This is a genomic window from Streptomyces tubbatahanensis (genome assembly GCF_022699385.1).
Classification (GTDB): Bacteria; Actinomycetota; Actinomycetes; order Streptomycetales; family Streptomycetaceae; genus Streptomyces; species Streptomyces diacarni.
Map to the genome: position 1 here is coordinate 6,054,849 of NZ_CP093846.1, position 57,671 is coordinate 6,112,519.

Here is a 57,671-nt window from a genome sequence, read left to right on the forward strand (position 1 = left end):
CTGCCGGCTCGATCGAAGGACTTGACGGGGAGGACCGCCGGGGCTCTTCTTAGGGTTCAGATGTTGGAGACAAGCGGGGAGTGAACAGTGGTGGAGACTCCGGGGTCGCAGTCCTCGCTGCACCGGGCGAATCTGGAGCGCGTCGTGCGGGCCGTACGGATGGCGGGCTCGCTCACCCAGGCGGAGATCGCCCGCAGCACGGGGCTGTCCGCCGCGACCGTCTCCAACATCGTCCGTGAGCTCAAGGACGCCGGAACCGTCGAGGTCACCCCCACCTCCTCCGGCGGCAGGCGGGCGCGCGCCGTCTCCCTCAGCGCCGACGCGGGCATCGTCGTCGGTGTCGACTTCGGCCACTCGCACCTGCGCGTCGCCGTCGGCAACCTGGCGCACACCGTACTGGCCGAGGACGCCGAGCCCATCGACGTCGACGCCTCGGCGGGACAGGGCTTCGACCGCGCCGAGCGGCTGGTGCGGCGGCTGGTCGCCGAGAGCGGGATCAGCCCCGGCAAGGTCATCGGCATCGGCCTGGGCGTTCCGGGGCCGATCGACATCGAGACGGGCGTGCTGGGCTCCACCGCGATCCTGCCGGGCTGGGTCGGCACCAACCCGCGCGACGAGCTCGCCGCGCGCCTCGGCGTCCCCGTCTACGTCGACAACGACGCCAACCTCGGCGCCCTCGGCGAGCAGGTGTGGGGCGCGGGGCACGGCGCCGGCGACCTGGCCTACATCAAGGTCGCCAGCGGCGTCGGCGCCGGACTGGTCATCAACGGCCAGATCTACCGCGGCCCGGGCGGCACGGCGGGCGAGATCGGCCACATCACGCTGGACGAGTCGGGCCCGGTCTGCCGCTGCGGCAACCGCGGCTGCCTGGAGACCTTCACCGCGGCCAGGTACGTGCTGCCGCTGCTGCACTCCAGCCACGGCACCGACCTGACCATGGCGCGGGTGGTGCGGCTGGCCGGCGAGGGCGACCCCGGCTGCCGGCGCGTCGTCGCCGACATCGGCCGCCACATCGGCAGCGGGGTGGCCAGCCTCTGCAACCTTCTCAACCCCTCACGGGTCGTGCTCGGCGGAGACCTGGCCGAGGCCGGGGACCTGGTGCTGGACCCGGTGCGGGACTCGGTGGCGCGCTACGCCATCCCCAGCGCGGCACGGCAGCTGAAGGTGGCGCCCGGCGAACTCGACAGCCGCGCGGAGGTGTTGGGCGCGCTCGCCCTGGTGCTCAACGAGATGGGTGACACCACACTGGTGGACGCGGCCGCCTCGGCGGCGGCCTGAGCCCTGCGGGCCCTGCGCAACTCCCGGCGCGGGTGTGAGGGCTGCCGCAGCGTAGGCCTGCGGGGCCTGGAGGGGCATCGCCGCCGCGGTCCTGGGGCGTTGCCCGGTGCGGGCTCGTTGTGGCCGGCCGCGCCGTTCCCCGCGGCCCTTCGGGGCGTCCGACGGGGCGCCCCCTCCGCCGTTCTATGGCTTTCTGTTTTCAATGGATGGCATCGTTGTCATCTCGTTAAGGATTTTCTTATTGACCGGTGCGACGGCGGCGAGTTGACTTCCGGCTACCCCGGCCGCGACGCCGCGGCCCCGTCAGGGAGGTCACCATGCACGCAGCGCTGCGCGGCATCGTCTTCGGTACCGTCACACTCTCGCTCGCCCTCACCACAGCCGCCTGCGGCAGTGCTGACCAGGCGGACGGCAACGACAGCGGCAAGGAGAAGAAGGGCCCGCTGACGATCGGGCTGCTGCTCCCCGAGAACCAGACAGCACGTTACGAGCGGTTCGACAAGCCGCTGCTGGAGAAGAAGATCAAGGAACTGGCGGGCAAGGACACCAGAATCCTGTACTCCAACGCCAAACAGGACGCCAACCTCCAGCAGCAGCAGGCCGAGACGATGGTCACCAAGAAGGTCGACGCGCTCATCGTGGACGCGGTGGACGCCAAGTCCATCGCCAGCTCCGTCAAGAAGGCCGACGACGCCGACATCCCCGTCGTCGCCTACGACCGTCTCGCCGAAGGCCCCATCAAGGCCTACACCTCCGTCGACAACCCGCGGGTCGGCAAGATCCAGGCCGAGTCCCTGCTCAAGGAGCTCGGCGACAAGGCCGACGACGGCAAGATCGTCATGATGAACGGCTCCGTCACCGACCCCAACGCCAAGATGTACAAGGAGGGCGCCCACTCCGTCCTCGACGGCAAGGTGAAGGTCGGCAAGGAGTACGACACCAAGGAGTGGAAGCCGGAGAACGCCAACGGCAACATGAAGGGCGCCCTCTCCTCCCTCGGCAAGAAGAACATCGTCGGCGTCTACTCGGCCAACGACGGGATGGCGGGCGGCATCATCACCGCGCTCAAGGGCGCCGGTTTCACCAAGGACAACATGCCCCCGGTGACCGGCCAGGACGCCGAACTCAACGCCGTGCAGCGCATCCTGTCCGGCGAGCAGTTCATGAGCGTCTACAAGCCGTACGTGCCCGAGACCTCGGCGGCGGCCGAGTTCGCCGTCGCACTGGCCAAGGGCGAGAAGCTGGACGACATCGCCACCTCCACCTCCGACAGCGCCTCGCAGAAGGACATCCCCACCAAGATCGTCACTCCGCTGCCGCTGACCAAGGACGACATCAAGAAGTACGTCGGCAAGTCCGGGTTCTTCACGGCCAAGGAGATCTGCACCAGCAAGTTCAAGAAGGCCTGTGACGAGGCGGGCATCAAGTAGGTCCCAGCGACATCGATCGGCCCGGTGGCACCGCCGGTACCGCACTCGCCCGCCCGCCTGCGGCAGCCCCAGCGGCCCCGTACGGCGGGCGGGCGGCGGCCGACGGCCCACCGCCGGCGCGCCGGTCACGGTTAAGGAGTGATTCACGTGTCCGCTACGCCCGTGCTGGCGTTGCGCGGAGTCTCCAAGCGGTTCGGCGCCGTGCAGGCGCTCACGGACGTCGAGCTGGAGGTCCACCCCGGCGAGGTCGTCGCGCTCGTCGGGGACAACGGTGCAGGAAAGTCCACCCTGGTCAAAGCCATCGCGGGCGTCAGCCCCGCGGACGAGGGCCGCCTGGAGTGGAACGGCGAGCCCGTCAGCGTCGACAAGCCGCACGACGCCCAGGAACTCGGCATCGCGACCGTCTACCAGGACCTGGCGCTGTGCGACAACCTCGACGTCGTCGGCAACCTCTTCCTGGGCAACGAACTCAAGTCGGGCGGCATCCTCGACGAGGTCGAGATGGAGCGCCGCTCCCGCGAGCTCCTCTCCACCCTCTCGATCCGCATTCCCAGCGTCCGCATCCCCGTCGCCTCCCTCTCCGGCGGCCAGCGGCAGACCGTGGCCATCGCCCGCTCGCTGCTCGGCGAGCCCCGCGTCGTCATCCTCGACGAGCCCACCGCCGCGCTCGGGGTCGAGCAGACCGCGCAGGTTCTCGACCTGGTGGAACGGCTGCGGGAGCGGGAGCTGGGCGTGCTGCTCATCAGCCACAACATGGCCGACGTGCGCGCCGTCAGCGACCGGGTCGCCGTCCTGCGCCTCGGCCGCAACAACGGCACCTTCACGGTGAGCGAGACCTCCCAGGAGGAGATCGTCTCGGCGATCACCGGAGCCACTGACAACGTCGTCACCCGGCGCAATGCCCGAACCGCACAGCAGGCGTCCACCACGGAGGTGCGCAAGTGACCACCGGCACCCCCACCGACGGGGCACCGGCCGACAAGGCCGCCGCCCCCCAGCAGGACGGCGGCGAAACGAACGGCACAGCGGCCGCCGGATCCGCCGCGTCCGTCGACCCGCGCCTCCTCGTGCGCGAGCGCGGCTTCGCCGGCTACCTCGACGACCTGGTGCGCCGCCTGCGCACCGGCGAACTCGGCTCGCTGCCCGTGATCGTCGGGCTCATCGTCATCGGCCTCGTCTTCCAGCTCCAGGACTCCGCGTTCCTGAGCGCGAACAACCTCAGCAACCTGTTCGTGCAGAGCGCCGGAACCGGGCTGATCGCGGTCGGCATCGTCTTCGTCCTGCTGCTCGGCGAGATCGACCTGTCCGTCGGCTCGGTCAGCGGCATGTCCGCAGCCGTGCTGGCCGTGCTCAACATCAACCAGGGCATGAACGAGGTCCTGGCCGTGATTCTGGCCATCCTCGTCGGCATGGCGGCCGGCGCCCTGCACGGCTTCTTCTTCGCCAAGATCGGTGTCCCCGCCTTCGTGGTCACGCTGGCCGGCCTGCTCGGCTGGAACGGCCTGATGCTCCAGATCCTCGGCCCCAGCGGCACCATCAACCTCGACGACGACGGCGTGGTCGCCCAACTGACCAACCACTACTTCGCCGACAAGTTCTGGGCGATGGGGTTGGCCACCGTCTGCGTGCTGGCGTTCCTCGGGTTCTCGCTGCTGGACGCGCGCCGGCGCAAGGCGGCGGACGTGCCCAGCCGCCCGCTCAGCGAGATCGTGCTCCGCACGGTCGTCGTGGCGATACCCGCCTACGCGGCGGCCCTCGTCTTCAACTCCTACAAGGGCCTCCCGCTGGCGGTCGTCATCTTCGTCGGCGTCATCGTCCTCGGCGACTTCGTGCTGCGCCGCACCACCTACGGGCGGCAGGTCTTCGCCGTCGGCGGCAGCAGCGAGGCCGCCGCGCGGGCCGGCATCAGCGTGCCCATGATCCGGATCACCGTGTACGCGATCGCCGGGACCATGGCCGCCGTCGGCGGACTGTTCTTCGCCTCCCAGATCAACGCCGCCAACCAGTCCTCGGGCGCGGGCAGCCTGCTGATGAACTGCATCGCCGCCGCCGTCATCGGCGGCACCAGCCTCTTCGGCGGCCGCGGCAAGACCTGGTCGGCGCTGCTGGGTGCCCTCGTCATCCAGTCCATCAACTCCGGCATGGCCCTGCTGGGCACCGGGTCCGCAGTCCGCGACATGATCACCGGCGCGGTGCTGCTCGCGGCGGTCGTCATCGACTCGATCTCCCGCCGCACCCAGAAGACCGCGGGGCGCGCCTGAGGACCGCGGGGTGGGCGGGCGGTCGCGCCGTCCGGCCACCCCGCTGCCGCCGCCGCGGGCACGGGCGTCCTGCCAGCAGCCGCGAGCGGCGCCGGCTCGCATGCCGTTGCGGACGGCGAAGCGGTGTCACACCCGCCCTCTAAGATCCTGGAATGACTCAGATCGTGTGCGCTGACGAGAGCACGTCCCAGGGCCGGTTCGCGGCGCTCGTGCTCGACATGGAGGAGGAACGGGTCAGTGTGCGGGAGCTGATCAGACGGCGGGTGTTCCAGGAGGTCGCCGAGTACCACGCGGGGGAAGCGGCCGGACCGTTTCGGGGGCTCGTGCGGCCGACGGCGGACGAGGCCGTGCTGAACGGCTCGCGGGGCCCGTCCCGTCCGCCGCACCGGATCGACCCGGAGCGGCAGTTCGACGCCGCGGTGCGGGCGTTCGAGAGGAACGGCTTCCTGCTCCTGACCCCGGAGCGGCAGCTGACGCGTCTCGACGAGGAGATCGACCTCGTGGCGGGGTCGGAGATCACCTTCTTGAAGCTCGTCCCCCTGGTGGGTGGCTGATGAGCGACTTCGACGCGTGCCGGGCCGCGGTGCGGGCCGCCGCCGAACGCGACGACGCCTCGGCGGTCCACGAGGCACTGGCCTCCGCTCCCGAGCTGTCCTGGACGGTGGAGCTGCTGCGGCCCCTTCCCGAATATCTCCGTCTCCGCGCGCGGTTGCGGGCCGGCGAGGCCTACGGGCAGGCCGAGACGGAGCAGCGGCGTGCCGCGGCCCTGTACATGCAGGTATCGGAGGCGCCGGAGCTGGAGGTGATGGGCCCACGCGAGCTGGAGGCCGTCGTACGGACGGCCGTCGCGGACAAGGCTTCGGCGGCGGCCTGCGAACGGGCTCTCGGCGCCAGGCGGCTGCCGTGGGTGCTGCTGGACGTGCTGCCCGACGACGCCCGGCACCGCCTGCTGCGCCACTGCGTCGAGGTCTACCGGAACGCCGGGTCACCTCAGCAGCGGGACAAGGCCGTCGTCCTGCATGCCATGGCGTCCTCGGGCCGTCCTGACGACCTCATGGCGGCGGACCGTCAGCGCTTGCTGGCGGGCTACCGGGAGAACGTCGACTGGGCGCTGGAGAGTTACGACGTGGCCTGGGTGGAACTGGCCTCAGGGCGTCAGATCCCGCCGGCTCTCGGCGCGGAGATGCGGCGTGTGTACTACGACAGCCATCCCGTCAGAACGTCCGCGTCCCGCGAAGTCCTGCGGCTGCTCGCCGAGCGCCACCCGGTACTCAACGCCGGTGAGCGGTGGTCGGACCACGCGCTCGCCGAACTGGCTCAACTGCCAGCGGCCTGGACCGACGTGCTCCGGCACGCCGCGACGCTGACGTCGGTCAGGCCCGGCGCACCCTGGGCACGGACCGCGCGGACCCTGCTCGCCGAGGTCGACGCGGAACGGGTCCCGGAGCGGGTGGCGGACTGGCTCGCCCTGCTGGGCGGCCCGCCCACGCTGCCGCGTGAGCGGGGGTTCGCCTACGACCCGTACAACTACGAGGTGGCGCGCGGCCTGGTGTGGATGCTCTCCTTCCTGCCCGGACACGCGCGGGCCCCCCGGGCGCTGGGCGCGGTGCTGGAGAGAGCGCTGCGCAGAATGCCGGGTGTGGGCCCGGGCATGCCGAAGCTCGCCAACGCGTGTGCCACGGCACTGTGCACGATGGAGGGCGAGGCCGCCCTCGCGGAACTCGCCCGGCTCACCACCCGGGTGACGTACAAGGCGACACTCAAGATGCTCCAGGCCGGGCTGGACGCACGCGCCCGGGACCTGGGACTCGGCCGGGAGGAGATCGAGGAGCTGGCCGTTCCCTCGTACGGGCTGTCGCAGGACGGCCGCCGGGTCGTGCACTTCGGCGACGAGGCGAAGGAAGCGGCCGCCGAGCTGGTGATCGACGGTGGCACCGCCGTGCTGCGCTGGCGGAACGCCGCCGGCAAGCCGGTCACGTCGGCCCCCGCCGCCGTGCGGCGCGACCACGCCCGTCAGCTGAAGGAACTCAGGGCCGAGGTCAAGGAGATCAACGCGACGCTGGGCGCGGTGGCCAAGCGCCTGGAGAGGGTCCTGCTCACCCGGCGCTCATGGCCCGCTCAGGTGTGGCGCGAGCGCTACCTGGAGCATCCGCTGGCCGGCACGGTCGCCCGCCGCCTGCTGTGGACGCTCGACGGCACCGCCTGCCGCTCCACCGACGGCGCACTGCGCGACCTGACGGGCGAGCCGGTGACGGGCCGGGGCACCGTGCGGCTGTGGCATCCGGTGGGCAGGACCGTCGAGGAGGTGATGGCCTGGCGGCAGTGCCTGGAGGACGAGCGGATCACCCAGCCCTTCAAGCAGGCGCACCGCGAGGTCTACCTGCTCACCGACGCGGAACGGCGCACCGCCACCTACTCCAACCGCTTCGCCGGGCACATCCTGGGCCAGCACACGTTCCGTTCACTGGCGGCCCAGCGCGGCTGGCGCGACGCCGAGTTGCGGATATGCCATCACGACACCTCCTACCCGCCCGCCGTGCGCGAACTGCCCGAGTGGGGGCTGCGCGCCGAATACTGGGTGCGCGGCGAGGGCGAGCCCGGCAACGCGCCCACCACCGACTCGGGCGCCTACGCGCTGCTGGCCACGGACCAGGTGAGGTTCTATCCGCTCGACGCGCCGGGCAACACGATCAGCAGCGAGGGGGGACAGGGGTTCCTGATGCCCGGGCCCCGGAAGGTGGACCCCGTACCGCTGGAGGAGATACCGGCCCGGGTGCTCAGCGAGGTGCTCAGAGACGTCGACCTGTTCGTCGGCGTCGCGAGCGTGGCCGGTGACCCCACATGGCAGGACGGCGGACCCGGCGGGCACTACGCCCGGTACTGGACCTCCGTCGGCTTCGGCGAGCTGAGCGAGACCGCGCGGACCCGCCACGACCTGCTGGCGCGGCTGCTGCCCCGGCTGGCCATCGGCGACCGGTGCCATGTCGAGGGCCGCTTCCTGCACGTCAAGGGCGCACTGCACACGTACAGGATCCACCTGGGGTCGGGGAACGTCCTGCTGGACCCGGGGGACCGGTACCTGTGCGTCCTCGCGAAGAGCGGGCCCTCGTCCTCCGCGCCCGTGTATCTGCCGTTCGACGGCGACTGGACGCTGTCGGTGATCCTCAGCAAGGCGCTGATGCTGGCGGACGACACGCAGATCACCGACCCGGTCCTTCTCCAACAGCTGCGAGGGTGACGCAGAACCTCACCCTTCGGCGCGGGCTCTGGCGTGGAGCCGCAACAGGTTGTGCAGCCGGTAGCGCCCGGGCCCGGCGGACTCCAGCAGAGAGCTGTCGACCAGGGCCTCCAGCAGGTCCTCGGCCTCTTCCGCCGAGCGGTCGAGGAGCGCGGCGGCGGCGGCCAGCGGGATGTCGGGGCCCTCGGTGAGCCCGAGCAGGCAAAACGCCCTGGCCTGCTCCGCGTCCAGGTGGGCGTAGCCGAGTTCGAAGGTGGCCCCGACGGCCTGGTCGCCGGCCTGCAACTCGTCCAGTCGGCGCCGCTCGTCGGCCAGCTTGGCGGCGAGCACGGAGACGGTCCAGGTACGGCGGGCCGAAAGCCTGGCGGCCGCGATGCGCAGCGCCAGCGGGAGGAACCCGCACGCCGCCACGACATCCATCGCGGCCTCCCGCTCCGCGCCGACGCGTTCCCTCCCCACGACGCGGGAGAAGAGGGCCATGGCCTCGCCGGGGCCCAGCACGTCCAGATCGACGAGGCGGGCGCCGGCGAGGTCGACCATGCGGACGCGGCTGGTCACCAGCGCCGCGCAGCCCGTGGTGCCCGGGAGGAGGGGGCGGACCTGGGCGGCGTCGCGGGCGTTGTCGAGCAGGACCAGGACGCGGCGGCCCGCCAGCAGCGAACGGAAGAGCGCCGCGCGCTCCTCGACGCCCTCCGGAAGGGAGGCGTCGTCGGCTCCCAGGGCACGGAGGAACCCTCCGAGCACGGCCGCGCCCTCCTCGGGGGAGGCGCCGGTGCCCTGGAGGTCGACGTAGAGCTGCCCGTCGGGGAACCGGTCGGCCACGGCGTGCCCGAGGTGGACGGCCAACGCCGTCTTGCCGACGCCGCCGATACCCGCGAGGGCCATGACGGTGCCGTCGGCCCGCGCGAGCTGGGCGCCGAGCCGCGCGACGAGCGCGTCACGGCCGGTGAAGTCGGGGACAGTGGCGGGAAGTTGCGCGGGGATGGTGGGCGTCCGTGGCTGTGCGGCGCGGCTCTCGTCCGAGCACGCCAGACTCTCGTCGGCCTCCAGGATGCGCTGCTGGAGCTCGGTCAGCTCCGGGCCCGGGCCGACTCCGAGCTCGTCGGCGAGCAGGCGCCGGATGTCGGCGTGCACGGCCAGCGCCTCGGCCTGGCGGCCGCTGCGGTAGAGGGCGAGCATCAGCAGCTCGCGCAGCCGCTCCCGCAGCGGGTGCGAAGCGGCGAGCGCGGTCAGTCCGGCGACGGCCTCCGCGTGCCGGCCGAGCCGCAGATCCAGGTCGTACCGCAGCTCCAACAGGCTCATCCGCCACTCCGTCAGGCGGGCGCGCTGGGCTTCCGCGTACGGACCCGGTATGTGGGCGAGCGGTTCCCCGCTCCACTGGGCGAGCGCTGCGTCGTACAGCTCACGGGCCCTGACCAGGTCGCCGCCCGAGACCGCCTTGTCGGCCTGCGCGGCCAGCTGACGCGCGGTCTCCACGTCGAGCGACGTACCGTCTCCGTCCCCGTCACCCAGCGCGTAGCCGCCGGACTCGCTGACCAGCAGGTCGCCGTCGGGCCCGAGAGCCTTGCGGATGCGCGAGGCGTAAGTGCGCAACGCCGCCCTCGCCATCTCGGGGGGCTCCTCACCCCAGATACCGTCGATCAGCTCCTCGGCCGTCGCGGTGTGCCCGCCGCGCAGCAGGAGCGCCGCGAGCACCGCTTTCTGCTGGGGCGACCCCAGCGCCAGAGGCTGGTCACCGCGCCAGACACGCACGGGGCCGAGGACGGTGAGGCGCAGTGCGCCGGCGCGTGGCGGGACGGGGCCCGTACGGGGCCCGGGCGCGAACCCGGACCGGGGCGCGGGGAGAGGCTGCGCCTCAGCCACGTGTGCACCGGAGAAGAGGCCCTCCACAAGGAAGGAGCCCCCTTCGTGCAGGGGTTCGCGGAAGGACTCCTCGCCAGGCTCGGGGAAGGTGGCCTCCTCGCGAGGCGCGGTCACGCCGGTGCCCGGCGGCGTGCGCGTGCCCACCCGCCGCCACGCCTCCACCCACGGGCGCCGCTCCCTGGCGGGAACCTCGCAGGCGTCCAGGAACGCGACCAGCTGGCGCTCGTCACGCGGCACCGTCTGCCCGCGCAGAATGCGGTGGACCGTGCTGTGCGGCAGCGCGCCGTAACCGCCCGCGCGGCGCTCCATGGTCCGCAACGGGGGCCCGCCCGCCGCGCTGTAGAGACCCCACAGCGCGGCCGACAGGCCCGGCAGATCCGCGACGGTCTCCGGGGCCGGTGTCATACGGTCTCCCGCGGCGCCGTGCAGCTGCTCCTGCCGAGCCCTCCGCCACATGCGCAGGGCCACCTCCACCGACACGCCGCACCCCCGGGCGTACGCCTCGACGACCGGCCCCGTGGGCACCGACGTCGCCGAAGCGGCCCGTTGCAGCGTCGTGGCATGCAGCCCGGTGCGCGCGGCGAGCTGAGCGTAGGTCAGGCCTTCCGCCGCCCGCTGGTGCCGCAGCCACCTGACGAGATCGGCGAGCGCCCGGTTCGGTGTGGTGATCGGCTTCTCTCTGCGCCCCACGGTCGAGACGCCCTCACGCCTGCGAGCCGGCCTGCAGCCCCCGTATCACCAGGCGGCTCACCCGGCTGCCGCCGCGCAGCGCGAGCAGCACGCCGAGCGCGACGAGTCCGGCGGCCCCCAGCACGTCGCGGACCGCGGGAGCCGGCGTCCCGGTGACCGTCAATGCGCTCGCCAGTACGGCGATCACCACGATGACCACGACCTCCGACGGTCCTGGCCTGCCCTGGTCGTGCGGGTCCGGGCCGACACAGCGAGCCGGGAAAGCCGGAAGAGCCGGAGAGGCCGGGGAAGCCGGGGAAGGGGTCGCCCCGGCGCGGCGGGCCGGAAGGGGAAGGCGGAACATGGATCGTGCCTCCTGAGATCGTCCGCCCGGGCGTTGCCGGCCGGGCGCGTTGCGGGCTCCACATGTCTGCACGGCCGACCGGTGCTTGCCGACACCGGCGGCTGGAGAAGCATCGTGCCACTCCCCGCACCAGGAAGCAGGGGCCCGAACGGGGCAGGGGAAGTTGATGCGTTCCCGTCCCGGACGCCGGGCCCAAAACGGCCGGGGTCTGACGCTGCCGACACGGGTGTGACCAGCGGCGGAACACCTGCCGGTGTGGCGGCGCCGCGCTACCGCACCGGAAAATGCGTGCCCGTCCCAGCTCCGCTTGCCGATTGGTGACCGGCCTCTGCGAGCATCGTCGGCGTACGGGAGAACACCCGTACCCCTCCCTGAGAGTTGCGGGCTCCACCGAGACGAGCAGGGATGAGAGGCGGACACGCGTTGCCGCGCGTCACCGCTTACGGGGCCGGCGTGCGCGCACGCCGGCCCCGCCACGAGGCGCGCCCGGTCCGGACCGGGCGCGCCGACACTGCCGTACCGGTCACGCCGGTGCGGCCCGCCCGGCGGTGCCGCGCCGACGCCTGTGCCGCCGCCCGGCACCGACCTCGCTCCCGCCCGGTCCCAGAGCGAGCAGCCTCGGCCCCCGGGCCAACGGGACCACCCGGGCCATCGGACCCGTCAGGACGGGCCCATCGGACCAGCCCGGACCGACCCGCCCCCCCCGGCCCACACGGCCCCCGGACCACCCGGCTGACCTGGCCGCTCCGGCCACTCGGCTGACCCGCACCACCCGGCCCACTCGGCCTACCGGGCTGATCCGGCCGGCCGGGCCGACCCGGCCGATCCGGTCCACCCGGGGGTCCGGTCCACCGAGCCGACCGGCCGACCCGACCGATCCGGTCCACCAGGGGTCCGGCCCACCGAGCCGACCGGCCGACCCGGCCGATCCGGTCCACCCGGGGGTCCGGTCCACCGAGCCGACTGGCCGACCCGACCGATCCGGTCCACCAGGGGTCCGGCCCACCGAGCCGACTGGCCGACCCGGCCGATCCGGTCCACCAGGGGTCCGGCCCACCGAGCCGACCGGCCGACCCGACCGATCCGGTCCACCAGGGGTCCGGCCCACCGAGCCGACTGGGCCACCCGGGCCCACCCGGCCGAGCCGGGTCACTCCACCGACCAGGTCCACCCACCGGGCCGGCCCGTGCCTACTGGCCGACGGGGCTCCCCCGGCCACCCGGCCGACCCGGGCCGTGAGGCCCACTTGGCCGACCGGCCAACCCGGGTGATCCGGCGGGCCCGGGCCACTCGGCCGACGTGGTCGACCCGGTCCGACCTGGATCCACCGGGCCCACTCGGTCCACTTGGCCGATCCGAGTCGCAGGGCCACCCGGCCGACCCGGCGGCCCCGGGCCACCTGGCCGCCCCAAGCCCATGTGGTCGACACAGGTCACTCGACCGACCAGGCCCACCCACCGGGTCGGCCCGTGCCTACCGGCCGACGGGGCTCCCCCGGCCGACTGGGCGGACTCGGCTGACCCGGGCTGGCCCAGCGGGCCCGGGCCACTGGGCCGAGCCGGGCCATCCGGGGCCATCTGGCCGACCCACGGCCGACCTGTGCCCACGGCCGACCGGGCTCACCCGGCCCGCCCCGGCTAACCGGCCCGCCCCGGCCAACTCGGCGACCGGGCCGACTCGGTCCACTTGGCCGACCCGACCTACCGGCCCACCCGGGTGGCCCGGCGGCCCCGGGCACTGGCCGACCCAGCCAGCCGGACGACCTGGCGCACGCGGCCGACCCTGCCGGCCGGCCGACTTGGGCCCACCGGGGCGACCGGTCCCGCCGGGCCGACTCGGTCCACTCGACCGCCCCGGGGCCACCGGTCGACTGGGCTCACCCGGCGAACCCGACGGGCCCGGTCTCCCCGCCGGGTGGCCCAGCGCTGGGGTGGCTGGACCAGGGTGGGTGGGGGGAGGGGTATCGCGAGGCGTGGACGTAAGTGTGGGAATCGCACAGAGGTGCGAGTGCGGGCGGCCGGCCGCCCGGCTGCCGCGGTGTGAGATAGGAGTCATCCGGGTCACCGGAGGCATGCGGGGCGGGTGCGAGGGAACAGCCGCACCCACCTCGTGCGGGTGTCCGCACACGCCACGCCGGGCTGCCATTCGTGTGACTGATATGGCACCGGCCGGTGAACCTGGACGTCGGCGGAACATTAGACTCTGGAAGACCGCCCGGCCGAAGGGTTGGGGAGGAATCGGTACGGTCCGACAACGACAGCTCGACAGCGTGTTCACACGCTCGAAGCAAGGAGGTACGGGTGGCGTTGCTGACCCGCATCACGGGACCACGCGATCTGGACCGGCTCACTCCGGAGCAGCTGGAGACGCTGGCAGGGGAGATCCGCACCTTCCTGGTGGAGGCGGTCTCCAAGACCGGCGGGCACCTGGGCCCGAACCTCGGCGTGGTCGAGCTGACCCTCGCCCTGCACCGCGTCTTCGACTCCCCCAAGGACAAGGTCCTCTTCGACACCGGGCACCAGTCCTACGTGCACAAGGTGCTCACCGGTCGGCAGGACTTCTCCCGGCTGCGCGCGAAGGGGGGCCTGTCGGGCTACCCCTCGCGGGCCGAGTCGGCGCACGACGTGATCGAGAACAGCCACGCCTCCACGGTGCTGGGCTGGGCCGACGGGCTGGCCAAGGCGAACGAGGTCCGCGGCAGTGACGACCACGTGGTGGCCGTCATCGGTGACGGCGCGCTGACCGGCGGTATGGCGTGGGAGGCGCTGAACAACATCGCCGCGGCGAAGGACCGCCCGCTGGTGATCGTCGTCAACGACAACGAGCGCTCCTACTCGCCCACCATCGGCGGCCTGGCCAACCACCTGGCCACCCTCCGCACCACCGACGGCTACGAGCGCTTCCTGGCCCGCGGCAAGGACGTGCTCAACCGCACCCCCGTGGTCGGCAAGCCGCTGTACGAGACGCTGCACGGCGCCAAGAAGGGGCTCAAGGACTTCATCGCGCCGCAGGGCATGTTCGAGGACCTGGGCCTGAAGTACGTCGGACCGATCGACGGGCACGACATCGCCGCCGTCGAGTCCGCGCTCCAGCGCGCCAAGCGCTTCGGCGGTCCCGTGCTGGTCCACTGCCTCACCGAGAAGGGCCGCGGCTACCAGCCCGCCCGCCAGGACGAGGCCGACCAGTTCCACGCCGTCGGCGTCATCCATCCCGACACCGGACTGCCCGTCAAGTCCTCCGGGGCCGACTGGACCTCCGTCTTCAGCGACGAGATGGTCAAGCTCGGCCGGGAGCGCGCGGACATCGTCGCCATCACGGCCGCGATGATGCGCCCCGTCGGGCTGCACGCCTTCGCGCAGGAGTTCCCCGAGCGGGTCTACGACGTGGGCATCGCCGAGCAGCACGGCGCGGTCTCCGCCGCCGGGCTCGCCACCGGGGGACTCCACCCCGTCTTCGCCGTCTACGCGACGTTCCTCAACCGCGCTTTCGACCAGCTCCTGATGGACGTGGCCCTGCACAAGTGCGGTGTCACCTTCGTGCTGGACCGGGCCGGTGTCACGGGCAGCGACGGCGCCTCCCACAACGGCATGTGGGACATGTCCCTGCTGCAGTGCGTGCCGGGCCTGAGGCTGGCCGCGCCGCGCGACGCCGAGCAGGTGCGCGCCCAGCTGCGCGAGGCCGTCCGGGTCGACGACGCGCCCACGGTGGTGCGCTACTCCAAGGGCGCGGTCGGTCCCGCCGTGCCCGCGGTGCGCCGGGTGGGCGGCATGGACGTGCTGCGGGAGCCGGCGGACGGCCCGGGCGCGGATGTCCTGCTGGTGTCGGTGGGCGCGCTCGCCCCGATGTGCCTGGAGATCGCCGACCTGCTCGACAAGCAGGGCATCACCACCACCGTGGTCGACCCCCGGTGGGTCAAGCCGGTGGACGAGGCACTGCCGCCGCTGGCCGAGCAGCACCGGGTCGTCGTCACCGTCGAGGACAACAGCAGGGCGGGCGGCGTGGGCTCCGCCGTCGCGCAGGCGCTGCGGGACGCGGGCGTCGACGTGCCGCTGCGTGACTTCGGCATCCCCGAGAGGTTCCTGGACCACGGCAGCCGCAAGGAGATCATGGCGGAGATCGGGCTCACCGCGCCCGACGTGGCCCGCCAGGTCACCGGACTCGTCGCCAAGCTGGACGGCCGCGGTCCCGACCCCAGTGGCCCGCAGGTCAGCGCCTGGGAGGGCGCGACCCCCTCGTAACGGCGCCGCGCCCGCCGCGTACCGCGCGCCGCGCCGGCCCTCATACGGCGCCCGCCGCCCCTCCGCCCCGCCGTGGGCCGAGGGGGCGGCGCGCGCCGGGGGTGGCGGCCCGTCCGTGGCCGGCCTCGCTAGATTGGGGCGTATGCCGTTGCCCCGTACCGTCCGCGTCGAGCGGGCCACCGTGCAGCGCGTCGGCCGACGCCCCGAGGCGGCGCCCGCGCCGAACTGGACGCGGCTGATCACCGTCCTGGCGGCGCTGACCGTCCTCACGCGCCTGCCCTCGTTCGTGCGCACCCCGTGGAACCCCGACGAGGGCTTCCTGGCGACCCAGGCACGGCAGTTGGCGGACGGGGGAGTGCTCTACGAGACCGTCGTCGACCGCAAACCCCCGCTGGTGCCCTGGCTCTACCGTGCCGCCTTCGCGGTGTTCGGGGACGACTCGCTGTGGCCGGTGCGGGTCGCGGCGATCCTCGCCGTGCTGGTGGGCGCCGTGCTGGTGGCCTCCATGGCGGCGCGGCGCTGGGGGGAGCGGGCCGCGTGGGTCGCCGGCCTGTGCTACGTCTTCCTGTCGGTGGGGCTCGACCCCGAGGACACGCAGGCCGCCACGTTCGAGGTCTTCATGCTGCCCTGGACGGTGGCCGCGATGTGGTGCGCGGAGCGCTCGCGCTGGTTCGTGGCCGGACTCGCCGTCGCCGGAGCCGTCTTGACGAAGCAGACGGGTGGCGCCGTCCTGTTGCCGGTCTGCGTGGTGCTGTGGCGGACGCGGGCCGGGTGGACGGCGCTGCTTCGGGCCGGCGTGGGGTGTGCGCTGCCGATCCTGGGCACCGCCTTCGCGTTCGGACCGGGTAAGTTCCTGTACTGGATCGCCACCGGGTCCGGCGCCTACCTCTCGGCCGACGGAGCCGGTCTCAAACCCGTGCTGCGCGCCCTGGGGGCGCTCGGACTGCTGACGCTGGCCGCCCTCCCGCTCGTCGTGGCCCTGGTGCACGCCGTACGGCGGCGCCGCGCGGGCGGGCACCCGTACACGGCCACCTGCCACGGGCATCGCGCGCCGCTCGGCGGCACCGCCGACGTGTGGCTCTGGCTCGCCGCGTCGCTGGCCGCCGCCACCGTCGGACTCCAGTTCTTCGGCCACTACTTCCTCCAGCTCGTTCCCCCGCTCGCCCTCCTCGGGGCCGTGGCGCTGCACGAGCTGACGGCCCGGGCCGCGACGGCGGCGCTCGCCGGCACCGCGCTGCTGGCGTGCGGCTATGTCGGCTGGGGCTTCACGGCGGGGCGCGACGAACTCGACCACGCGCACCGGCTCGCGGACACCGTCCGCTCCTACACCGACCGCGAGGACCGGGTGCTGCTGTGGGGCATGCACCCGGAGGGGTACTGGCTCTCCCAGCGCGCCCCCGCCTCCCGCTATCTGACCGCCGGTTTCCTCACCAACTTCAGCGGCGGCCGCGGCGAGGCCCGCGTGGGGGAGCGGTACGCGATGGAAGGCGCCTGGCAGCGCTTCGAGAGGGACCTGCGGCGGCGGAAGCCCGAACTGGTCGTCGACGACTCGCGCGGTAAGGAGTACGGGGTGCGGCGCACGCCCACGCTGCGCCGCCACCTGGGCCGCCACTACGAGAAGGTGGCCACCATCGACGGCTCCGAGTTCTATCTGAGAACCAGCCTCGACGCCGCCGGCCTCCACCGGAAGCAGGCCGCCGGTCCCCGCTGAACGGTCTCTCCCGGACGGTCCCCGGCTGTCCGGCTTCCGCACTCCGGCTGTCCAGCTTCCGCACCCCGGTTGCTCGCCTTCCGTTTCCCTCCGGCCGTTACGTTCGGCGCCCGCGCGCGGGACGGCTCCGCGCGGCGCGCGACCCGACGACGCACAGGGACAACGGGAGGACAGCGTGTCGTTCCAGGAGGAGTGGGCCCGGATCAAGTCCGCGTACGCGCCGGACGGCTCGGCCCACACGAGACTCGCCGGAACGGGCGCCCCGAACGGGCATCCGGACGGCCGGCAAGGCCCGCGACCGGGACTCACCGTGACGGCCGGCGTGCTGCGGGGGCGCGCCGGCCGGGCGGAGACCGTCCGCGGCTGGTTCCTCCAGGCCGACGACGCGGTGATGCGCGAGACCGGCCAGGTCACCGGCAGCCTCAAGGGCTTTTGCACCGACACGGCGCTCGCCGCCTTCCAGGAGCGGTGGCGCGAGCAGATGGCCTACGTCTCGCAGCAGTTCACCGGCACGGCTACCGCGCTGCGTGACGCGGCCGGCGCGTTCACAGCCGAGGACCACAGGCGCAAACAGGACCTCGACGCCGTCCCCGGCGGCGAACACCGCGACGGCGGCGGGTCGTGAGCGAGGGGCCCGGCTACTCGGAGGTCAGGGCGGCCGACCTGACCCCGCTGGACGAGGCCGTCGCCACGTGGCGGACCGCGCCCGGCGCCTTCCAGCAGGTCGCCACCGACTTCGGCACGGAGGTGACCAAAGGCCTCGCGCACGCCCACTGGGAGGGCGAGGCGGCACAGGCGGCGTGGCGCCGGCTGCGCACCGTCGACGCCCAACTGCGCGCGGCGCAGGAGGAGTCACGCCGCGTGCACACGGTCCTCTCCCAGGGGCTGGAGGCGTTCCGCGCCGCACAGCAGGCACTCCAGGCCATCGAGGACGAGCTGGCAGGCCACACACACCTGGTACTCGACACGAGCGACGGCTCCGTCAGGCTGCACCTCACCGAAGCGGAGGAGAAGCACCGCAGCGCGTACACCAAGGCCTACCGGGAGACGATCGCCGCCTACCGCGACCGCACCCGCTCCGCCCTGGCGCACGCGGGCGACGCCGACCGCGACCTCGCGCACGCGCTGACCGCCGACGTCAACGGCGCGGCACGCGGCTTCAACGACCGTGCCTACGCCAGTCTCGAGGCCGCGCGCGCCCACACCGCCCGCGACCTGGCAGAAGCCCTTCACCTGGCCGGCGCCGAACAGGGCCGCATGACCTCGGAACAGCTCCGCAGGCTCACCGCGTTGCTCACCCGGCACAGCCGCGACGCGGAGTTCGCCGAGCGGTTCGCCGCCGGGCTCGGCGCCCGGAACACGCTGCAGCTCTGGTACAACGCCACCCACCCGCACCACCCCGACCACCCGGACGCGCGCATCGACGAGAAGGAGTGGTGGCACTCCGCAGGCGCGCTCCAGGAATCCCTCGGGACCACCCTGGCCACCGCCTCGCACGCCGACAGCCCCGCGACGCGGCGCTGGCAGCAGGAGATCATCGCCCTCGGCGATGAGCGCCTGCAAACCGGCGCGGCCACCCACCCCTACGGCTTCCAGCTGATGAGCAACCTGCTGCGCTCCGGCAGCTACGACACCGGCTTCCTACAGCGCTACGGGAACGCGCTGCTGGCCTGGGACGAGAAGCTCAACACCCGCGACGGCTACGCCTACTGGGCCAACACGGCCAGCACCGACACCCTCAACCCGCGCGGGCAGCCCGACGACGACGGGCACGACGCGGTGATCGGCTTCCTGGCGGGCCTGGGCCACAACCCGGAGGCGGCGACGGCCTTCTTCGCCCCGCCGGAGGGCGTGCGCGGCGCCGTCGACCGGGGCGCCGAACTCAGCGGCCACCTCACCTACCTGACCGAGGAGCGCAACTGGGTCTTCGACGGGAACACCGATGCGGGCCCGCGCCGGTTGCCGGGACACGAGGCGCTCGGGCACGCCCTGACCGCGGCGACCACCGGCTACGCCTGGGACGACCCCGTGCTCGGTGGCCGGAACCCGGAGCTCTTCGAGGACGGCGGCGACCGCCGCACCGCGGCCGCGGCACGCGTCATGGAACAGGTCGTGCGCGTCTACGCGGGCGAGGAAGGCCCCCGGCTGCTGCACGAGCAACCGGCCCTGGCGGCAGGCCTCGGCGCGATGGGCGGCGCGTATGTGGACGACCTCAACCGCGCCGTCAGCGGCGTCGGCGACGCGCTGCGGAACACCGACGCGTTCCCGCCCGCTCCCGGCGCGGCCGACCTCGGCCGCGACGAGGCCGTGGACTTCCTCAGCGTCCTCGGCCGGCACGAGGACTCCCACCGGATCATGAACCAGGCCGAGCACCTCTACACGCTCGAGCGGCTGAGCGACAACCCGCCCGCGCAGGGCGCCGAGAGTTGGGCGAGGGGGCGGCGCGTCCTGCTCACCGAGGCCGAGGTCCGCGGCACGCTCGACCACTCCCGCGTCCAGCAGATCGAGGCCGCGTACGCGGCGGACAGCGCGGCCGCGCAGGACGCCTACCGGCAGTCCGCCAACTGGACGCGCGTGGGCATGAGCGCCTCGGCCCCCGCACTGGCCAACGGCGTGCTGCACGTGGTGGGGAAGAGCGGACCCTGGGGCGTCGCCATTCCCCTCGTCCAGGCGGCCGGTGTGGAATTCGCGAAACTCTTCCACGAGGACGCGGTTTTCGGTGGCCCCGATTCGCCGGACCCACCGCACGACCAGGACCAGTTCTTCGCCCGCGGAGAGCACGAACTGGGCGCCACAGCGGAGAAGTACCTCGCCTCTTACGGAGAAGGGGCCGATGTGAGGGGCGACCTCGCCGACGACATCAAGAGCAGATATCTGGCGACAGGCCCGCAGAGCAATGCCTATGAGGGCCCCGAGCCCTACACGGGATGATCCCGGCCCGCCTGGGCAGCCCGAAGCCCGAAGCCCGAAGCCCGAAGCCCGAAGCCCGGAGCCCGGAGGCCGAAGCCCGGGAACGGACGTGGCGACCGCGGAAGAGCCTCGGCTCTTCCGCGGTCGCCACGGTACGGGGTGGGGGGCGCGGCTCAGTCCCTCACGCGGGGACGGTGGCGACGCCCGGGGCCAGGAAGCGGCGCGAGGTGACGCGCTCGCTGACGCCCTCGCGGTCGAGGTAGGGCGTGATCCCACCGAGGTGGAAGGGCCACCCGGCACCGGTGATCAGGCACAGGTCGATGTCCTGCGCCTCGGCCACCACCTCGTCGTCCAGCATCAGCCGGATCTCCTCGGCGATGGCGCCCAGCGCCCGCTCGCGGACCTGGTCCTCGGTCAGCACGCTGTCCCCGACCTGGAAGAGCTCGGCGACCTCGGGGTCCAGCTCCGTCGTACCCGGCAGGTACAGGCTGCGCTTGCCGGCCTCGACGACGCGGCCGAGGTTGTCCGAGACACCGAAGCGCTCGGGGAAGGCGCTGTGCAGGGTGCCCGCCACGTGGTGCGCGACGGCCGGGCCGACCAGCTCCAGCAGCTGGATCGGCGACATCGGCAGCCCGAGCGGCGCCAGCGCACGGTCGGCGACCTCCACCGGGGTGCCCTCGTCGATGGAGCGCAGGACCTCGCCCAGGAACCGGGTGAGCACGCGGTTGACGACGAACGCCGGCGCGTCCTTGACGAGCACCGCCGTCTTCTTCAGCTTCTTCGCGACACCGAACGCGGTCGCCAGCGCCGCGTCGTCGGTCTTCTCACCGCGCACGATCTCCAGCAGGGGGAGGATCGCGACGGGGTTGAAGAAGTGGAAGCCGACCACGCGCTCGGGGTGCTTGAGCTGCGAGGCCATCTCGGAGACCGACAGCGAGGAGGTGTTGGTGGCGAGGATGGCGTGCTCGGGCACGACCGCCTCGACCTCAGCGAACACCTTCTGCTTGACGCCCATCTCCTCGAAGACGGCCTCGATGACGAAGTCGGCGTCGGCGAAGGCGGTGGCCTTGTCCAGCGACCCGGTCACCAGGGCCTTGAGGCGGTTGGCCTTGTCCTGGTTGACGCGGCCCTTCAGGAGCAGCTTGTCGATCTCCTCGTGGCAGTAGGCCACACCCTTGTCCACGCGCTCCTGGTCGATGTCGGTCAGCACGACCGGCACCTCCAGACGGCGGGCGAACAGCAGACCGAGCTGCGAGGCCATCAGCCCCGCGCCGACGACACCGACCTTGGTGACCGGGCGCGCCAGATCCTTGGAGGGGGCGCCCGCGGGGCGCTTGGCGCGCCGCTGCACCAGGTCGAACGCGTACAGCCCCGCACGCAGTTCGCCGCTCATGATCAGGTCGGCCAGCGCCTGCGTCTCGGCCTCGAAGCCCTGCCGCAGGTCACCGTTCTTGGCGGCGGCGATGATGTCCAGGGCCCGGTAGGCGGCCGGTGCGGCGCCGTGCACCTTGCCGTCCGCGATCTGCCGGCCGCGCTGCACGGCGGCGTCCCACGCCTCACCGCGGTCCACCTCGGGCCGCACGACCTCGATCTCGCCCTTGAGGACGGCCGCGGTCCAGCGCAGCGACTCCTCCAGGAAGTCGGCGCCCTCGAACAGAGCGTCGGCGATGCCGAGTTCGTAGACCTGCTTGCCCTTGAGCTGGCGGTTCTGGTTGAGGGAGTTCTCGATGATGACGCTGACCGCGCGGTCGGCGCCGACCAGGTTCGGCAGCAGCGCGCAGCCGCCCCAGCCGGGCACCAGGCCGAGGAAGACCTCGGGCAGCGAGAAGGCGGGCAGCGCGGCGGAGACGGTGCGGTAGGTGCAGTGCAGCCCGATCTCCACACCGCCGCCCATGGACGCGCCGTTGTAGTACGCGAACGTCGGCACCGCGAGGTTGGCCAGCCGCACGAAGACGTCGTGGCCGCCCTTGCCGATGGCGGCGGCGTCCTCGTGCCGCTTCAGCAGCTCGACACCCTTGAGGTCGGCGCCGACGGCGAAGATGAAGGGCTTGCCGGTGACACCGACGCCCTTGATCTCGCCGTCGGCGGCCTCCTTCTCCACCTGGTCGAGGGCCGCGTCGAGGTTGGCCAGCGACTGCGGGCCGATGGTGGTGGGCTTGGTGTGGTCCAGCCCGTTGTCCAGCGTGATGAGGGCGAACCTGCCGGCGCCGCCTGGCAGGTCGAGGTGGCGTACGTGCGCCTGCGTGACGACCTCGTCGGGGAACAGCTCGGCCGCGCCCCTCAGCAGCTCAGCGGTCTTGCTAGTCACTTGTTGCCCTCCCAGTGGGGGTTCTCCCAGATGACGGTCCCGCCCATGCCGAAGCCGACACACATGGTGGTGAGGCCGTAGCGGACGTGCGGCTGCTCCTCGAACTGCCGGGCGAGCTGGTTCATCAGCCGCACGCCGGAGGAGGCCAGCGGGTGTCCGAAGGCGATCGCGCCGCCGTACTGGTTGACGCGCGGGTCGTCGTCGGCGATGCCGTAGTGGTCCAGCAGCGCGAGCACCTGGACGGCGAACGCCTCGTTGATCTCGAACAGACCGATCTCGTCGATGGACAGACCCGCCTTGGCCAGCGCCTTCTCGGTGGCCGGGATCGGGCCGACGCCCATGACCTCCGGCTCGACACCGGCGAACGCGTAGGAGACCAGCCGCATCTTGACCGGCAGGCCCAGCTCGTGGGCCACGTCCTCGGCGGCCAGCAGGGAAGCGGTCGCACCGTCGTTCAGACCCGCCGCGTTGCCCGGGGTGACCCGGCCGTGCGCGCGGAAGGGCGTCTTGAGCCCGGCGAGGTTCTCCAGCGTCGTGCCGGGCCGCATCGGCTCGTCCGCGGTGGCCAGGCCCCAGCCGGTCTCCCCTCCCTCCGGCGAGGTGCGCCGGACCGAGACCGGCACCAGGTCGGGCTGGATCCTGTCGTTGGCGTACGCCTTGGCCGCCTTCTCCTGGCTGGCCACGGCGAACTTGTCCGCGCGCTCCTTGGTCAGGTGCGGGAAGCGGTCGTGCAGGTTCTCGGCGGTCATGCCCATGAACATCGCCGACTCGTCGACCAGCTTCTCCGAGACGAAGCGCGGGTTGGGGTCCACGCCCTCGCCCATCGGATGGCGGCCCATGTGCTCGACACCGCCGGCCACCACCAGGTCGTAGGCGCCGAAGGCGATCGACCCGGAGGTCGTCGTCACGGCCGTCATCGCGCCCGCGCACATCCGGTCGATGGAGAAGCCGGGCACGGTCGTGGGCAGCCCGGCGAGGATGCCGGCGGTGCGGCCGAGGGTCAGCCCCTGGTCGCCGATCTGGGTGGTCGCCGCGACGGCGACCTCGTCGATGCGCTCCGGAGGCAGGTCGGGGTTGCGGCGCAGCAGCTCACGGATGCACTTGATGACCAGGTCATCGGCGCGGGTCTCGTGATAGATGCCCTTGGGGCCCGCCTTGCCGAACGGGGTGCGTACGCCGTCGACGAAGACGACGTCCCTTGCGGTACGAGGCACGTTGGCTCTCCTCCAGGTGCGGCCAGGGGTCGGTCGACCCCCATGCTACTTGTCGGTAACCAGGTGGCAAGGGCCGCCCACGGGGAAGGGCACACGTCACATCACACGGCGGGCGAGCACGGCGTCCCACCACGGACGAGCGCGGCGTCCCACCACGGACGAGCACGGCGTCCCACCACGGACGAGCACGGCGTCCCACCACGGACGAGCGCGGCGCTCCACCACGCGTGAGCGCGTGAGCGCGTGAGCCGGGGCGGGCGCGCTGCGCGGGCTGGGTGCGGGGACCGCGGCTGGGCGCGGGAGCCGGGACCGGGCGCAGGCGTCGCGGCACGGAAGCCGAGCCGCCCGGCTCAGGTCCGCCGCAACGGCGGTCGGAGGCCCGGGGAGTCCAGCCGCTCGCACACCAGGGCGAGCGGCTCACGCGCCGGGAGACGAGAGCGCGGCACGCAGCAGCTCAGCCGTCTGCGCGATCTGCCACTCCCGCGCACCCAGCCCGCGCAGCGCGCCCGAGACGGACTCCGCGCTCACCGCGGCAGGCGGCTCCCAGCACAGCCGGCGCACCGTGTCCGGCGTCAGCAGATTCTCCTGCGGCAGGTTCAACTCCTCCGCGTGCCGGGTGACGGCGGCCCGCGCCGCCGACAGCCGGGCCGCGGCCGCCGGATCCTTGTCCGCCCACGATCTGGGCGGCGGCGGACCACTGGTCGCCTGCCCCTGCTGCGGCAACTCCTCCTCGGCCAGCGCCCGCGCCCGATCGACGGCGGCCTGCCACTGATCGAGCTGCTTGCGGCCCATCCGCTGCCCGAACCCGGGCAGCGCCGAGAGAGCCCGCGCCCCGGTCGGCATCGCCAGCGCGGCCTCCACGATCGCCGCGTCCGTCAGCACCTTGCCGGGCGAGACGTCCCGCTTGCGGGCCACCGCGTCCCGCGCGAACCACAGCTCCCGCACCACCGCCATCTGACGGCGGCGACGCACCTTGTGCATGCCAGACGTGCGGCGCCACGGATCCTTGCGGGGCGGCGGCGCGGGGGCCGCGGCGATGGCCGCGAACTCCTCCTGCGCCCACTCCAGCTTCCCCTGCCGGGACAGCTCGACCTCCAGCGCGTCCCGCAGGTCCACCAGCAGCTCCACGTCCAGCGCCGCGTACCGCAGCCACGGCTCCGGCAGTGGGCGCGTCGACCAGTCCACCGCTGAGTGCCCCTTCTCCAGCGCGTAGCCGAGCACGTTGTCCACCATCGCGCCCAGCCCCACGCGGGCGAATCCGGCCAGCCGCCCGGCCAGCTCGGTGTCGAAGAGCCTCGTGGGCCGCATACCTATCTCACGCAGACACGGCAGATCCTGCGTGGCGGCGTGCAGCACCCACTCGCTGCCCGCCAAAGCCTCGTCGAGCCCCGACAGATCGGGGCAGGCCACCGGGTCGATCAACGCCGTACCCGCGCCCGCGCGGCGCAGCTGCACCAGGTAGGCCCGCTGCCCGTAGCGGTAACCCGACGCGCGCTCCGCGTCGACAGCCACCGGACCGCTGCCCGCACCGAAAGCCTCGACGACCCGTGCCAGATCCTCGGCGGAAGCGGTCACCGGAGGAATCCCCTCGCGGGGCTCCAGCAGGGGGACCGGCGCCGGTGCTGCGTCTGCGGAGGGGGCCTGAGCTGCGGGGGCTGCTGCGGTCTCTTGGGCGTCGGTCACCCGTCAAGGGTAGCCGCGCACACGCGCCGCCGGGCGCCCGCCGACGGAACGTTACGTCGACGAGCGCCCGGAAAGCGGAACGGCGCGGGAGGAAAGGCCCGAGGATTCAGTGGATGATGCCCGTCCGCAGTGCCACGGCGACCATGCCCGCGCGGTCACCGGTGCCCAGCTTGCGGGCGATCCGGGCGAGGTGGCTCTTGACGGTCAGCGCGGAGAGGCCCATCGACACGCCGATGGCCTTGTTCGACTGCCCCTCCGCGACAAGGCGCAGTACCTCCACCTCGCGGCCCGACAGTTCCCGGTAACCGCCCGGGTGCCCAGGACCGCCCGGGCCGCCGCCGGGGCGACGGTGCATCCGGGCCGCCGCCGCGGCACCGATGGGGGCCGCGCCGTGCCGTGTCGGCATGGCACCGCCCAGGTTGGTACGGGTACCGGTGACGACATAGCCCTTGACGCCGCCGGCCAGCGCGTTGCGTACGGCGCCGATGTCATCGGCCGCGGAGAGCGCCAGCCCGTTGGGCCAGCCCGCGGCTCTCGTCTCCGACAGCAGGCTGAGTCCTGAGCCGTCGGGCAGGTGCACGTCGGCCACGCAGATATCGCGCGGGTTACCGACGCGGGGACGGGCCTCCGCGATGGACGACGCCTCGATCACGTCCCGCACCCCGAGAGCCCACAGGTGGCGGGTCACGGTGGAGCGGACACGGGGGTCGGCCACGACGACCATGGCCGTCGGCTTGTTCGGGCGGTAGGCGACCAGGCTTGTGGGGTGCTCAAGGAGAACAGACACCGGGCCTCCTGGGGGAGTGGCTGTGGGGGACGGAACCGAACGAGTCGGATATTCCGTGTGAAGGGTCACAGACTCCTTCGGCACCTTCTCCGCGCCTCTTTAGAGAAAGATCACGAATTAGTGACCCGAATTTCTCCAATGCCGTTTCCGACGCCAATTCCCTCCTCCAGGAACATTCCTTTGTCTACACAGAGACTGATAGGCCGAGACCGGTGACCGGAATTCGGAGGGTTCTTTGTAGACAAAACAACGCGCCAGGTGCCTCGCCGGCGGGGCGCGGGGAAAGGGGGCGGTGGCCCCCCGGGGGGGGCCTTGCGAGCGCGGGGGTCTGGCATGCACCAGGGGGTAGGTTTTGGGGCCGCAGGGCAGTGCCGCGCACGCGTGGGCCCGCCTACACATGTCAGGCGGTACGGGTGGGCCTCGGCCGTGCCGGTCGCTCCGCAGGGCTCGCGGAGAGGCGCGGGCGAGATCGTCTGCACAAGGCCACAGGGTGCGCCGGCTCGGCGTCGCCGACCGCTCCCAGTGCCGGGCGTGTTGCCAACGGCCGACATGGCTGGTGGCGAGCGGGGCGGCCGAGGAGTCTTTCGGCGACCTCCCGGCTCCCCGGAACGGGAACCGTTGAGCCGAGCCCGGGCGCTGGGCTTTTCCGGTCCCGGTATGTGTCAGCCGGGAGCGAGGCAGGCGCAGCGTTTCGCGGGCGCCGGCGGTGCCGGTCGGTCAGGCGGCTGGCACCGGGCCTGTCGAGCCGAGCGGGCCTCGACGGCGCGTGGCGCTCTGTCGCCGCCGGCCCCGGCCGGCGGCTTTCCGCAGTTGTCCGGGGCCGATCGCGTCCCGAAACCGCACGAGGCCGCTCGCGCAGGGGCGACCTCCGACGCAGGTCGGTTCGCTCGGTCGTCGCTGGAGGAGCGAGCGGGCTGGAGCCGGCAAGGGGAGTGGGGGAAGGTCGGGTGGGCACGGCACGCGCCGGCGCAGCCGATCGGGCCGGAGCTCGGTGGCGAGGGCAGCCGCGCGAGTCCGGTACCCACCCTCGGTGGGTACCGGTGGCCCGGTGGCCCGGTGCCCGGTGGGTCGGGAGCCCGGAAGCCGGGTGCCCGGTGGCCTGGTGGCCCGGGAGCCCGGCTGCCTGGTGGCCCGGGAGTCCGGAGGCCCGGTGGCCGGGGAGTTCGGAGGCCCGGTGGCCGGGCCAGGAGCCCGAAGGACTAGGGGCCCGCAGGACCGGGGAGTCCGGAGGCTCGGTGGCTCGGTGGCCTGGGAGCCCGAAGACCCGGAAGCCGGGTGCTCGGTGGCCTGGTGGCCCGGGAGCCCGCAAGCCCGGTGGCTCGGGAGTCCGGTGGCCTGGAGGCCTGGGGGTCCGGAGGCCCGGTGGTTCGGAGGCCCGGGAGCCCGGTGGCCTGGAGACCCGGGAGCCCGCAAGCCCGGTGGCCCGGGAGTCTGGAGGCCCAGGAGCCTGGAGGCCCGGTGACCCGAAGGCCCGGGAGCCCGGAGGCCCGGGAGCCCGGCTGCCTGGTGGCCCGGGAGCTCGCAGGTCCGGGAGGCGGGGAGCCCCCAGTTCGGTGGCCCGGGAGACCGAAGGCCCGGGTGCCCGGGGACCTGGAGGCCCGGGGTCCGGGGGGCCCGAGGAGTCGGGAGCCCGGAGGGCTTGGTGCCCCGGGCGGTCGTCGTACCGCCCGGGGCACCGTGGGGGTCAGTGGGGGCCGCGGCGTTGGGGGAGCTGGACGACCGAGGTGCCTTCGCCGGTCTCCGGGGGCAGTCCGGCGCACTGGCAGAGGAGTTCGCACCAGGCCGTCAGGTGTGCGGAGGCGTCCGGTGTGGAGCCCTCGGGGGTCCAGCTGGCGCGGATCTCCAGCACCTCCTCCGCGGGGCGTTCCGCGAGGCCGCCGAAGAACGCGGAGCTCGACCGTGTGACCGTCCCGCTCGCTTCCCCGTATCCGGCGCCGCGTGCCTCCAGTGCGCCGGTCAGCCACGACCAGGTCACCTCGGGCAGCAGAGGGTCACCGGCGATCTCCGGTTCCAGTTCGGCGCGGCCCAGGGTGACGACCCGGAAGGTGCCTCGCCAGCCCTCCTGCCCCTGCGGGTCGTGCAACAGGACGAACCGTCCGTCGGCCAGCTCGGCGCCCGCGTCGTCCGGCTCGGTCACGGCCGCTTCCAGCGCGAACGCGTAGGGCGCCAGTCGCTTGGGTGCAGGCAGCGGGGAGATGCGCACTTCGGGGCGCGGCCGCGTCTCGCTCAGCGCGGTGACGGCCGCACGGAAGGGTGGGGGAAGGGAGTTCCCGCCACCGCCACCAGAACCGCCCGTCCCGCCGGTGTCTTCCACTCCGCCGAAGCCTCCCGCCTTCGCTGCCCGACCCGCAGTCATGGGTGTGAAGAGTAGGCGGCGGCGGGCCTTGAGGCTGGTAGGGACACCCCGTTCGGCCGTGGGAGACTTCCTTGTGTGAGTGGAGACGACCGCCCCGTGGGCCAGCCGACGCAGACACCGAACGCCACAGCCGACCCCGCCGGGGACGCTGTCCTCGATTCGGCGTTTCTTCGGGCGTGTCGTCGTGAGCCGGTGCCGCACACGCCGGTGTGGTTCATGCGGCAGGCGGGACGCTCGCTGCCTGAGTACCGCAAGGTGCGTGAGGGCATCGGGATGCTGGACTCGTGCATGCGGCCCGATCTCGTCGCCGAGATCACTCTCCAGCCCGTGCGGCGGCACAAGGTCGACGCGGCGATCTACTTCAGCGACATCGTCGTCCCGCTCAAGGCCATCGGTGTCGATGTCGACATCAAGCCCGGCGTCGGCCCCGTCGTGGAGAAGCCCGTGCGGAGCCGCGCCGATCTGGAACGGCTGCGGACGCTGGAGCCCGAGGACGTCGCCTATGTGACCGAGGCGATCGGGATCCTCACCCGCGAGCTGGGCAGCACGCCGCTGATCGGTTTCGCCGGAGCGCCCTTCACCCTCGCCAGCTACCTGGTCGAGGGCGGTCCCTCCAAGAACCACGAGCGCACCAAGGCCATGATGTACGGCGAGCCCGAGCTGTGGGCCGACCTGGTGGACCGCCTCGCCGACATCACCGCAGGCTTTCTGAAGGTGCAGATCGAGGCGGGCGCGAGCGCTGTGCAGCTGTTCGACTCGTGGGTCGGCGCGCTCGCTCCCGAGGACTACCGGCGCCGCGTGCTGCCGGGCTCGGCGAAGGTCTTCGAGGCCGTGGCCCCCTACGGCGTGCCCCGCATCCACTTCGGTGTCGGGACCGGTGAGCTGCTGCCTCTCATGGGCGAGGCCGGCGCCGATGTCGTCGGCGCCGACTGGCGGGTGCCGGTGGACGAGGCGGCCCGCCGGGTCGGCCCCGGCAAGGCGATCCAGGGCAACCTCGACCCGGCGGTCCTCTTCGCTCCCCGCGAGGCCGTCGAGCAGCAGGCCGGGCGTATCCTGCGGGCCGCTCGCGGTCTGGAGGGGCACATCTTCAACCTGGGCCACGGGGTGCTGCCCGACACCGACCCGCAGGCGCTGACCGACCTGGTGTCCTACGTGCACGCGCACACCAGCTGAGCCTGCGGGCGCTGCTGCCCGCGAGGCGGTGCCGCCCCGGTTCTCAGCCGGCGCGCACCGCTGCCGCCGCCTTTCTGGCGGCCACCAGGACCGGATCCCACACGGGGCTGAACGGTGGGGCGTAGCCCAGGTCAAGAGAGGTCATCTGCTCCACCGTCATGCCCGCGTGGAGGGCGACCGCGGCGATGTCGACGCGCTTGCCCGCGTTCTCCCGGCCGACGATCTGGACGCCGAGCAGCCGCCCCGAGCGGCGCTCGGCGATCATCTTGACGTGGATGGGGCGGGTGCCCGGGTAGTAGCCAGCCCGGGTGGTGGACTCGATCACCACGCTCTCGTATTGCAGCCCGACCGCCGAGGCCTGTGCTTCCAGCAGGCCCGTCCTGGCGATCTCCAGGTCGCACACCTTGCTGACGGCCGTGCCCACCACGCCGGGGAACGTGGCGTAGCCCCCGCCGATGTTCTGGCCGATGACCTGGCCGTGCTTGTTGGCGTGGGTGCCCAGGGGAACGTGCTGGGCGCGGCCGGAGACGAGGTTGAGGACCTCCACGCAGTCCCCTCCCGCCCACACGTTCTCCTGGCCCCGCACCCGCATCGCCAGGTCGGTCAGCAGCCCGCCCGACGTGCCCAGGGGCAGCTCGGCGGCGCGCGCCAGCTCCGTCGCCGGCCGCACTCCGAGGCCGAGCACGACGACGTCCGCCGGATACTCGGTGTCCTCGGTCGCCACCCCGCGGGCCCGCCCGTCCTCGTCGGTGAGGATCTCGGTGACGGCGGCTTCGAGCACCGTCTCGATGCCCAGGGAACACATGGCCTCGTGCACCAGCCTGCCCATGTCGGGGTCCAGGGTGGACATGGGCTGCTCGGCCTTTTCGAGCACCGTCACCTCGTAGCCGCGCTGGACGAACGCCTCGGCCATCTCGACGCCGATGTAGCCCGCGCCGACGACGACCGCCCGCCGCGCGCCTTCGCCGCCCGAGCCGCTGCCCCGCTCGATGCGCTGCTCCAGTGCGTCGAGCAGCCGGCGTCCGTCGTCCAGCGTCTGCACCCCGTGCACGCCCTCGGCGTCGACGCCGGGCAGCGGGGGGCGTGTCGGTACGGCGCCGGTGGCCAGCACCAGGTGGTCGTAGCCCTCCCAGCGCTCCGTGCCCGCCCCCTCGCGCACCCGTACCCGCGCGCCCGCGAGGTCCAGCTCGACCGCCTCGGTGCGCATGCGCAGGTCGATGCCGCGTGAGCGGTGCTCCTCGGGGGAGCGGGCGATCAGCGCGTCGCGCTCCTTCACGGCGCCGCCGACCCAGTAGGGGATACCGCAGGCCGAGTACGAGGAGAAGGGGCCGCGCTCGAACGCCACGACCTCCAGATCCTCCGCTTTCCGCAGCCTGCGGGCCTGCGACGCGGCCGACATGCCCGTCGCATCGCCGCCGATGACCACCATCCGCTCCGCCGCCATCCTCGAGCTCCTCTCGCCGTCCCGCCCGTGCCTGCTGCGTCTGCTGTGCCTGCTGTGCCAGCTCTGCCTGCTGTGCCTGGCGTGCTGTCCCACTTCTACGCCTGCTGCTGCGCCCGCTGCGCTCTCCCACTTCTTCTGACCCACTACCGGGCCCCACGTTATGCACCATCCGGCACTCTGCGAGACTTGCGATATGCACGTACTTGTCATCGGAGGCGGCATCTCGGGTCTGGCCGCCGCGCACCAACTCCTGGCGGACGGTGCGCGGGTGACCGTGCTGGAGGCCGGGGCCGTGCTCGGCGGCAAGCTGCGTGCCGGAAGCATCGCCGGCACCGCCGCCGTGGACCTGGGCGCCGAGTCCATGCTGGCCCGCCGCCCCGAGGCCGTGGAGCTGGCCCGTGCGGTCGGGCTCGGCGAGCGGCTGGCGCCGCCGTCCGTCGCGGGCGGTGCCCTGTGGACGCGCGGCGCCGTGCGCCCCATGCCCAAGGGCCACGTGATGGGCGTGCCGGGCGACCCGGCGGCCGTGGCGGGCGTGGTCTCGCCCGAGGGGCTCGCCCGTATCGAGGAGGACGAGCGGCTGCCGCGCACCGAGGTCGGCGAGGACGTGTCCGTGGGGGACTACGTGGCCGGGCGGCTCGGCCGCGAGGTCGTCGACCGGCTCGTGGAGCCCCTGCTGGGCGGCGTCTACGCCGGTGACGCGTACCGCATCTCGCTGCGCGCCGCGGTGCCGCAGCTGTACGAGGCGGCCCGCGACGAGCGCTCCCTGCTGGCCGGGGTGCGCGCCGTGCAGCAGCGGGCCGCCGCAGGACCCGCGCGCACGGGTCCTGTCTTCATGGGTGTCGAAGGCGGCATCGGCCGGCTGCCCGGGGCCGTGGCCGACGCGTGCACGGCCAAGGGCGCCGACATCCGGCTGAGCACGCCGGTGCGGGAGCTGCGCCGGATGGCGGGTGAGGACGGTGCCCGGGACTGGCTCGCGGTCACCGACCACGGCACGGTGCGCGGGGACGCGGTCGTGGTGACCGCCCCCGCGCCCGCGGCGGCCCGCCTGCTGGGCCCGCACGCACCGGAGGCCGCCGCCGGTCTCGACCAGGTCGCATACGCCTCGATGGCGCTGGTCACCCTGGCCTTCCGGCGGGCCGACTGCGACGGTCTGCCGGACGGCAGCGGCTTCCTGGTGCCGCCGGTGGACGGGCGCGCGATCAAGGCCGCCACCTTCTCCACCCGCAAGTGGGGCTGGGTCGCCGAGCAGGACCCCGGCCTGTTCGTCCTGCGCACCTCGCTCGGCCGGCACGGCGAGGAGCGGGTGCTCGAGAGGGACGACGCCGAACTGGTCGAGCTGTCCCTGGGCGACCTGCGCGCCGCCACCGGGCTGCGTGCCCGCCCCGTCGACACGCTGGTCACCCGTTGGCGCGGCGGCCTGCCGCAGTATCCGGTGGGGCATCTGGAGCGCGTGTCGCAGATCAGGGAAGCCGTCGCCCGGGTCCCCGGGCTGGCCGTCGCCGGCGCGGTCTACGAGGGCGTGGGCATCCCCGCCTGTGTCGCGGCGGGCCGCCGCGCGGCCCGGCACCTCATGCAGCACCCCGCCAACCCCGCCGACCAGACGGTCCCCCAGGCAGTGGAGACCGGCGAACGAGAGCAGAGAAGAGAGCCATGACCGACGCACAGCCCAAGGCCCCCAACGCGGGCAAGAAGGCCAAGGACCTCAACGAGGTCATCCGCTACACCCTCTGGTCCGTCTTCAAGCTGCGCGACGTGCTGCCCGAGGACCGTGCCGGGTACGCGGACGAGGTGGAGGAGCTGTTCGGTCAGCTCGCCGCCAAGGACGTCGTGGTCCGCGGCACCTACGACGTCTCCGGGCTGCGCGCCGACGCGGACGTGATGATCTGGTGGCACTCGGAGGAGTCGGACGCCCTCCAGGACGCCTACAACCGCTTCCGCCGCACCAGGCTGGGCCGCGCGCTGGAGCCCGTCTGGTCGAACATGGCGCTGCACCGTCCCGCCGAGTTCAACAAGTCGCACATCCCGGCCTTCCTCGCCGAGGAGGAGCCGCGCAACTACGTGAGCGTCTACCCGTTCGTGCGCTCCTACGAGTGGTACCTGCTGCCGGACGAGGACCGCCGCAGGATGCTCGCCGACCACGGCAAGATGGCGCGCGGCTTCCCCGACGTGCGGGCCAACACCGTTCCCGCGTTCTCGCTGGGCGACTACGAGTGGGTCCTCGCCTTCGAGGCGGACGAACTGCACCGCATCGTCGACCTCATGCGGCACCTGCGGGGCTCCGAGGCGCGGCGGCACGTCCGCGAGGAGATCCCCTTCTACACCGGCCGCCGCAAGCCGGTCGCCGAACTGGTGGCCGGGCTGGCGTAGGCCTCAGCCCCGCTCAGCGGGCGGCCCGGGTGTTGGAGGCCGGCTTGGTCCCCGCCCGGTGCCGCCCGCCGGGCTCCGGCTCGGGCCGGGCGGCGCACTCGGCGTGGAACCCGGGCGTCCTGCCCTCGAACAGGTACCGCTCCAGGTGCGCGTCGACACACGCGTTGCCGCCGCTCACGCCGTGGTTGCCCGCGCCCCTCTCCGTCACCAGCGAGGAGCCCGCGAGCCTGCGCCGGGTCTCCAGCGCCCCCTGGTACGGGGTGGCCGCGTCCCGGGTCGCGGCCACCAGCAGCACCTCGGGCAGCTCGCCCGGCCGTGTGCCCACCTTCACGGGGTGCGAGGGCCGGGTCTTCCAGTAGGCGCACGGCAGGTTCATCCAGGCGTTCTCCCAGGTGTTGAACGGGGCGACGGCCGCCGAGGCGGTGTTGTCCAGGTCCCAGCGGTCCCAGTCGCGCGGCCAGGGCGCGTCCTGGCACTCGACCGCGTTGTAGACGGCGTTGCCGTTCTCCTCGCCCTTCGCCGCCGCCTCCTCGGGCGCCGCCAGGCTCACCAGCGGCTTGTCGTCCCCGGCCGCGTACGCGGACAGCGCCCGTGCGTACGGTGCCCACAGCGCGTCCGCGTATCCGGTGTTCAAGAACGCGGCCACCAGCTCCTTCTGCCCCACCGTTCCGCCCGCGGGCTTCCGCCGCACCGCCGCCATGGCCGCGTCGAAGGCACGCTGGACCTCCTCGGCCGTCGCCCCGAGGTGGTAGGTGTCCCGGTGCCGCGCCACCCAGCTCTTCCAGTCGCCCCAGCGGCGCTCGAAGGCGCGGTTCTGCTCCAGGTTGGCCCGGTACCACACGCTGCCGGGCGAGGGGTCGACCACGCTGTCCAGCACCAGCCGGCCGACGTGCCCGGGGAAGAGCGTCGCGTACACCGAGCCGATGTAGGTCCCGTACGAGACACCCAGGTAACTCAGCTTCCGCTGCCCCAGCGCGGCGCGCACGACGTCCAGATCCCTGGCGTTGTTCGCCGTCGTGTAGTGCGGCAGCCGCTCGGGCTGCGCCTCGGCACAGCCTCTGGCGTAGGCGGCCGCCTTCTCCTTCATCTTCTCCTTGAACGCGTCCGAGGGGTGGCGCGGAGAGGGGTTCGGGCCCTTGGTGAACTCTCCAGGGTCCTGGCACGAGAGCGGATCGGACCGCCCGACCCCGCGCGGCGCGTACCCGATGAAGTCGTAGCGTTCGTTCAGCCGCTTCCACAGGCCGCCGAGGCTCGGATAGAGGGGGAAGCTCATGCCGCTTCCGCCGGGCCCGCCGGGGTTGTAGACGAGCGGCCCCAGCCGCTTTTCCGGTGTGCCCGTGGCCCGCGCCCTGCTGGCGGTCAGCGGGATCCGTGCACCGTCCGGCTCGCGGTAGTCGACCGGGACCTCGACCGTCCCGCACTCGACGGAATCGGGCAGGTGTTCCGCTTCGGGGCACCTGCCCCACTCGATCCCCGTCCGAGCCGCCTTCGCCGCGGCGGCGGCGACCCCGGCCGCCTCCGTCACGCCCCCGGCGGGCGCCGCCGACACAGGCGCGGCGGGCGTCACCGCCACGGCCAGCGCCGCCACCGTCGCCGTCATCACCGCTGCACGCACTGTGGGCTCCCTGGCGCTGGTCGCTGTCATTCCGTCAGCCGTGCCGTGCGGCACCGCTGTTCATATCGGATGCTCAGCCGCTCATACGCTCATGTAAAGCAACGCCCCCGGGTGTCGCCCACGACCCCTCGTACGGCCCCCCGGCCGGCCTCCCTGCGCCGAGCCGCGCCGCGGCGGCCGCCCGGTCCCCGCCCGGAGAGCGCAGGCGGGGCGTCACCGCGGTGCGGGCCCCAGCCGGGTCAGCCGCCACCGCTTCAGGCTCCTGCGCGCGCGGCGGGCGAGCCGCCCCTGCTCCAGCGCGAAGCCCGCGAAGTCGAGCGCGTCCCACCGGTGGTTGCCCGGCAGCGGACACCGCGTCGCGTACGCGTGGAACAGCCGCCGAAACACGTCCGCGCCGAGGATCTCGGGCAGCTCGGGCGCCACCTTGGCGACGATGTCGGCGCGCTTGGCCCGCAGCGCCCGCGCCTGGAGCTCCAGCCGCTCCGGGTCGAACCCGGCCGGTGCGGGCGCCCCCGCCACCAGGCAGGCGAGCAGCTCGGCCTGCGCGCGCCCCAGCCGCTCGCGCGCACCGTCCTCGCGCTCAGACACGCGCGGCCTCCACGACCCCGCGGATGGCGTCCAGCTCGGCCGCCAACCGCTCCACGGGAGGGAAGTTCTCATCCCGCTCCAGCAGGACCCCCGGCGGTACCGCCCTGGCGCACAGCGCTTCCAGCACCTGAAGCACGGGCCGGGTCACCGGGTGCCCGTGGCTGTCGTGCCAGACGCCGTCCCGCTCCACGCCCCCCGCCACGTGCACGTACGCGAGCGCTTCGAAGGGCAGCCGGTCCAGCGCCGCGCTGGGGTCCTCCCCGCGGTTGACGTGGTTGGTGTGCAGGTTCGCGACGTCGATCAGCAGCCGCACCCCGGTGCGCTCGACCAGTTCGGACAGGAAGGCGCCCTCGCTCATCTCCTCGTCGGGCCAGCCGAACAGCGCGGCGATGTTCTCCACGGCGAGCGGCACCGGCAGGCTGTCCTGCGCGATGCGCACGTTCTCGCACAGCACGTCCAGCGCGTCCCGCGTCCGGGGGACCGGCAGCAGGTGCCCGGCCTCCGTCGGCGGCAGGCCCGTGCCGGCGCCCCCGGCGCGGACGAAGGCGAGGTGCTCGGTGACCAGGGGAGCGCCGAGCACCTCGGCGCGCTCGGCGAGGGCGGCGAGCCGTCCCGGGTCGGGGCGCTGGGCACCCCCGAGGCCGAGCGCCACTCCGTGCGGCACGATCACCGTGCCGCGGGCCCGCAGCCGTCGCAGGGACTCCGGCAGATGCCCGGGGCAGATGTTCTCCGCGACGACCTCGACCCAGTCGATGTCCGGCAGCGCCTCGACGCCGTCGGCGATCTCGGGCCGCCAGCCGATCCCGGTACCCAGCCTCTCCATCCGCCGCTCCTCCCCTTGGCCGCGAGGGGACTTCTGCTCTCCCCGCGCCGGACCCAACCCCTGCGGGGCCTCCTTCAGAGCGAAACTTGAGGTTCCCGCCGCCCCGCCGCCCCGACTCCGCGGCCCGCGCTCAGCGCGCCTTGGAGGCATCGCGCTCCTTCTGGCCGTCGCCGGGGGGTGCCCCGCTGGGCGCGGAGACCTCGACGAACTCGGCGCGTTTGTTCTCCGTGAGCCGCAGTATCGGCACCGCCTTGTTGCGCGGATCGCCGTTGTTGCGGAACGACAGGAAGCCGCTGCCGCCGGGCACCCGCTGCTCCAGGTTCATCTTGTGGAACATGCGGCCCACCGACTCGCCGGTCACCTCGCCGCCCCACTGCGCGGCCATGCCGGCGCCGCGCGCGGCCGTGAGCACCGCGTCGTGGGCCATGATGGCCTGTCCGTCGTCGCGGGTGTCGTGCGGAAACCAGCGGTCCAGCTCGCCGCCGTCGCGGAACTTGGCGGCCGTCGCGGCCGAGACCGCGCGCTTGCCCGCCTCACTGCCCTGCCACATGTCCGGGTGCGCCAGCCCGGTGTAGAGCACCTCAACGCCGGTGTCGTAGGCGCGCTCCAGCTCGCGGCTGGTCAGGTTGCTGGTGTCGTCACCTGTGACGACGAGGAAGTCCTGCCGCGTGCAGGTGCGGTTGGCGAGTGCGTCGAGGAAGTGCGTGAGGTGGCGGCCGCGTCCGGCGAAGAAGACGACCTGTGGCTTCTGCTGGCACAGCTGGCCCGTCATGTGGCGCAGTTCGTTCTCCCAGCCGGTGCTCGCGGACGAGTCGAACGTCAGCTCCTCGTCCGCGACGATCCGGTGCTCGCCGCTCCCGTCGGCGAACGCCTCCTCGAAGGCGGGGCCGAGGGTGTTGGCGTAGCGGTTCGTCGGCGCGATGTCCTGCACCACCACGGCCGTGCGGTACTTCTCCCGGCGCAGGAAGGCCGCCGCGGCCCGCGCCTCGTCGGTGTTGGGCGGCGCGACGCGCACGAAACCGTCGATGCTGTGGAAGTCGGTGGCGGTCATCGTGCCGGCCACCATCGCGATCCGGTGCCGCGACAGGGCCCGCAGCGCCTCCTTGTTCTCCTTCGTGCTGGGGCCGAGTCCGGTGATGGCCACCAGCCGGTCGGGGGCGTCCCTGCGCTCGGCGAGCTGGTCGACGACGTCCCGCCAGTGCGCGGACTCACTGCCCGGGTTGACGATCAGCAGCCGGATTCTGGGCGAGCCCCGCAGGTCGCCCGCGTTGTGCCGGCGCTGCGCCAGGTAGGCCCCTTCCAGCTCGTGCCGCACCGACTCCTCGGAGTTGCTGTCCTTGTCGGTGAGCGTGAACGTCGTCATGTACGCCACGCTGACGTAGGGGGCGCCCTTCTTGGCCACGCGCTCGTTCTCCGCCTCGATCCGCCGGGAGACCTCCCGCAGATGCGGCGCGAAGACGTGCGAGCCGTCGCTGATCCCCACGCACTCCTGCTCACCGGGGCGGCTGCGGACGTCCTTCTTGACGACGCCGTCGGCGCAGCGTGTCTGCCGCTCCTGAACCCACTGGTAGGTGAGCGGCACCGCCACGCCGAGTACGGCGAGGGTGACCACCAGCGCGGCGACGCGCTTGACGATGTGGAGCGGCCAGGTGATCCGGAACACGCCTTCACCCTTCCTCTGCGCACGTCTGCGGATGGATCCAACTGCGGTAGCGGTCGGCCTCGTTGAGCAGGTGGAGGCTGTCGCTGCCGGCGTGCTCCTCGGACAGCCGCTCGAACCGGGCCGCCAGCGTCGGCCCGAGCCCCCGCTCGGGGTCGGTGAGCGGGTCGCTCCACAGCCAGCGGGCCACCAACAGGGCGCGCACCGCGGCTTCGATCCTGCTGCCCGCCGCGGGATCGTGGGTGAGCGGGCCCAAAACGTCGCGGTAGACCTTGTCCTTGGGCACCAGGTTGGGGGCCGCGGCCACGGCGTCGAGTTCGGCGACCCACCCGGGCGTGTCCACCTCGTCCAGGCGCCGCACCAAGAAGGCGGTGACCGCGCCGATCTGGTGCAGGGCCAGCCGGTGGTACATCGCGCGCAGCGGCTGCCCCTCGGCGGCGTGGTGATCGCTCATCCGCTGGTGCGCGGTGACCCACTCGGCGGGCCGTTCCGCGAGCTGCCACAGCAGCAGCCGACGCGGCCAGGGGTGCAACACGAGACGGCCGCTGCGCGGCCCGGGGGCGAGCAGGAACCCGGCGTGCGCCTTGCCGAACAGGGAACCGCCGGCCTGGACGCCCGCCGCATCGCCGCCGCCCGCGAGCACCCGGTACCCGACGGACAGGTCGGGCGTCGCGGCGCACATTGCCAGCGCCGTCCGTTCGGCGTCGTCGAAGTCGGCCAGCAGGGGGCCCAGCGCGACCTGCGCCAGCCCCGCACCCTCCAAGGCCGCGGGCGGTGGCTCGCGCCCGGTGCTGTGCGCTTCCCGGCGTTCGCGGTGCCGGCCCTGCGCGGGGTGTCCCGGCAGGGGCCTGTCCGGCAGGCGGCGCAGCCACAGTTCACGCTCGTGTCCGCCGCCCGACGGCAGGTCCGCCTGGTCGAGCAGCGTCAGCACTTGTTCCACGGCGCGGGGCAGCCCGCAGGTGAGGCGGTGCACGAACGGGGTGAGCGTCGCGTCGCGCCGGGGCCGGTCCGAGAGCTGGAAGTGCACCTCGTCCAGCGTCAGATCCCGCAGCCGCAGCGGATACCAGGCGGCGCCGTCCCCGCGCGGCCTGCGCCCGCGCCAGTCGTGAAGCGACGCGGCGTCGGGCGCGGAGGCGGACCAGCCCCACTGCTCGCCGGTGGACGAGCCCCACTCCGGCAGCCACCTGTGGACGCTGGCGACCACGGTGAGGGGATCGCCTGCCTCCGCCTCGGGACGGCCGGCGCGCCGGGCCGCGGTACGGGCGTCCTCGCGCGCCCTGACCAGCAGGTCGAGGAAGTGCCTTCCGTGACGCGTGTGGCAGCCGTCGAGCAGCAGCAGGTACGAGGGCGGCGCGAACGACAGCTCCGCGTTGCGCCGCAGGTCCTCCAGGAACGCCGCGCACAAAACGCGGTCGAGCGTTGCCGCCTCGGCCGAGGAGCCCCGGCGCCAGTGGTTGAGCTCGATCACCGCGTCCCACGGGTTGGAGCCGCCGGCCGACTGGTGTCCGGCGTACCAGCGCGCGCTCTCGGCGAACCGGTGCCGCGACAGCAGGCCCGAGACCATGCGGGCGCCCTCCCTGGCCGTGCCCTGGACCATGTCCTGGAACACCGCGGGGATACCGAGGGGGAGCCCCAGCGCCGACTGGCCGACCTGGAGGAAGCCGGACAGATAGTCGCCGTGCGCCGCGAAGGCGCTGTTCTCGAACGTACTCAGGCGGCGGTGGAGGTCCCGGCGCTGGTCCCGCCGTGAGACGGTGCTCAGATCACCGACGTCGGTGTCGGAGGCCAGCAGTCCGAGCGTCAGCCGGGGGAAGCGCGAGACCCGGTAGCGGGCGAGTTTCCGCTCCAGCTGCCGTGCGATCAGACCCAGCGCGTACCGGGGCCGCAGGGGCTGTTCGGAGCCGAAGTTGAGGTAGGCGAACGGCGCTCGGTCCGTACCGAACCGCGCCAGCAGCGCCCCGTGCGCCTCGCTCGCGCCCGCGCCGTGCGGCCCGAGCAGCACGACGAGGGGCCGCTCCGCCTCGGGCGGCAACTCCAGGCACTCGCCCACCAGCGGTACCAGTCCCGCGGGGCCCACGGGGCTGAATGGCCCCGCGCCCGGTGTGTACGCCTGTGTCATCTCCCGCACCCCGATCCCCCTCGCGCGCCCCCCGCGCGCGGCGCATTGCGCCCAGTGAGGAGGATGCCACCATCTGTGGCCAGCTGTCAGGGGTATGACAGACGCGGCAGAGGACCGGAGTTACTTTCCCCTCATAGGGCTTACAGTCCTTTCGGGTTGTTGACCCGCTTTTTCGGCTGTTCGGGTGATGTGCGGGCATAAAGGCGTTGTCAGAACACGCCAGCCCTCTACAGTGAGAGGTTTTCTCATGCCCCAGCTCAAGCCCCCGTCTCCCGGTGAGTCCTTCGATCTGGACGTCACCGCGAAGGGCGCACAGCTCAAGCTCGGAGAGCACACCTACACCGTCGACCTGACGGGTGACCTGCGCTTCGAGATCAGCAAGGCACCGGGCAAGAATCCGGCCGAAGCGGTCCGTGCGGCCGTGCCCCGCTTCCACCTCACCGGCACCCCGAACTCCGCCCGCGGTATGGCCGCGCAGGCCCTGCCCGGCCGGATCACCCTCGACAAGAAGGACACGGAGGTGAACCCGGACAACCTCATCAGCCTCACCTCGGGCTTCCCGCCGAAGCTCGAACAAGTCCTGTACCTCGACCTCGACGTCACGATCGAGAACCCGCCTCAGCAGGCACAGGTCAGGGCCGCGCAGGGCGAGCCCCTGGTACTGACGACGAAGAACCCCGGCAAGCTCGTCGGGCAGATGGACGCCTTCCCGCCCGACGGAGCGATGTACAAGTTGCAGAACCCGATCGATCTGGTCCTTCCCGACGACCCGGACACAACCATCGCCACAATCCAGAAGTTCCCGGTCAAGGTGGGCGGCCTCTGAGGAGCGTGGTGCCGGACGCAGACCGGATACGGCCGGCGCTCTCCGCCCGGCCGTGAGGGCAGGGCGCGCAGCGTGGGCCTTCTCCGCTCGGTTCGGGCGCGGAGAGGACCACGCACGCTCCTGCCCCGTCCTCGTCGTAGCCCGGCCGGCCGGCCGGGCTACTCCCGCCGTGGCCCGGGCTCCGCGGCGGGCTCCCCACCGCCGGTACGTGGGCCCTCGTCACCGGACGGGTGAGGCGCCGCACGCCGGGTGCCGGGCACGTGCGCGCCGGTGGGGTTCTGCCCGGCGGGCCCGGGCCGTCCCGAAGGGGCCTTCGCCGTACCGTCGTCCGGCGTGCCCACCCCGCGGTTGATCACGGGGGCCGCGGTGAGGAGCAGGAGGCCCACCGCGACACCGGCCCCGCCCACCACCGCGAAGTAACCTGCCGCATGCGCGCGGTCGTAGACTTGGACGACCTGCGCCGATATCCCCTGGGCCGCCGCGTTGGAGGCCAGCCACAACCCCATCATCCGGGTGGCGAACGCGGCAGGTGCCACCTGTGTTGTCACCGACAGGCCGATGGGGGAGAGCAGCAGTTCGCCGACGGTGAGGATCGCGAAACTGCCCAGCAGCCACAGCGGGTTGCTCTTGCCGGGCTGCATCGCGGGCAGGACGAGCAGTACGTAGGAGAGCCCGGCCAGTACCAGCCCGGAGCCGAACTTGACCGGCGCGGACGGGGCCCGCGGGCCCAACCGCACCCACAGCACCGCGAAGAGCGGCGTCAGCACGATGAGGACGAAGGAGCCGGTCGACTGGAACCAGGAGGAGGGGATCTCGAAGCCGAGAGCGTCCAGATCGGTGCTGTGGTCGGCGTACTGGGCGAGGACGCTGGCGCCCTGCTCCTGGATGAGCCAGAAGAAGACCGCCGCGACGAACAGGGGGAGGTAACCGCGTACCCGGCGCCGTTCGGCGGGCGTGGTCCGCCTGCTGCGGAGCATCATCGTGAAGTACCCGACCGGCAGGGCCACGGCCAGCACGCTGAGGAAGTCCACGACCCGCTCCACGGTCACCGCACCGGCCACCGCGGCCACGGTGGCCGGCGCGAGGAGGAGGGCGAGCGAGCCCGCGGTCAGCCACACGGCGCGCGGTGTGCCGTCCCCGGGCCGCTTGCGCAGGGGGTGGGGCGCGAGCAGGTCGGTGCTGCTCAGCTGCCGTCGGCCACGTGCGTAGACGAGCAGGCCGACTGCCATGCCCGCCGCCGCGAGCCCGAAACCGAGGTGGTAGTCGTAGCTTTGGCCGAGCCAGCCCACCAGGAGGGGGGCCAGTACCGCACCGACGCTGATGCCCATGTAGTAGAGGGAGAACCCGGCGTCGCGGCGTGTGTCTCCCGGCGCGTACAGCCTGCCGACCGACACGGAGACGTTGGGCTTGAGCAGGCCGGTGCCCACGACGATGAAGGCCATCGAGGTGAAGAGCGCCGTTTTCCCGAGGGGTGTGGCCAGGCACAGGTGCCCGCACATGATGAGGAGACCGCCCCACAGCGTGGCACGCCGCGCCCCCAGCAGCCGGTCGCTCACCCAGCCGCCGGCGATCGCCGCCATGTAGATGGCCGCGCCGTAGACCGCGATCAGCGAGCTGGCCGTTCCCTCGTCGATGCCGAGGCCGCCGTCGCGTACCTCCTCGTACATGTAGTACAGCAGGATGGCTCTCATCCCGTAGTACGAGAAGCGCTCCCATGCCTCCGTGAAGAAGAGCGTCGCCAGCCCCCGCGGGTGTCCGAGGAACCCGCGGCCTTCGGTGCTGCCGTCCTGCCGGTCGGGCGAAGCCATCCCGCTCCCTCGTCGCTCCTGTCCTGTCCGTGGGGACCTTCCCGTGGCCGCCCAGTGTTGGGGGCAACGGCCGCGTGAGCCAAGGGATGGGAGTGAAAAGTGTGGAGCGCGCTGCCGACCGGCTGTGCGGCGCCCGCCGACGGCGTGTACGGCGCACGCCGGCAGGCCTGCCTGGTGTCCGCTACGTCCGGCGCCCCGCGGGCTGCCGAGACGTCGGCGCGGGGCCGTGCGCTACTGCCGCGCTTCGCGCGGAAGGGGGGCCCATCGGCTGCCCCCCTCGACGGCGACGGTTTCCCCGGGGGCGATCTCGGTGAACCCGGCGTCCTGGACGACCGGGAGCCCGCCGGTGGTCAGGTCGTGCCAGTGCGCGGTGTCGTGTGCCGGGCGCACCGCGAGGGGGAAGCCCGCCTCGCGCCAGGCGGCCCGCGCGGCGGGATCCAGCCGCCACCAGGCGAGCTGCGCGCCGTGGCCCGCCTGCGCCATCGCCTTGCCCGCCGACATCTCAAGACCGGGGTTGAGCCACAGCACGGGTGTCCCGGTGTCCGGTGCGGGCAGAGGCCCGGTCTCCGCCAGGTCGGTGCCGGAGACCTGGAGCCGCGCCAGCTCCTTGGGCCAGCCGTCGAGCGGGACCGGCGGGAAGACGCGTACCTCGGCGCGCTCGCCGGTCACCGTCAGCCCGTCCAGCGCTTCCGTGCGCCGCCACTCGGCGCCCCGCGCCCGCCGCACCACCTTGCGGATCTGCCGGTCCTCCCAGCGCCGCACCCGCGTGTGCCACGCCCCCGTCTCCTCCACCGTGCGCGGATCGGACAGCAGCGCCAGTACCGCGCGGGCCGCCGTCTGGAGCGCGTCCGTGCGTGCGGGCGGGTCGGTGCGCTCGATGCGGACGACGAGGGGCAGGACGTAGCGGTCGGGCTCGGCGGCGGGCTGCTCGCGGGACGCGGCGGGCTCCGGGGAGGTCGCAGAGGGGGAATCGGTCACCTGGTCAGTCTGCCAGCGGCTAGCGTGGCCCCCATGAGCTGGGCTGTCACGCTGGACGCCGTGGGGCGCCGGTACCGGGTGGGCGGGACGTGGGTGCTGCGCGGCGTCGACCTGGAGGTGCGCGCGGGCACCCTGCTGCGCGTCGAAGGCGGCAACGGCACCGGCAAGTCCACCCTGCTTCGGCTGCTGGCCGGGATCGAGGCCCCGAGCGCGGGCCGGGTGCGGGGGCTGCCAGGGGCGCGCGGATACGTCCCCGAACGCTTCCCCGCCACCCTGCCGCTGACCGCTGCCGCATACGTCACCCACCTGGGACGCGTGCGCGGGCTGCGCGGGCGTGCGGCCGCCCGGGAGGGCGCGCGCTGGCTGGAGCGCCTCGGCGCGGGCCGGTACGCGGGCACGCGTATGCGGGAGCTGTCCAAGGGCAGCAGCCAGAAGGTGGCCGTGGCCCAGGCCCTCGTCGGGCGTCCTCCCCTGCTGGTGCTCGACGAGGCGTGGACCGGTCTCGACCAGCCGGCCCGCGCGGTCCTCGACGAGGTGGTGCGCGAGCGGGTCGCCGAGGGCGGAGCGGTGGTCTTCGTGGATCACGACCCCGCGCGACTGGCGGCGGAGGCGGACGCCGTCGTACGGGTCGCGGCGGGCGGCCGGGTGGAGAGGGCGCACCGCGTCCCGCGCTCTCGCGCGGGTGCCGAACCGCATCTGGGGGAGGCCCACTTCCGCATCGAGGCGCGGGGGACGCCGGGTGCCGGTGCGCCTGCCGGGCTGCCGCGCGGTGCCCGCTGCCGGGTGACCCCGGGCGGTGTGCTGTCCCTGACCGTGCCCGCCGCCGCCTCGGACGCGGCCCTGCGCACGCTGCTGGCGGCGCACCCGAGCTGGCACGTGCGCTCCGTACGGGAGCACGCCGCCCGCGGGGAGCACGCCGTGCAAGAGGGGAACTCCGGGGAGGCGGGACGGGGATGAGAGAGACACGCGCACTGACGCGCTACCAGCTCGCGGTACTCCTGCGCTCCCAGCGCTGGCTCGCGCCGCTGCTGCTGTACGCGGCGCTCCTGGCGGTCGGCGTGCGCGCGGGCGATCCGGTGCTGGACTCCCTCGGGTTCGCCGCCGCCGCGCTGCTGCCCACCGCGGTGTGGCTGGTGCGCGTCTGCGTGACGGCCGAGCCGGCCGCGGCCCGGCACTGCGCCGCGGCCGCCACGGGGCCCGGCCGCGCCCACCTCGGGGGTGTCGCGGCCGGTGCGGTGGCGGCCGCCGTGCTGGGAGCGGCGGCGGTGGGCCTCGTCACGGCGGTGAGCAGCCGGGGGAGCACGGACGGCGGGGACGCCGTCCCCGCCGCGTCCGCGGTGGTGGCCGGCGTGTGCGGGGTCCTCACGTGCGTGCTGGTGGGGACGGCCGTGGGCGTGTTGTGCAACCGCCCGCTGCTCAGGTCGCGGGGCTACGCGGTGGCGGCGTCCCTGCTGGGGACGGTCGCGGCTCTGGTGGCGGGCGCCTCGCCTGCGCGTGCGGCGGTCGCCGCGCTGTCCCGCGCCTCGGCGCGGGGAAGCGTGGACGTGCCGTGGGTGCCGCTGCTGTGCGCGCTGGGGGTGGCGGGGCTCGCCGCGTGCGCCGCCTGCGCCGTGGCGGCCCGCCGCCCGTGAGAGCCCGCCCCCGGGAACTTCCCCGGGGGCGGGACGGTGTCAGTGCCGCCAGGGGCCGGTCACCGCGAAGGTGGTGCCGGGCGTGTAGCAGTTGACGTACATGGTGCGTCCGTCGGGGGCGAAGGTGACGCCCGCGAACTCGCCCCACTCCGGCTCCTCGGGGGTGCCGATGTTCTGGGCGCCCCGCGCCATCGGGTAGACGGTGCCGTGCCGGGTGAGGCCGAAGACGTGCTGGGCGCCGGCGCCGTCCTCGCACACCATCAGGCCCCCGCTGGGCGCGAGGCAGATGTTGTCGGGCTCCTCGCCCGGCAGCTGCACGTCGGTGTCGGGGCCGAAGAGGATGACGAGCGTGAGGCGGCGGCGGCGCGGGTCGTACCGCCAGATCTGCCCGAAGTGGTCGCGCTGCGACCCCTCGGAGCTGCGCGCGTAGCTGGAGACGAAGTAGACGCAGGAGCCGCCCCAGTAGCAGCCCTCCAGCTTCTGGGCGTGGGTGATGCCGCCCTTGCCGAAGTCCTGGAAGCGGATGGGGGTTTCCTTGGCCACCGGGTCGGGAACCTCGACCCACTCGATGTTCTCGAAGGTGGTTCCCGTCTCGGTGACGGAGGACAGGTCGGCCACGCCGGGCACGCGCATGGCCTCCAGCGTGCCGCCCGCGTGCAGTGAGCCGTAACCGCCCCGGGGCTTGCGGGGCAGGAAGCGGTAGAAGAGGCCGAACGGCGCGTCGAAGGCGTCCTCGGTCTCGTAGACGACGCCGCTGTGCGGGTCGAAGGCGACGGCCTCGTGCTGGAAGCGGCCCATGTCCTTCAGCGGCTCGACCGAGGTGGGGCGACGGCTGTCGAAGCCGACCTCGAAGACGAAGCCGTGGTCCTTGGTGTAGCCCTCCTCGCCCGCGGTGAACTCGGTCTCCTCGCAGGTGAGCCAGGTGTCCCACAGGCTGGGGCCGCCCGCGCAGTTGGTGGAGGTGCCGGCGATGCCGACGCGTTCGGTCAGCACGTCGTTGTCGCCGTCCAGTTCGAGGACGGTGCAGCCGCCCTCGCCCTCGGGGTCGTAGGTCAGCCCCTCGACGGTGGGTACCGGGACGCGTGAGTCCTTGCGGTTCTCGTGGTTGCGGACGAGCCAGGTGTGTCCCTTCCCGTGGCCGTGTCCCTTGCCGTGGCCGTGGCCGTGGCCGTGGCGCGCGGGGAAGGCGGACATGCCGTCGCAGTTGCTGGGCACCTTGCCCTCACCGGAGCGGAGCCGGTCGCCCTCGGTGGACAGAACCTTGTAGCGGAAGCCTTCGGGCAGGTCGAGCAGTCCGTCGGGATCGGGGACGAGCGGGCCGTAACCCGCGCTGCCGCCGGTGGCCTGGGCCGCGGCGGTCCCTGTGAACAATTCCGAGAGCGCGCCGCTGAAGGCGACGGCCGCCCCAACGGCTCCGGTTCTTGCCAGCGCTTGGCGTCGTGTCGTGGGCATCGGGCACTCTCTCCTGTTGGCGGACAGGTGACCCGAGTGTGTGTACCACGCACGCCGAGGTGCCCACACCGCCCAGGACGCAACTGATTGCCGCGCGGCCGATTGCCGGGCACTGATTGCTACGCGTCCGCTTGCTGCGCGTCCGCTTGCTGCGCGTCCGCGAGCGCCTTGCCGTCCCGGGCGAGTGCGGTCAGCCGGGATATCGCCCGGAAGTACTTCTTGCGGTAGCCGCCCTGGAGCATGTCCTCGCTGAACAGCTGGTCGAACGGCACTCCGGCGGCGACGACGGGCACTTCGCGGTCGTAGAGCCGGTCGGCGAGCACCACCAGGCGCAGGGCCGTCGACTGGTCGGGCACCGGGGCCACGCCCGTGAGGCAGACCGCGTCGACGCCCTTGACCAGTTCGCCGTACCGGCTGGGGTGGACCCGGGAGAGGTGCCCGAGCAGGGTGGGGAAGGCGTCGAGGGAGGCGCCGGCGGTCCGCTGGGCGGTGCGGGTGACCTGGTCGTCGGTGTACGGCTGCGGCGCCTCGGGCAGCCCGCGGTGGCGGTAGTCCTCGCCGTCGATGCGCAGCGTGCGGAAGTGCGCGGACAGGCCCTGGATCTCGCGGAGGAAGTCGGCGGCCGCGAACCGCCCTTCGCCGAGCTTGCCCGGCAGGGTGTTCGAGGTGGCGGCCAGCGCCACGCCGTTGTCCACGAGCCGTGACAGCAGGCTGGAGACCAGCACCGTGTCGCCGGGGTCGTCCAGTTCGAACTCGTCGATGCACAGCAGCTGGTGTTCTGCCAGGGTGCGGACGGTCTGCTGGAAGCCGAGCGCGCCCACCAGGTTGGTCAGCTCCACGAAGGTGCCGAACGCCTTGCGCTCGGGCGCGGCCGGGGCCGCGTGCCACAGCGAGGCGAGCAGGTGCGTCTTGCCGACGCCGTACCCGCCGTCCAGGTAGACGCCGCGCGGGCCCTCGGGGGCCTGCTGCCTGGGCTCGCGCCGAAACCAGCGCCTGCGTGCGCCGGCCGTACGGCCCGCTCCGCCGCCGAGGCCCTCGGCGAACGCGCTCAGCACCTGGACGGCCTCGGTCTGGCTGGGCTGCGCGGGATCGGGAAGGTATGTGGCGAAGCGCACACCGTCGAAGCGCGGCGGCGGGACCATCTCGGCCACCAGCTGCTCCGCCGGAACGTGCGGCTCGCGGTCGGCGAGCGCGACGGGAGCCCCGTCCGCCGCGGCGCCGGCGGGGCCGCAGCCGGCTGGGGATATGTGGGCTTCGGTCGTTGACACGATTGTCATGCTAGTCGGCCGAGTGCGGGCGGTGTGCCGCCCGCCCGGCGTGCGCCGTGCCACACTGCGGCCCATGCGACGCCTGTTCCACCCGAGTACCGACCGCAGGACCGCTCCCCAGTGGAGCGTCGAGGAGATCGCCGAGGAGTACGCCTACCCGCCGCTGGGCGAGGGTTCCGGCGGTGCCGACTCCTGGCTGCGCGGCAACATGGTGGCCTCGCTGGACGGCGCCATCCACCACCAGGGCCGCTCCCAGCCGCTCTCGTGCGAGGCCGACATGCGGATCTTCGGGGTGCTGCGGGCACTGGCGGACGTCGTGGTCGTCGGCGCGCAGACCGTGCGGCAGGAGGGGTACCGCCCCGCGAAGCGGCGCTCGGGCTTCGCCGACCGCCGCGCCGCGCTGGGGCAGGCGCCGGTGCCCGCCATCGCCGTCGTCAGCGCGGGCCTGGAGCTGGACTTCACGCAGCCGCTGTTCACCGAGCCCGTCGTGCCGACGCTGCTGCTGACCGGGCGGGGCGCGCCCGAGGACCGGGTGGCGCGTGCCCGTGAGGCCGGCGCCGAGGTGGTCTTCGCGGGGGAGGGGGCGGCGGTGGACCCGGCGCGGGTGCCCGCGGCGCTGGCCGCGCGGGGCCTGCGGCGGCAGCTGACGGAGGGCGGCCCGAAGCTGTTGGGGGAGTTGGCCGACGCCCGGGTACTCGACGAGCTGTGCTTGTCGATCGCCCCGCGGATCGTGGCGGGCCCGGCTCCGCGGATCATGAACGGGCCCCTGCTGCCGGACCCGGACGAGTTCACGCTCGAAGGGGTGCTGGAGGAGGGCGGGTTCCTGTTCACGCGGTACCGCAGGGCGCGGACCGGCACGGATCGAGCGGAATGAGACGTTCCGCTTTTCGTCCTGCTGGGCAGACTGACAAGCGCAGGATGGTTTCTTTCCGACAGGAGAAGGGGCGCCCGTCGTGATCACGACAGTGCTGATGATCGAGAAGCCGCTGGTGCAGACCGACGTGGAGATGGTGACGACGCTGCACGGCGAGGAGCCCGTCTCCTTCGTCGTCCTCCTCCAGCCGCGCGGTGACCAGGACAGGTTGCTGCGGGCGCTGGACGACGTGGCCCTCGGGGAGCTGGACCAGGTCGTGCACGAGGGGGAGGAGCCCGAGGGCGGCGAGGCCGTCGGGCCCGCCGAACAGTTCCTCGAGCTCTCCCTCAAACGGCTCAGAGACGCGGGGTCGGAGGCGGTCGGGCAGATCGTCGACGAGCACCCTCTCGACGTCCTGAAGTCCGTCGCGGAGCAGACCCGCGCCGACGAGGTGATCGTCTTGACGGCCCCCCACCTGGTGGAGGAGTTCTTCCACCGGGACTGGGCCTCGCGGGCCCGGCACAAGGTGGGCGTGCCGGTGCTGAAGTTGTTCGCGCACAACGAGGAGTGAGGGCCGGCGTGGCGGCGGGGCCGTACCGCATAGGCTGGGCGCGTTCCGCAGTCCGTTGTTGAGCCAGCCAGGAGACGCACGTATGACCGCTGCCGTCACTCCCTCCCTCCCTCCCGCCATGGAGCGGCCGCACTTCATCGGGGTCGGTGGCGCGGGGATGTCCGGTATCGCGAAGATCCTGGCGGTGCGGGGGGCGCGGGTCGCGGGCAGCGACGCGCGGGAGTCCGCGACGGCTGACGCGCTGCGTGGTTTCGGCGTCACCGTGCACATCGGGCACGCCGCGGGTCACCTGGCGCCCGACGCGACCGTGGTCGTGGTCTCCAGCGCGATCCGGGAGGACAACCCGGAGATGGCCGAGGCCAGGCGGCGGGGCCTGCCGGTGCTGCACCGCGCCGACGCGCTCGCCGCGCTGATGGCGGGGCTGCGGCCGCTGGCCGTGGCCGGCACGCACGGGAAGACGACGACGACCTCGATGCTCGCCGTCAGCCTGGCCGATCTGGGCCTGGACCCCTCGTACGCGATCGGCGGCGATCTGGAGGGCCCCGGGTCGAACGCCCACCAGGGCACGGGCGAGATCTTCGTGGCGGAGGCGGACGAGAGCGACCGCAGCTTCCACAAGTACGCGCCCGAGGTGGCGATCGTGCTCAACGTCGAACTCGACCACCACGCGAACTACGCGTCCATGGAGGAGATCTACGAGTCCTTCGGCCTCTTCGCCGGGCGGATCGCGGAGGGCGGCACGCTCGTCGTCTCCGCCGACCACGAGGGCGCGCGGGAACTGACGCGCCGCCTGCGAACCGAGGGCGATAACACCCTCACGGTGCGTACGTACGGCGAGGCGGAGGACGCCGACGTGCGGGTCCTGCGGATCACCCCGAAGGGGCTGACCAGCGAGGTCGCCGTGGTGCTCGACGGCGAGGAGCTGACCTTCGGCGTCTCGGTCCCCGGCAGGCACTACGCGCTCAACGCGGTGGCCGCGCTCACGGCGGGCGCGGCGCTCGGCGTGCCGGCGGGCGACCTTTCGCGGGCGCTGGGCTCCTACACGGGCGTCAAGCGCAGGCTCCAGCTCAAGGGGCTCACCGGCGGCGTGCAGGTGATCGACTCCTACGCCCACCACCCCACCGAGATGGCCGCCGACCTGGAGGCCATCCGCGGCGGCGCGGGGGAGGGGCGGGTCCTGGTCGTCTTCCAGCCGCACCTCTTCAGCCGCACCCAGGAGCTCGGCAAGGAGATGGGCGAGGCGCTCGCGCTGGCCGACGGGTCGGTCGTGCTGCCGGTCTACCCGGCGCGCGAGGACCCGATCCCGGGCGTCACCAGCGCGCTGATCACCGACGCGGCGCAGGCGGCGGGGGCCGCGGTGCGCGGGGTCGAAGCGCCCGAGGACGCGGTGGCCGCCGTGGCGGGAATGGCGGAGTCCGGTGATCTCGTTCTCACCATGGGGGCCGGGGACGTCACCGAGCTGGGGCCCCGGATCCTCGCCAAGCTGGCAGAGTGAGCACCGAGGAGCGAGCCGAGATGGCATACGAAGTCGACAGGACCGACGAGCAGTGGCGGGCGGAGCTGACGCCCGAGGAGTACCACGTGCTGCGCGAGGCCGGTACGGAGCGGCCGTTCACCGGCGAGTACAACGACACGAAGACGACCGGCGTGTACGAGTGCCGGGGGTGCGGTGCCGAGCTGTTCCGCTCCGACACCAAGTTCGCCTCCCACTGCGGCTGGACCAGCTTCTACGACCCCGCGCAGAGCGAGGCCGTCGAGCTGCTGACCGACCGCTCCCTGGGCATGGCCCGCACCGAGGTCCGCTGCGCCCGCTGCGGCTCCCACCTCGGACACGTCTTCGAGGGGGAGGGCTACCCGACCCCCACGGACCAGCGCTACTGCATCAACTCGGTCTCGCTGAAGCTGGTCCCGCGCGAGAGCACCGACTGAGGTACCGCACAGCCCTCCCGCCGAGGGGTGCCGCGCACTGTCACCCGCCGAGGCGCACCGCGAGACCGCGGGAGGGCGGTGCGCGGCGCGGCGCGAGAAACGCGCGGGGGCGCGTTGTGTGCCTCGTCTCTCCCGTCGGAATACGGGACGGCCCCCGGCAGTTCATTTGTACGCTGCACGTGAGTGGTAGACAGCGGAACGTACACAGCAGAAGAGCGAGAGGGCGGGGTCGACGCGTGGGGGAGAGCGTGGGAGCGAGTGCCGGGGCGCACATACGCACCGAGGGGGAAGCCGGGGCCCGGGGCCCGGGAGGCGGACGGTGGCTGGTGCCTGTCCTGGCGTTCGGCGGGATCTCCGTCGCCGTCATGCAGACGCTCATCGTGCCGGTCGTCGCCCAACTGCCCACCCTGCTGGACACGTCCACATCCAACGCCTCGTGGGTGATCACCTCCACGCTGCTGTCGGGCGCTGTCGCGACGCCGATCATGGGGCGCCTCGGTGACCTGTACGGCAAGCGGCGGATCGTGCTCCTCAGCCTCGGACTGATGGTCCTCGGCTCGCTGATCTGCGCCTTCACCTCCGCGCTGGTGCCGATGGTGGCCGGGCGGGCCGTGCAGGGCTTCGCCATGGGAGCCATCCCGCTGGGCATCAGCATCATGCGGGACGAGCTGCCACCCGAGCGGCTGGGCTCCGCCATGGCGTTCATGAGCTCCTCGCTCGGTGTGGGCGGCGCGCTGGGGATGCCGCTGGCCGCCTGGATCGCCCAGTACACCGACTGGCACGTGCTGTTCTTCGGCGCCGCGGGCATCGGCGTGGTGGCCATGGTGCTGGTCTTCCTCCTGGTGCCCGAGTCCCCGCTGCGGACCCCGGGCAGGTTCGACGTACTGGGCACCCTGGGACTCACCGCCGGTCTGGTGACCCTGCTGCTGCCCATCTCCAAGGGCGGCGACTGGGGCTGGGGCAGCCCGACGGTGCTCGGCCTGTGGGGCGCCTCCGCGCTGATCTTCCTGGCGTGGGGCCTGCTGGAACTGCGCATCAAGGACCCGCTCGTGGACCTGCGGACCACGGTCCGCCGCCAGGTCCTGCTGACCAACCTGGCCTCGATCATGGTCGGGCTGGCCTTCTACGCGCTCACCCTCGTGCTGCCCCAGATCCTCCAGCTGCCCGCCGCCACCGGCTACGGGCTGGGCCAGTCGATGGTCGTCTCCGGGCTGTGCGTGGCGCCCATGGGCGTCGCGATGATGCTCGTCTCCTCGCTGTCGGCGCGGCTGTCCCAGGCGCGGGGGCCCAAGGTGTCGCTGATGACCGGCCTGGTGATCCTCGCCGCCTCCTACCTGCTGGGCACGGTGCTGCTGAGCGCCGTGTGGCAGACCGTGCTGCTGTCCGTGCTGATCGGCGTCGGCATCGGCATCGCCTACTCCGCGATGCCCGCGCTCATCCTCGGCGCCGTGGACCCGTCCGAGTCCGGCGCGGCCAACGGGCTGAACACGCTGATGCGGTCGATCGGCACCTCGACGTCGAGCGCCGTGGTCGGCGTCGTCCTCGCCCGTATGAGCAGCCCGCTCGGTGCGGCACGCGTGCCCAACCTGGACGGCTTCCGCACCGCGTTCCTCATCGCCTCGGGAGCCGCGCTCCTCGGCCTGCTGATCGCGGCGTTCCTGCCGTCGTCCGCGACGAAGCGCGCGCCGGGTGCGGCGGCCCACGGCGACCTGTCCGACCCGCACCTGGTGCAGCGCGGCGGTCCGGGTGCGGACGAGGAGCCCCACAGGGCGGCCGTTCCCCGGTGACCTGGTGGCCGGGTGACCGGGTGATCTGGTCACCCGGCCACCCGGTGGTCCGCGCCCGGCTCCGGGCCGCCGTCACGCGTGCTGGTGCAGGCCCCTTCCGGCCAGCGTGAGGAACGTTTCGCCGACCGCCTCGCTCAGCGTGGGGTGCGGGTGGATGTGCTGGGCGATGTCCGCGGGTGCGGCGTCCCAGGCGACCGCGAGCTGGGACTCGGCGATCATCTCGGAGACGTGCGGGCCCACCAGGTGGACGCCCAGCACCCGCCCCTCGCCGCCCTGTTCGGCGACGACCTTCACCATGCCGCCCTGGCCGTGGACCATGCCCTTGGCCGTGGCCGTCAGCGGCAGCACGTTGGCACGCACCTCGTACCCCGCCGCGCGGGCCTCGGCCTCGCTCAGGCCGACCGAGGCCGTCTGCGGGCTGGAGTAGGTCACGCGCGGCACGGCCGCGTAGTCCACCGGGCGCGGCGCCAGGCCTGCCAGCGTCTCGGCGACGACCAGCCCTTCCGCGAACGAGGCGTGCGCCAGCCCCAGGGAGGGCGGCGGCAGCAGGTCGCCGACGACGTGGACGCCGGGGACGGCCGTCTCGAAGGTGTCCCAGCGCGCGGGCGGCAGACACCCCCGCGCGTCGGTCGCCAGCCCCGCCGCCGCGAGCCCCAGCCCGTCGGTGACCGGGACCCGCCCCACCGCGACCAGCAGCCGTTCCGCGGCGAGCGTCGCCGCGTCGCCCCTGGCCGGCTGGACGCGAGCCTCGACGCCGGGCCCGACGCGGTGGGCGTCCAGCAGCCTGGCGCCCGTCAACACGGTGATGCCGCGCTTCTTCAGCGCGCGGGTCAGATGGCGGCTGGTGTCCTCGTCCTCCAGGGGCAGCAGCCTGTCCGCCGCCTCCACCAGCGTGACCTCGGCGCCCATGGAGCGGTGGAAGGAGGCGTACTCGACACCGATCGCGCCGCCGCCCAGCACCAGCACGCTGCGCGGCAGGCCCGGCGCGAAGAGAGCGTCGTCGCTGGTGACGATGTGCGCCCCGTCGGGTTCCAGCCCCGGCAGCGTACGGGGCCTGGATCCGGTCGCCAGCACGAGACCGCGCCGCGCCGTCCACCGCTCGCCTCCCCCGTGTGCCGTGGCGTCTCCGCGGGCCGTGGTGGTGACGTCGACCTCCCGCGGACCGGCCAGCGTGGCGGTTCCCCGCACCACGGTGACGCCGGCCTTGACCAGTTGGCCCTCCACGCCCTTGTGGTTGCGCGAGACGATGTCGTCCCTGGTGGCGACCAGCGCGCCCCAGTCGACGCCGTCCAGCGTCGCCTTCACGCCCCACCTCTCGCGTGCCTCGGACACCCCGTCGACCAGTTCGGCGGCGTGCAGCATCGCCTTGCTCGGCACGCAGCCCCGGTGCAGACAGGTGCCCCCGACCAGATCGCGCTCGATCAACGCGACGTCCAGGCCGAGGTGTGCGGCGCGAAGGGCCGTGCTGTAGCCGCCCGTTCCACCGCCGATGACGATCACATCTGTGCTGTTCCCGCTCATGGGCCCAGCGTCATCCCCGGCTGGTCGATGAGTCCAACGCAATGCTTCTATGGAGACGATGAACAGCGCTCATGAAGAGGCGAGGGGGCGGCTCGTGAGTCTGCGGCAGATGGAGTACCTCGTCACGGTCATCGAGGAGACGTCCTTCACTCGCGCCGCCGAGGCGCTGCACGTGACGCAGTCGGCGCTCTCGCACCAGATCAAGGCCCTGGAACGGGAGGTGGGCGGCCCGCTGCTGGAGCGGCTGCCGCGCGGGGTGCGGCTCACGCCCATGGGGCGGGCGTTCCTGCCGGACGCCGAACTGGCCGTCCGCAGCGCCCGGCAGGCCCGCCGCGCCGCGCGGGCCGCGGCCGGATCCCGCGGTGGGGAACTCCAGATCGCGACCGTGCACGGGCTGGCCGTGGGTGTCCTGACGGACGCGGTGGCCCGGATGCGGCGGCTGTACCCCGCCGTGCAGCTGCGGCTGCGCGAGTACGTGACGGAGGACGAACTCCGGGAGCGGATGGCCCGCGGGATCGCCGACCTCGCCGTCGGCTACCGGCTGCCCGACTGGCCGGGCCCCTGCTGGGAGATCGGCGAGGAGAAGGTGGTGCTCGTCGTCCCGCCCGGCGATCCGCTGTGCGGGCGTGCGGGCGACGGTGGCGAGCCGGTGCGCCTTGAGGAGCTGGCCGACCGCGGCTGGGTGCGGTGCGGGATGGAGCCGTGGATCGAAGGACGGCAGTTCCTCGACCTGGTCTGCGGACAGGCGGGGTTCTCTCCGCTCACCGCCGTGCGCGTCGAGCATCCCACGACGGCCGCGCGCATGGCCGCCGCGGGCGCGGGCGTCTGCCTGGTCTCCGCCCACCTGGCGACCTCGCTCGTTCCCGCGGACCAGCTGGTCGGTGTCGGGCCGCCCTGGCGCCGCCCGGTGACGGCCTTTGGCCGGTCCGAGCCGACGGGCGCGGCGCGCGCTTTCCTCCGCCTGCTGACCGGGGAGCGGCCACTCGCGTGACCGAGCGGGCCAGGCGTGGAGGCGCCCCGTCCTGACGGCCACGCCCGCCCGTTCCCGGCGTTGGAGACGGGCCCGTGGCGCGGACGGAACACCCCGGCGTGTCATGCGAACGTACGTACCCGCCCGGGGCCATTTCGTGCGTCCTGTCCGTGCCGGGGGGCCTTCCACGGGGGTTAGCGTCGGGCGATGGCTGGAGCACTGGTGACGACATACCGCACGGTGATCGGCCTGGGAGGGGGGCCACTCCTGCCCGCAGTCTCGTTCCTGGGACGGCTGCCGACCGCGATGTGCCAGCTCGGCTCGCTGCTGCTGGTGGCACGTACCAGCGGCAGCCTCGCCACCGCAGGTCTGGTGGGGGGCGCGTTGGCGGCTGGACAGACGGTGGGCGGGCCCGTGGTCGGGCGACTGGCCGACCGGCTTGGACAGCGTCCGGTCGTGCTGGTCGCCGCCCTCCTGAACGCGTGCGCCGTCACCGGGCTCGTCACCGGCGCGCTCGGCCACGCGCCGACCGCGGGCCTGGCGGCGCTCGGGGCCCTCGTCGGACTGAGTGTGCCGCAGGTGGGCCCGTTGTCGCGCTCCCGCATGGTCGCGCTCGCCCGGCACGCGGGAGCGGACGAGCGCACGGTGTCGGGGGTGCTGTCGCTGGAAGGCACCCTGGACGAGACCTCGTTCGTGCTCGGTCCCGCGCTGGTGGGCGTCGCCGCGACGGTGGCGCATCCGGCGGTCGCGCTCGGTCTGGCGGCGGCGCTGCTCGCGGTGTGCGGCGTCGCCTTCGCGCTGCATCCGACGGCGCGGGCCGTCGCACCGGCGGGCGGTGGCCGCGCGGGCGCCCCTCCTCGGGGCGGCGGCCTCCGAGACCCTCGGCCCGAGGGCAGCGCCCTGACAGGTGCCGAGGTCGGGCGTGGGAGGCAGCGGCGGCGCGGCACCGTCCACGCGCTGCCTTCCTCCGCGGCGTTGCAGGGCGCCATGTTCGGGGCCTGCCAGGCGGGCATCACGGCGCTCACCGAGGACCTGGGCGCCCCCGGCCAGTCGGGGCTGGTCTACGCCGCGATGGGCGTGATGAGTGCCGTGGTGGGGCTCGCCATGGCCTCGGTACCACCCGCCGTGACACTCACCGTCCGGTGGCGCGCGGCGACATGTGCCGCCCTGGTGCTGGCCCTGCCGCTGCTGGTGGTGCACAGCCTGGGGTGGCTGTACGTCGTGGTGGTGATCCTCGGCAGCGCCTACGCCCCGCACCTGATCACGCTGTTCTCCCTCACGGAACGGGTGGTTCCCGCCTCCAGGATGGGCGAGTCGATGGCGTTTATGACCAGCGGCGTCATCGGCGGCCAGGCCCTCGCCCTGATGGCCGCGGGCCCCGTGGCCGAGGGGTACGGTCCCGGCGCCGCCTTCGGGATCGCGGTGGGCACCGCCGCCGCGGCGTGCGCGCTCGCCTGGGCGGCTCGTCCTGAGAGGGCGCGGGAGAGGCACGGCGGTGCGCTCGCGCCCGCCTCGTCGGCCGGGTGACCGCGCCGGGAGGCGCGCCGCCGTGCAGGGCCGTGCCGCACGTGCCGCGGCGGTGGCCGGCCGGCGGACGCGGCGCCTGGGGATCAGCGGTGAATTCCCCGTGCCGGTCGTGTCGGTGCGGTAGCGCGGAGCGTGCCCGAGACGGTAGTACGGGGCCTTGTCGGGGCGTTCCGTACCCGCAAGGGATGCGCGCGCCCCGGCAGGACCTGCACAGGAGTGTCTCTTCCCCGTCGTCACCTCGTTGCGGCACCGTGCGGTGCGCGGCGGACCGCGGGGGACCCGGCCGTCATCCGAGCCCGTGCGCGCGTACGGGCACCCGAAGTTGACAGGGGTTACGGGTGCGGCTGTGAGAGGGCCGCAGTAGTCTTCCTTGATCGAACAGCGGGGGTCGGACCGGGGTGCGGAAGGCGGTGCGCAGTTGGGCTCGGGAGGGTTTGAACTCCCCCCAGGT

General features: G+C 73.2%; 39 protein-coding genes and 3 pseudogenes (1 of these 42 only partly in view). 24 read left to right on the top strand and 18 right to left on the bottom strand.

What is annotated here, in order from left to right; genetic code table 11:
• Window positions 1-90 precede the first annotated feature (90 nt).
• From MMF93_RS26080 to MMF93_RS26105, 6 genes are all read left to right on the top strand, one after another.
• Window positions 91-1,278 (top strand): ROK family transcriptional regulator, encoded by a 1,188-nt coding sequence (locus MMF93_RS26080; RefSeq protein ID WP_242757784.1) that lies wholly within the window; start codon window positions 91-93, stop codon window positions 1,276-1,278.
• A gap of 317 nt (window positions 1,279-1,595) precedes the next feature.
• Window positions 1,596-2,708 carry a substrate-binding domain-containing protein gene (locus MMF93_RS26085; RefSeq protein ID WP_242755296.1) on the top strand — a complete coding sequence of 371 codons (1,113 nt, stop codon included), beginning with the start codon at window positions 1,596-1,598 and terminating at the stop codon, window positions 2,706-2,708.
• A gap of 138 nt (window positions 2,709-2,846) precedes the next feature.
• The gene (locus MMF93_RS26090) at window positions 2,847-3,653 is read left to right on the top strand and encodes an ATP-binding cassette domain-containing protein (RefSeq protein ID WP_114021399.1); all 807 of its coding nucleotides are present in this window, start codon (window positions 2,847-2,849) and stop codon (window positions 3,651-3,653) included.
• On the top strand, window positions 3,650-4,969 hold the full coding sequence (locus MMF93_RS26095) for a sugar ABC transporter permease (protein ID WP_242755298.1): 1,320 nt from the start codon (window positions 3,650-3,652) through the stop codon (window positions 4,967-4,969). The genes MMF93_RS26090 and MMF93_RS26095 overlap by 4 nt, the downstream gene beginning before the upstream one ends.
• A 152-nt stretch (window positions 4,970-5,121) precedes the next feature.
• Entirely contained in the window at window positions 5,122-5,523 is a 402-nt protein-coding gene (locus MMF93_RS26100; RefSeq protein ID WP_242755300.1) for a hypothetical protein, read from the top strand.
• Window positions 5,523-8,207, top strand: a complete 2,685-nt coding sequence (locus MMF93_RS26105; protein WP_242755302.1) for a DUF4132 domain-containing protein — start codon at window positions 5,523-5,525, stop codon at window positions 8,205-8,207. The genes MMF93_RS26100 and MMF93_RS26105 overlap by 1 nt, the downstream gene beginning before the upstream one ends.
• Before the next feature lie 15 nt (window positions 8,208-8,222).
• On the opposite strand, the pseudogene MMF93_RS26110 reads toward MMF93_RS26105, so the two are convergent.
• From MMF93_RS26110 to MMF93_RS26120, 3 genes and pseudogenes are all read right to left on the bottom strand, one after another.
• A pseudogene (locus MMF93_RS26110) lies at window positions 8,223-9,983 on the bottom strand (AfsR/SARP family transcriptional regulator); the annotation flags it as partial.
• A gap of 567 nt (window positions 9,984-10,550) precedes the next feature.
• A pseudogene (locus MMF93_RS33775) lies at window positions 10,551-10,760 on the bottom strand (helix-turn-helix domain-containing protein); the annotation flags it as partial.
• A gap of 13 nt (window positions 10,761-10,773) precedes the next feature.
• A complete protein-coding gene (locus MMF93_RS26120; protein WP_242755304.1) occupies window positions 10,774-11,103 on the bottom strand; it encodes a hypothetical protein in 330 nt (109 codons plus the stop codon).
• Between the two features lie 2,300 nt (window positions 11,104-13,403).
• On the opposite strand from MMF93_RS26120, the gene dxs reads away from it, so the two are divergent.
• From dxs to MMF93_RS26140, 4 genes are all read left to right on the top strand, one after another.
• On the top strand, window positions 13,404-15,341 hold the full coding sequence (gene dxs, locus MMF93_RS26125; protein ID WP_242755306.1) for a 1-deoxy-D-xylulose-5-phosphate synthase: 1,938 nt from the start codon (window positions 13,404-13,406) through the stop codon (window positions 15,339-15,341).
• Window positions 15,342-15,483: 142 nt separating this feature from the next.
• Window positions 15,484-17,052: an ArnT family glycosyltransferase gene (locus MMF93_RS26130; RefSeq protein WP_242755308.1), complete on the top strand. Its 1,569-nt coding sequence runs from the start codon at window positions 15,484-15,486 to the stop codon at window positions 17,050-17,052.
• A 175-nt stretch (window positions 17,053-17,227) separates the two neighbouring features.
• Entirely contained in the window at window positions 17,228-17,677 is a 450-nt protein-coding gene (locus MMF93_RS26135; protein ID WP_242755310.1) for a type VII secretion target, read from the top strand.
• On the top strand, window positions 17,674-19,983 hold the full coding sequence (locus MMF93_RS26140) for a hypothetical protein (protein WP_242755312.1): 2,310 nt from the start codon (window positions 17,674-17,676) through the stop codon (window positions 19,981-19,983). The genes MMF93_RS26135 and MMF93_RS26140 overlap by 4 nt, the downstream gene beginning before the upstream one ends.
• A gap of 160 nt (window positions 19,984-20,143) precedes the next feature.
• On the opposite strand, the gene MMF93_RS26145 is transcribed toward MMF93_RS26140, so the two are convergent.
• From MMF93_RS26145 to MMF93_RS26165, 5 genes are all read right to left on the bottom strand, one after another.
• On the bottom strand, window positions 20,144-22,270 hold the full coding sequence (locus tag MMF93_RS26145; protein ID WP_242755314.1) for a 3-hydroxyacyl-CoA dehydrogenase NAD-binding domain-containing protein: 2,127 nt from the start codon (window positions 22,268-22,270) through the stop codon (window positions 20,144-20,146).
• Window positions 22,267-23,484, bottom strand: a complete 1,218-nt coding sequence (locus MMF93_RS26150) for a thiolase family protein (protein ID WP_242755316.1) — start codon at window positions 23,482-23,484, stop codon at window positions 22,267-22,269. The genes MMF93_RS26145 and MMF93_RS26150 overlap by 4 nt, the downstream gene beginning before the upstream one ends.
• 417 nt (window positions 23,485-23,901) lie before the next feature.
• Window positions 23,902-25,167, bottom strand: coding sequence for an HRDC domain-containing protein (locus tag MMF93_RS26155; protein WP_242755318.1), 1,266 nt, complete (start codon window positions 25,165-25,167; stop codon window positions 23,902-23,904).
• 106 nt (window positions 25,168-25,273) lie between these two features.
• On the bottom strand, window positions 25,274-25,954 hold the full coding sequence (locus MMF93_RS26160) for a response regulator transcription factor (RefSeq protein ID WP_027737418.1): 681 nt from the start codon (window positions 25,952-25,954) through the stop codon (window positions 25,274-25,276).
• 1,684 nt (window positions 25,955-27,638) lie between these two features.
• On the bottom strand, window positions 27,639-28,310 hold the full coding sequence (locus tag MMF93_RS26165; protein ID WP_242755320.1) for a DUF3000 domain-containing protein: 672 nt from the start codon (window positions 28,308-28,310) through the stop codon (window positions 27,639-27,641).
• Between the two features lie 75 nt (window positions 28,311-28,385).
• Between MMF93_RS26165 and hemE the strand changes: the two genes are divergently transcribed.
• A complete protein-coding gene (hemE, locus tag MMF93_RS26170; RefSeq protein ID WP_423835529.1) occupies window positions 28,386-29,483 on the top strand; it encodes a uroporphyrinogen decarboxylase in 1,098 nt (365 codons plus the stop codon).
• A 43-nt stretch (window positions 29,484-29,526) separates the two neighbouring features.
• Here hemE and MMF93_RS26175 read toward each other — a convergent pair whose 3' ends face one another.
• Window positions 29,527-30,927, bottom strand: a complete 1,401-nt coding sequence (locus tag MMF93_RS26175; RefSeq protein ID WP_242755322.1) for an FAD-dependent oxidoreductase — start codon at window positions 30,925-30,927, stop codon at window positions 29,527-29,529.
• Between the two features lie 193 nt (window positions 30,928-31,120).
• Between MMF93_RS26175 and hemG the strand changes: the two genes are divergently transcribed.
• Both hemG and hemQ read left to right on the top strand, forming a co-directional pair.
• Window positions 31,121-32,581 carry a protoporphyrinogen oxidase gene (gene hemG, locus MMF93_RS26180; RefSeq protein ID WP_242755324.1) on the top strand — a complete coding sequence of 487 codons (1,461 nt, stop codon included), beginning with the start codon at window positions 31,121-31,123 and terminating at the stop codon, window positions 32,579-32,581.
• Entirely contained in the window at window positions 32,578-33,294 is a 717-nt protein-coding gene (hemQ, locus tag MMF93_RS26185; RefSeq protein ID WP_114021415.1) for a hydrogen peroxide-dependent heme synthase, read from the top strand. Before hemG ends, hemQ begins: the two co-directional genes overlap by 4 nt.
• A 13-nt stretch (window positions 33,295-33,307) precedes the next feature.
• Here the strand turns inward: hemQ and MMF93_RS26190 are convergent, their stop codons facing one another.
• The 4 genes and pseudogenes from MMF93_RS26190 to MMF93_RS26205 all read right to left on the bottom strand — a co-directional run bounded on the left by MMF93_RS26190 (window position 33,308) and on the right by MMF93_RS26205 (window position 40,099).
• Window positions 33,308-34,909 (bottom strand): alpha/beta hydrolase, encoded by a 1,602-nt coding sequence (locus tag MMF93_RS26190; protein ID WP_242755326.1) that lies wholly within the window; start codon window positions 34,907-34,909, stop codon window positions 33,308-33,310.
• Window positions 34,910-35,122: 213 nt separating this feature from the next.
• Window positions 35,123-36,320, bottom strand: a pseudogene (locus MMF93_RS26195) (multinuclear nonheme iron-dependent oxidase).
• Window positions 36,321-36,450: 130 nt separating this feature from the next.
• Window positions 36,451-37,983, bottom strand: coding sequence for an ABC transporter substrate-binding protein (locus MMF93_RS26200; RefSeq protein ID WP_242755328.1), 1,533 nt, complete (start codon window positions 37,981-37,983; stop codon window positions 36,451-36,453).
• 4 nt (window positions 37,984-37,987) lie between these two features.
• Window positions 37,988-40,099, bottom strand: coding sequence for a hypothetical protein (locus MMF93_RS26205; protein WP_242755330.1), 2,112 nt, complete (start codon window positions 40,097-40,099; stop codon window positions 37,988-37,990).
• 247 nt (window positions 40,100-40,346) lie between these two features.
• On the opposite strand from MMF93_RS26205, the gene MMF93_RS26210 reads away from it, so the two are divergent.
• The gene (locus tag MMF93_RS26210) at window positions 40,347-40,925 is read left to right on the top strand and encodes a hypothetical protein (protein ID WP_242755332.1); all 579 of its coding nucleotides are present in this window, start codon (window positions 40,347-40,349) and stop codon (window positions 40,923-40,925) included.
• Window positions 40,926-41,083: 158 nt separating this feature from the next.
• Here MMF93_RS26210 and MMF93_RS26215 read toward each other — a convergent pair whose 3' ends face one another.
• Window positions 41,084-42,733 (bottom strand): peptide MFS transporter, encoded by a 1,650-nt coding sequence (locus MMF93_RS26215; RefSeq protein ID WP_242755334.1) that lies wholly within the window; start codon window positions 42,731-42,733, stop codon window positions 41,084-41,086.
• A 231-nt stretch (window positions 42,734-42,964) separates the two neighbouring features.
• Window positions 42,965-43,711: a peptidyl-tRNA hydrolase gene (locus tag MMF93_RS26220; RefSeq protein WP_423835530.1), complete on the bottom strand. Its 747-nt coding sequence runs from the start codon at window positions 43,709-43,711 to the stop codon at window positions 42,965-42,967.
• 33 nt (window positions 43,712-43,744) lie between these two features.
• Between MMF93_RS26220 and MMF93_RS26225 the strand changes: the two genes are divergently transcribed.
• Both MMF93_RS26225 and MMF93_RS26230 read left to right on the top strand, forming a co-directional pair.
• Complete coding sequence (locus tag MMF93_RS26225) at window positions 43,745-44,668, top strand: ATP-binding cassette domain-containing protein (RefSeq protein WP_242755336.1); 924 nt, start codon at window positions 43,745-43,747, stop codon at window positions 44,666-44,668.
• Window positions 44,665-45,342: an ABC transporter gene (locus MMF93_RS26230; RefSeq protein ID WP_242755337.1), complete on the top strand. Its 678-nt coding sequence runs from the start codon at window positions 44,665-44,667 to the stop codon at window positions 45,340-45,342. The genes MMF93_RS26225 and MMF93_RS26230 overlap by 4 nt, the downstream gene beginning before the upstream one ends.
• 39 nt (window positions 45,343-45,381) lie before the next feature.
• On the opposite strand, the gene MMF93_RS26235 is transcribed toward MMF93_RS26230, so the two are convergent.
• A complete protein-coding gene (locus MMF93_RS26235; protein WP_242755340.1) occupies window positions 45,382-46,794 on the bottom strand; it encodes an alkaline phosphatase PhoX in 1,413 nt (470 codons plus the stop codon).
• A 119-nt stretch (window positions 46,795-46,913) separates the two neighbouring features.
• A complete protein-coding gene (gene zapE / locus MMF93_RS26240) occupies window positions 46,914-48,071 on the bottom strand; it encodes a cell division protein ZapE (protein WP_242755342.1) in 1,158 nt (385 codons plus the stop codon).
• A gap of 64 nt (window positions 48,072-48,135) precedes the next feature.
• Between zapE and MMF93_RS26245 the strand changes: the two genes are divergently transcribed.
• From MMF93_RS26245 to MMF93_RS26265, 5 genes are all read left to right on the top strand, one after another.
• Entirely contained in the window at window positions 48,136-48,936 is an 801-nt protein-coding gene (locus MMF93_RS26245) for a pyrimidine reductase family protein (RefSeq protein WP_242755344.1), read from the top strand.
• A gap of 79 nt (window positions 48,937-49,015) precedes the next feature.
• On the top strand, window positions 49,016-49,486 hold the full coding sequence (locus MMF93_RS26250; RefSeq protein ID WP_242755345.1) for an indole-3-glycerol phosphate synthase: 471 nt from the start codon (window positions 49,016-49,018) through the stop codon (window positions 49,484-49,486).
• Window positions 49,487-49,568: 82 nt separating this feature from the next.
• Window positions 49,569-50,981, top strand: coding sequence for a UDP-N-acetylmuramate--L-alanine ligase (murC, locus tag MMF93_RS26255; protein ID WP_242755347.1), 1,413 nt, complete (start codon window positions 49,569-49,571; stop codon window positions 50,979-50,981).
• A 20-nt stretch (window positions 50,982-51,001) separates the two neighbouring features.
• Window positions 51,002-51,415 (top strand): peptide-methionine (R)-S-oxide reductase MsrB, encoded by a 414-nt coding sequence (msrB, locus tag MMF93_RS26260; protein ID WP_242755349.1) that lies wholly within the window; start codon window positions 51,002-51,004, stop codon window positions 51,413-51,415.
• 236 nt (window positions 51,416-51,651) lie between these two features.
• Window positions 51,652-53,202, top strand: coding sequence for an MFS transporter (locus MMF93_RS26265; protein ID WP_423835531.1), 1,551 nt, complete (start codon window positions 51,652-51,654; stop codon window positions 53,200-53,202).
• 72 nt (window positions 53,203-53,274) lie between these two features.
• Here the strand turns inward: MMF93_RS26265 and lpdA are convergent, their stop codons facing one another.
• Window positions 53,275-54,723 (bottom strand): dihydrolipoyl dehydrogenase, encoded by a 1,449-nt coding sequence (gene lpdA / locus MMF93_RS26270; RefSeq protein ID WP_242755351.1) that lies wholly within the window; start codon window positions 54,721-54,723, stop codon window positions 53,275-53,277.
• Between the two features lie 94 nt (window positions 54,724-54,817).
• On the opposite strand from lpdA, the gene MMF93_RS26275 reads away from it, so the two are divergent.
• The 3 genes from MMF93_RS26275 to MMF93_RS26285 all read left to right on the top strand — a co-directional run.
• Window positions 54,818-55,714, top strand: a complete 897-nt coding sequence (locus tag MMF93_RS26275) for a LysR family transcriptional regulator (RefSeq protein ID WP_242755352.1) — start codon at window positions 54,818-54,820, stop codon at window positions 55,712-55,714.
• Window positions 55,715-55,900: 186 nt separating this feature from the next.
• Window positions 55,901-57,220 carry an MFS transporter gene (locus tag MMF93_RS26280; RefSeq protein ID WP_242755353.1) on the top strand — a complete coding sequence of 440 codons (1,320 nt, stop codon included), beginning with the start codon at window positions 55,901-55,903 and terminating at the stop codon, window positions 57,218-57,220.
• Window positions 57,221-57,638: 418 nt separating this feature from the next.
• Window positions 57,639-57,671, top strand: the 5' end (the start) of a protein-coding gene (locus MMF93_RS26285) for an SAV2148 family HEPN domain-containing protein (RefSeq protein WP_242757789.1). Its footprint extends 1,287 nt past the window's final position; the window shows 33 of its 1,320 coding nt (coding positions 1-33); its start codon is at window positions 57,639-57,641; the stop codon falls past the right edge of the window.

Excerpts from the sequence above, each read along its gene's own strand:
- MMF93_RS26085 (WP_242755296.1), top strand. The coding sequence starts at position 1,596 with ATGCACGCAGCGCTGCGCGGCATCGTCTTCGGTACCGTCACACTCTCG.
- MMF93_RS26100 (WP_242755300.1), top strand. The coding sequence starts at position 5,122 with ATGACTCAGATCGTGTGCGCTGACGAGAGCACGTCCCAGGGCCGGTTC.
- MMF93_RS26105 (WP_242755302.1), top strand. The coding sequence starts at position 5,523 with ATGAGCGACTTCGACGCGTGCCGGGCCGCGGTGCGGGCCGCCGCCGAA.
- MMF93_RS26120 (WP_242755304.1), bottom strand. The coding sequence starts at position 11,103 with ATGTTCCGCCTTCCCCTTCCGGCCCGCCGCGCCGGGGCGACCCCTTCC.
- MMF93_RS26130 (WP_242755308.1), top strand. The coding sequence starts at position 15,484 with ATGCCGTTGCCCCGTACCGTCCGCGTCGAGCGGGCCACCGTGCAGCGC.
- MMF93_RS26165 (WP_242755320.1), bottom strand. The coding sequence starts at position 28,310 with ATGACTGCGGGTCGGGCAGCGAAGGCGGGAGGCTTCGGCGGAGTGGAA.
- MMF93_RS26175 (WP_242755322.1), bottom strand. The coding sequence starts at position 30,927 with ATGGCGGCGGAGCGGATGGTGGTCATCGGCGGCGATGCGACGGGCATG.
- hemG (WP_242755324.1), top strand. The coding sequence starts at position 31,121 with ATGCACGTACTTGTCATCGGAGGCGGCATCTCGGGTCTGGCCGCCGCG.
- hemQ (WP_114021415.1), top strand. The coding sequence starts at position 32,578 with ATGACCGACGCACAGCCCAAGGCCCCCAACGCGGGCAAGAAGGCCAAG.
- MMF93_RS26205 (WP_242755330.1), bottom strand. The coding sequence starts at position 40,099 with ATGACACAGGCGTACACACCGGGCGCGGGGCCATTCAGCCCCGTGGGC.
- MMF93_RS26210 (WP_242755332.1), top strand. The coding sequence starts at position 40,347 with ATGCCCCAGCTCAAGCCCCCGTCTCCCGGTGAGTCCTTCGATCTGGAC.
- MMF93_RS26215 (WP_242755334.1), bottom strand. The coding sequence starts at position 42,733 with ATGGCTTCGCCCGACCGGCAGGACGGCAGCACCGAAGGCCGCGGGTTC.
- MMF93_RS26225 (WP_242755336.1), top strand. The coding sequence starts at position 43,745 with ATGAGCTGGGCTGTCACGCTGGACGCCGTGGGGCGCCGGTACCGGGTG.
- MMF93_RS26230 (WP_242755337.1), top strand. The coding sequence starts at position 44,665 with ATGAGAGAGACACGCGCACTGACGCGCTACCAGCTCGCGGTACTCCTG.
- MMF93_RS26235 (WP_242755340.1), bottom strand. The coding sequence starts at position 46,794 with ATGCCCACGACACGACGCCAAGCGCTGGCAAGAACCGGAGCCGTTGGG.
- zapE (WP_242755342.1), bottom strand. The coding sequence starts at position 48,071 with ATGACAATCGTGTCAACGACCGAAGCCCACATATCCCCAGCCGGCTGC.
- MMF93_RS26245 (WP_242755344.1), top strand. The coding sequence starts at position 48,136 with ATGCGACGCCTGTTCCACCCGAGTACCGACCGCAGGACCGCTCCCCAG.
- murC (WP_242755347.1), top strand. The coding sequence starts at position 49,569 with ATGACCGCTGCCGTCACTCCCTCCCTCCCTCCCGCCATGGAGCGGCCG.
- msrB (WP_242755349.1), top strand. The coding sequence starts at position 51,002 with ATGGCATACGAAGTCGACAGGACCGACGAGCAGTGGCGGGCGGAGCTG.
- lpdA (WP_242755351.1), bottom strand. The coding sequence starts at position 54,723 with ATGAGCGGGAACAGCACAGATGTGATCGTCATCGGCGGTGGAACGGGC.
- MMF93_RS26280 (WP_242755353.1), top strand. The coding sequence starts at position 55,901 with ATGGCTGGAGCACTGGTGACGACATACCGCACGGTGATCGGCCTGGGA.